The sequence below is a fragment of the Streptomyces sp. NPDC050211 genome (genome assembly GCF_040656035.1).
In the GTDB taxonomy this organism is placed as follows: domain Bacteria; phylum Actinomycetota; class Actinomycetes; order Streptomycetales; family Streptomycetaceae; genus Streptomyces.
The window spans coordinates 113,476-170,412 of record NZ_JBFALC010000005.1; the positions used below are offsets into that span (position 1 = coordinate 113,476).

General features: G+C 69.6%; 51 protein-coding genes and 3 pseudogenes (2 of these 54 cut by a window edge). 29 read left to right on the plus strand and 25 right to left on the minus strand.

Translation table 11 applies throughout. The annotated features are described in order from the left end of the window. The 8 genes from AB0I98_RS07690 to AB0I98_RS07725 all read left to right on the plus strand — a co-directional run. On the plus strand, positions 1-404 hold the 3' end of the coding sequence (locus tag AB0I98_RS07690) for a glycoside hydrolase (RefSeq protein ID WP_362936771.1). It extends 1,453 nt beyond the left edge of the window; only the last 404 of its 1,857 coding nucleotides appear in the window; the start codon falls outside the window, past its left edge; its stop codon occupies positions 402-404. A gap of 226 nt (positions 405-630) precedes the next feature. After that, positions 631-1,893: a sugar ABC transporter substrate-binding protein gene (locus tag AB0I98_RS07695; RefSeq protein WP_362936774.1), complete on the plus strand. Its 1,263-nt coding sequence runs from the start codon at positions 631-633 to the stop codon at positions 1,891-1,893. A gap of 20 nt (positions 1,894-1,913) precedes the next feature. Continuing rightward, complete coding sequence (locus AB0I98_RS07700; protein WP_362936777.1) at positions 1,914-2,882, plus strand: sugar ABC transporter permease; 969 nt, start codon at positions 1,914-1,916, stop codon at positions 2,880-2,882. Next, the gene (locus AB0I98_RS07705) at positions 2,879-3,754 is read left to right on the plus strand and encodes a carbohydrate ABC transporter permease (protein ID WP_362936780.1); all 876 of its coding nucleotides are present in this window, start codon (positions 2,879-2,881) and stop codon (positions 3,752-3,754) included. The genes AB0I98_RS07700 and AB0I98_RS07705 overlap by 4 nt, the downstream gene beginning before the upstream one ends. A 12-nt stretch (positions 3,755-3,766) precedes the next feature. Further along, on the plus strand, positions 3,767-6,646 hold the full coding sequence (locus AB0I98_RS07710; RefSeq protein WP_362936783.1) for a glycoside hydrolase family 2 TIM barrel-domain containing protein: 2,880 nt from the start codon (positions 3,767-3,769) through the stop codon (positions 6,644-6,646). 140 nt (positions 6,647-6,786) lie between these two features. Further along, the gene (locus tag AB0I98_RS07715) at positions 6,787-7,782 is read left to right on the plus strand and encodes an ATP-binding cassette domain-containing protein (protein ID WP_362936786.1); all 996 of its coding nucleotides are present in this window, start codon (positions 6,787-6,789) and stop codon (positions 7,780-7,782) included. Between the two features lies 1 nt (position 7,783). Beyond that, positions 7,784-8,587, plus strand: a complete 804-nt coding sequence (locus tag AB0I98_RS07720) for an ABC-2 family transporter protein (RefSeq protein WP_362936789.1) — start codon at positions 7,784-7,786, stop codon at positions 8,585-8,587. A gap of 1 nt (position 8,588) precedes the next feature. Beyond that, the gene (locus AB0I98_RS07725; protein WP_362936792.1) at positions 8,589-9,395 is read left to right on the plus strand and encodes an ABC-2 family transporter protein; all 807 of its coding nucleotides are present in this window, start codon (positions 8,589-8,591) and stop codon (positions 9,393-9,395) included. 20 nt (positions 9,396-9,415) lie between these two features. Here AB0I98_RS07725 and AB0I98_RS07730 read toward each other — a convergent pair whose 3' ends face one another. Beyond that, entirely contained in the window at positions 9,416-10,102 is a 687-nt protein-coding gene (locus AB0I98_RS07730; RefSeq protein WP_362936795.1) for a TetR/AcrR family transcriptional regulator, read from the minus strand. Between the two features lie 123 nt (positions 10,103-10,225). Here AB0I98_RS07730 and AB0I98_RS07735 point away from each other — a divergent pair, with 123 nt between their 5' ends. Beyond that, positions 10,226-10,861 (plus strand): NAD(P)H-dependent oxidoreductase, encoded by a 636-nt coding sequence (locus tag AB0I98_RS07735; protein ID WP_362936798.1) that lies wholly within the window; start codon positions 10,226-10,228, stop codon positions 10,859-10,861. A gap of 13 nt (positions 10,862-10,874) precedes the next feature. After that, the gene (locus AB0I98_RS07740; RefSeq protein ID WP_362936801.1) at positions 10,875-12,290 is read left to right on the plus strand and encodes a DHA2 family efflux MFS transporter permease subunit; all 1,416 of its coding nucleotides are present in this window, start codon (positions 10,875-10,877) and stop codon (positions 12,288-12,290) included. Positions 12,291-12,482: 192 nt separating this feature from the next. Here the strand turns inward: AB0I98_RS07740 and AB0I98_RS07745 are convergent, their stop codons facing one another. Then, positions 12,483-13,706 carry an MFS transporter gene (locus AB0I98_RS07745; RefSeq protein WP_362937154.1) on the minus strand — a complete coding sequence of 408 codons (1,224 nt, stop codon included), beginning with the start codon at positions 13,704-13,706 and terminating at the stop codon, positions 12,483-12,485. Between the two features lie 259 nt (positions 13,707-13,965). On the opposite strand from AB0I98_RS07745, the pseudogene AB0I98_RS07750 reads away from it, so the two are divergent. Further along, positions 13,966-14,270 (plus strand): annotated as a pseudogene (locus AB0I98_RS07750) (RacP protein); the annotation flags it as partial. Between the two features lie 124 nt (positions 14,271-14,394). Here the strand turns inward: AB0I98_RS07750 and AB0I98_RS07755 are convergent. Further along, a complete protein-coding gene (locus AB0I98_RS07755; protein ID WP_362936804.1) occupies positions 14,395-15,087 on the minus strand; it encodes a transposase family protein in 693 nt (230 codons plus the stop codon). Between the two features lie 276 nt (positions 15,088-15,363). Between AB0I98_RS07755 and AB0I98_RS07760 the strand changes: the two are divergent. Then, positions 15,364-15,648, plus strand: a pseudogene (locus AB0I98_RS07760) (IS110 family transposase); the annotation flags it as partial. Positions 15,649-15,893: 245 nt separating this feature from the next. Here the strand turns inward: AB0I98_RS07760 and AB0I98_RS07765 are convergent. After that, positions 15,894-16,319, minus strand: a complete 426-nt coding sequence (locus AB0I98_RS07765; protein WP_362936807.1) for a hypothetical protein — start codon at positions 16,317-16,319, stop codon at positions 15,894-15,896. A gap of 274 nt (positions 16,320-16,593) precedes the next feature. Between AB0I98_RS07765 and AB0I98_RS07770 the strand changes: the two genes are divergently transcribed. Next, a complete protein-coding gene (locus AB0I98_RS07770; protein ID WP_362936810.1) occupies positions 16,594-17,208 on the plus strand; it encodes a helix-turn-helix transcriptional regulator in 615 nt (204 codons plus the stop codon). Between the two features lie 132 nt (positions 17,209-17,340). Next, positions 17,341-18,396, plus strand: a complete 1,056-nt coding sequence (locus tag AB0I98_RS07775) for an RICIN domain-containing protein (RefSeq protein WP_362936813.1) — start codon at positions 17,341-17,343, stop codon at positions 18,394-18,396. Between the two features lie 305 nt (positions 18,397-18,701). On the opposite strand, the gene AB0I98_RS07780 is transcribed toward AB0I98_RS07775, so the two are convergent. Next, positions 18,702-19,106 (minus strand): hypothetical protein, encoded by a 405-nt coding sequence (locus AB0I98_RS07780; RefSeq protein WP_362936816.1) that lies wholly within the window; start codon positions 19,104-19,106, stop codon positions 18,702-18,704. A 529-nt stretch (positions 19,107-19,635) separates the two neighbouring features. Between AB0I98_RS07780 and AB0I98_RS07785 the strand changes: the two are divergent. After that, positions 19,636-20,114 (plus strand): annotated as a pseudogene (locus AB0I98_RS07785) (transposase family protein); the annotation flags it as partial. Between the two features lie 120 nt (positions 20,115-20,234). Here the strand turns inward: AB0I98_RS07785 and AB0I98_RS07790 are convergent. Further along, complete coding sequence (locus tag AB0I98_RS07790; RefSeq protein ID WP_362936819.1) at positions 20,235-20,831, minus strand: helix-turn-helix domain-containing protein; 597 nt, start codon at positions 20,829-20,831, stop codon at positions 20,235-20,237. Positions 20,832-20,889: 58 nt separating this feature from the next. After that, a complete protein-coding gene (locus tag AB0I98_RS07795) occupies positions 20,890-21,648 on the minus strand; it encodes a hypothetical protein (protein WP_362936822.1) in 759 nt (252 codons plus the stop codon). A 134-nt stretch (positions 21,649-21,782) separates the two neighbouring features. Between AB0I98_RS07795 and AB0I98_RS07800 the strand changes: the two genes are divergently transcribed. After that, positions 21,783-22,601, plus strand: a complete 819-nt coding sequence (locus AB0I98_RS07800; RefSeq protein ID WP_362936825.1) for a helix-turn-helix transcriptional regulator — start codon at positions 21,783-21,785, stop codon at positions 22,599-22,601. Positions 22,602-22,625: 24 nt separating this feature from the next. Here the strand turns inward: AB0I98_RS07800 and AB0I98_RS07805 are convergent, their stop codons facing one another. Both AB0I98_RS07805 and AB0I98_RS07810 read right to left on the minus strand, forming a co-directional pair. Beyond that, positions 22,626-23,138 (minus strand): hypothetical protein, encoded by a 513-nt coding sequence (locus tag AB0I98_RS07805; RefSeq protein ID WP_362936828.1) that lies wholly within the window; start codon positions 23,136-23,138, stop codon positions 22,626-22,628. Further along, positions 23,135-24,865: a PHP domain-containing protein gene (locus tag AB0I98_RS07810; RefSeq protein ID WP_362936831.1), complete on the minus strand. Its 1,731-nt coding sequence runs from the start codon at positions 24,863-24,865 to the stop codon at positions 23,135-23,137. The genes AB0I98_RS07805 and AB0I98_RS07810 overlap by 4 nt, the downstream gene beginning before the upstream one ends. A gap of 247 nt (positions 24,866-25,112) precedes the next feature. On the opposite strand from AB0I98_RS07810, the gene AB0I98_RS07815 reads away from it, so the two are divergent. Together AB0I98_RS07815 and AB0I98_RS07820 are read left to right on the plus strand one after the other, a co-directional pair. Next, complete coding sequence (locus tag AB0I98_RS07815; RefSeq protein WP_362936834.1) at positions 25,113-26,429, plus strand: jacalin-like lectin; 1,317 nt, start codon at positions 25,113-25,115, stop codon at positions 26,427-26,429. 267 nt (positions 26,430-26,696) lie between these two features. Beyond that, complete coding sequence (locus AB0I98_RS07820) at positions 26,697-27,098, plus strand: hypothetical protein (protein ID WP_362936837.1); 402 nt, start codon at positions 26,697-26,699, stop codon at positions 27,096-27,098. On the opposite strand, the gene AB0I98_RS07825 is transcribed toward AB0I98_RS07820, so the two are convergent. Continuing rightward, a complete protein-coding gene (locus tag AB0I98_RS07825; RefSeq protein WP_362936840.1) occupies positions 27,085-27,942 on the minus strand; it encodes a LysR substrate-binding domain-containing protein in 858 nt (285 codons plus the stop codon). The two genes, AB0I98_RS07820 and AB0I98_RS07825, sit on opposite strands and share 14 nt — an antisense overlap. Before the next feature lie 81 nt (positions 27,943-28,023). Here AB0I98_RS07825 and AB0I98_RS07830 point away from each other — a divergent pair, with 81 nt between their 5' ends. From AB0I98_RS07830 to AB0I98_RS07855, 6 genes are read left to right on the plus strand one after another with little or no spacing between them, the layout of a single operon-like run. Then, positions 28,024-28,518, plus strand: a complete 495-nt coding sequence (locus AB0I98_RS07830; RefSeq protein WP_362936843.1) for a cupin domain-containing protein — start codon at positions 28,024-28,026, stop codon at positions 28,516-28,518. A gap of 13 nt (positions 28,519-28,531) precedes the next feature. After that, positions 28,532-28,891 carry a DoxX family protein gene (locus tag AB0I98_RS07835; RefSeq protein ID WP_362937157.1) on the plus strand — a complete coding sequence of 120 codons (360 nt, stop codon included), beginning with the start codon at positions 28,532-28,534 and terminating at the stop codon, positions 28,889-28,891. A gap of 41 nt (positions 28,892-28,932) precedes the next feature. After that, entirely contained in the window at positions 28,933-29,520 is a 588-nt protein-coding gene (locus tag AB0I98_RS07840) for a TetR/AcrR family transcriptional regulator (protein ID WP_362936846.1), read from the plus strand. After that, a complete protein-coding gene (locus AB0I98_RS07845; RefSeq protein WP_362936849.1) occupies positions 29,513-30,340 on the plus strand; it encodes an alpha/beta hydrolase in 828 nt (275 codons plus the stop codon). The genes AB0I98_RS07840 and AB0I98_RS07845 overlap by 8 nt, the downstream gene beginning before the upstream one ends. A 55-nt stretch (positions 30,341-30,395) precedes the next feature. Beyond that, positions 30,396-31,796 carry a hypothetical protein gene (locus AB0I98_RS07850; protein ID WP_362936851.1) on the plus strand — a complete coding sequence of 467 codons (1,401 nt, stop codon included), beginning with the start codon at positions 30,396-30,398 and terminating at the stop codon, positions 31,794-31,796. A 54-nt stretch (positions 31,797-31,850) separates the two neighbouring features. Beyond that, positions 31,851-32,576, plus strand: a complete 726-nt coding sequence (locus AB0I98_RS07855; protein WP_362936854.1) for a hypothetical protein — start codon at positions 31,851-31,853, stop codon at positions 32,574-32,576. Here the strand turns inward: AB0I98_RS07855 and AB0I98_RS07860 are convergent. The 7 genes from AB0I98_RS07860 to AB0I98_RS07890 form a co-directional block, all read right to left on the minus strand. Next, positions 32,563-32,982: an NUDIX hydrolase gene (locus tag AB0I98_RS07860; protein ID WP_362937160.1), complete on the minus strand. Its 420-nt coding sequence runs from the start codon at positions 32,980-32,982 to the stop codon at positions 32,563-32,565. The two genes, AB0I98_RS07855 and AB0I98_RS07860, sit on opposite strands and share 14 nt — an antisense overlap. Positions 32,983-33,099: 117 nt before the next feature. Further along, positions 33,100-33,849: an isocitrate lyase/phosphoenolpyruvate mutase family protein gene (locus AB0I98_RS07865; protein ID WP_362936857.1), complete on the minus strand. Its 750-nt coding sequence runs from the start codon at positions 33,847-33,849 to the stop codon at positions 33,100-33,102. Positions 33,850-33,904: 55 nt separating this feature from the next. After that, positions 33,905-34,276, minus strand: coding sequence for a VOC family protein (locus tag AB0I98_RS07870; protein WP_362936860.1), 372 nt, complete (start codon positions 34,274-34,276; stop codon positions 33,905-33,907). 173 nt (positions 34,277-34,449) lie between these two features. Then, positions 34,450-36,138, minus strand: coding sequence for a DUF2264 domain-containing protein (locus AB0I98_RS07875; RefSeq protein ID WP_362936863.1), 1,689 nt, complete (start codon positions 36,136-36,138; stop codon positions 34,450-34,452). 65 nt (positions 36,139-36,203) lie between these two features. After that, positions 36,204-37,241 carry a rhamnogalacturonan acetylesterase gene (locus AB0I98_RS07880; RefSeq protein ID WP_362936866.1) on the minus strand — a complete coding sequence of 346 codons (1,038 nt, stop codon included), beginning with the start codon at positions 37,239-37,241 and terminating at the stop codon, positions 36,204-36,206. 67 nt (positions 37,242-37,308) lie between these two features. Next, positions 37,309-38,721, minus strand: coding sequence for an RICIN domain-containing protein (locus tag AB0I98_RS07885; protein ID WP_362936869.1), 1,413 nt, complete (start codon positions 38,719-38,721; stop codon positions 37,309-37,311). Position 38,722: 1 nt separating this feature from the next. Then, the gene (locus tag AB0I98_RS07890) at positions 38,723-39,811 is read right to left on the minus strand and encodes a glycoside hydrolase family 43 protein (RefSeq protein WP_362936872.1); all 1,089 of its coding nucleotides are present in this window, start codon (positions 39,809-39,811) and stop codon (positions 38,723-38,725) included. Positions 39,812-39,997: 186 nt separating this feature from the next. Between AB0I98_RS07890 and AB0I98_RS07895 the strand changes: the two genes are divergently transcribed. Further along, entirely contained in the window at positions 39,998-42,097 is a 2,100-nt protein-coding gene (locus tag AB0I98_RS07895; protein ID WP_362936875.1) for an autotransporter, read from the plus strand. Positions 42,098-42,170: 73 nt separating this feature from the next. On the opposite strand, the gene AB0I98_RS07900 is transcribed toward AB0I98_RS07895, so the two are convergent. After that, positions 42,171-42,953: a glyoxalase gene (locus AB0I98_RS07900; RefSeq protein WP_362936878.1), complete on the minus strand. Its 783-nt coding sequence runs from the start codon at positions 42,951-42,953 to the stop codon at positions 42,171-42,173. A gap of 156 nt (positions 42,954-43,109) precedes the next feature. On the opposite strand from AB0I98_RS07900, the gene mmuM reads away from it, so the two are divergent. From mmuM to AB0I98_RS07920, 4 genes are all read left to right on the plus strand, one after another. After that, the gene (mmuM, locus tag AB0I98_RS07905; protein WP_362936881.1) at positions 43,110-44,018 is read left to right on the plus strand and encodes a homocysteine S-methyltransferase; all 909 of its coding nucleotides are present in this window, start codon (positions 43,110-43,112) and stop codon (positions 44,016-44,018) included. Between the two features lie 86 nt (positions 44,019-44,104). Then, positions 44,105-44,392: a hypothetical protein gene (locus AB0I98_RS07910; RefSeq protein WP_362936884.1), complete on the plus strand. Its 288-nt coding sequence runs from the start codon at positions 44,105-44,107 to the stop codon at positions 44,390-44,392. Continuing rightward, positions 44,389-45,951 carry an amidase gene (locus AB0I98_RS07915; RefSeq protein WP_362936887.1) on the plus strand — a complete coding sequence of 521 codons (1,563 nt, stop codon included), beginning with the start codon at positions 44,389-44,391 and terminating at the stop codon, positions 45,949-45,951. Before AB0I98_RS07910 ends, AB0I98_RS07915 begins: the two co-directional genes overlap by 4 nt. 128 nt (positions 45,952-46,079) lie before the next feature. Then, the gene (locus tag AB0I98_RS07920) at positions 46,080-47,129 is read left to right on the plus strand and encodes a LacI family DNA-binding transcriptional regulator (RefSeq protein WP_362936890.1); all 1,050 of its coding nucleotides are present in this window, start codon (positions 46,080-46,082) and stop codon (positions 47,127-47,129) included. A 5-nt stretch (positions 47,130-47,134) separates the two neighbouring features. Here AB0I98_RS07920 and AB0I98_RS07925 read toward each other — a convergent pair whose 3' ends face one another. The 7 genes from AB0I98_RS07925 to AB0I98_RS07955 all read right to left on the minus strand — a co-directional run. After that, positions 47,135-48,739 (minus strand): carboxylesterase family protein, encoded by a 1,605-nt coding sequence (locus AB0I98_RS07925; RefSeq protein WP_362936893.1) that lies wholly within the window; start codon positions 48,737-48,739, stop codon positions 47,135-47,137. Between the two features lie 96 nt (positions 48,740-48,835). Then, positions 48,836-50,080, minus strand: a complete 1,245-nt coding sequence (locus AB0I98_RS07930; protein ID WP_362936896.1) for an alginate lyase family protein — start codon at positions 50,078-50,080, stop codon at positions 48,836-48,838. 26 nt (positions 50,081-50,106) lie between these two features. Beyond that, complete coding sequence (locus tag AB0I98_RS07935) at positions 50,107-53,448, minus strand: alginate lyase family protein (protein WP_362936899.1); 3,342 nt, start codon at positions 53,446-53,448, stop codon at positions 50,107-50,109. Further along, on the minus strand, positions 53,445-54,977 hold the full coding sequence (locus AB0I98_RS07940) for a glycosyl hydrolase family 28 protein (RefSeq protein ID WP_362936902.1): 1,533 nt from the start codon (positions 54,975-54,977) through the stop codon (positions 53,445-53,447). Before AB0I98_RS07940 ends, AB0I98_RS07935 begins: the two co-directional genes overlap by 4 nt. A gap of 34 nt (positions 54,978-55,011) precedes the next feature. Then, on the minus strand, positions 55,012-55,911 hold the full coding sequence (locus AB0I98_RS07945) for a carbohydrate ABC transporter permease (RefSeq protein WP_362936905.1): 900 nt from the start codon (positions 55,909-55,911) through the stop codon (positions 55,012-55,014). After that, entirely contained in the window at positions 55,908-56,906 is a 999-nt protein-coding gene (locus AB0I98_RS07950; RefSeq protein WP_362936908.1) for a sugar ABC transporter permease, read from the minus strand. The genes AB0I98_RS07945 and AB0I98_RS07950 overlap by 4 nt, the downstream gene beginning before the upstream one ends. Beyond that, positions 56,903-56,937 carry the 3' portion of an extracellular solute-binding protein gene (locus AB0I98_RS07955; protein ID WP_362936911.1) on the minus strand. The gene runs 1,315 nt beyond the window's last position, so only the last 35 of its 1,350 coding nucleotides appear in the window; its start codon lies off the right edge, out of view — the gene reads right to left on this strand; its stop codon occupies positions 56,903-56,905. Before AB0I98_RS07955 ends, AB0I98_RS07950 begins: the two co-directional genes overlap by 4 nt.

Sequence of the window (56,937 nt, forward strand, 5' to 3'; positions counted from 1 at the left end):
GCCGGTCCATCACGACGTACGTCCTCGACCAGAAGGGCCGCGGCAGTTCGGCGATCACGGGTGCGCTGCAGGGGCAGCAGTCCGGGAAGTGCCTGACGGCGGACGCCTCCGGGGCCGCGATCAACGCCTGCACGGGCGAGGACGCGCAGGACTGGTCGTACGACGCGAAGGGCGCGCTGAAGGGCGCGGGCGGCTATCTGACGGCCGGAAGTGCGGGCCTGACGACCAGCGCGGCCTTCACGGGTGACGCCGGTCACCGCTGGCTGCTCAACTCCAACGGGCAGATCGTGAACGAGGCGTCCGGGACATGTCTGGACGTCGGCGGCCAGGCGACGGCCGACGGCAGCAAGGTGGGCCTTTGGTCCTGCAACGGCGGGACGAACCAGGCCTGGTTCCGTCAGTAACCCTTCCTGATCGATGAGTTGGCGGGCCGCTGGTGCGGCGGCCCGCCACCCCGTACGTCCGGTATCCCGAACGCCACACAACGCTTCGAGCAGACTTCGTCCAACCCCTTGCCGAAGGCTTAGCCGAAGGTTAACGTCCCGCACCGCAAGCCGAATTGAGCCACCGGTTGAGCCACCGGCCGTCGCGCCGTGGAGCCGCAGCCGTACTCGAGACAAGGACGTCAACATGTCGGCACTGAGCAACATCAACATGGACCGCCGATCCGTACTGCGGGCCGCGATGGGTCTGGCCGCCGCCGGCGGGCTGGCCGCGTGCGGCGGCAACACCGGGCGGGCCGGAGGAGGTTCGGGCGAGGGCCTCGTCCAGTACTTCCACGCATACGGCGAGGCCGGTGTCGAGCAGGCCGTCAAGAAGTACGCAAAGGCCTACGACAAGGCCAACGTGACCACGCAGTGGATCACCGGCAACAACTTCGAGCAGAAGCTGTTCGCCGCGTTGCTCACCAAGAACGCGCCGGACGTCTTCGAGTTCCACCCGCAGATCCAGCTCATCAAGAGCGGTCAGGTGGCGGACCTGACCGACATCATCGAGCCGGTCAAGGCCGACTTCAACGCGGCCGACATCACGTCGCACACGGTCGACGGCAAGATATACGGCGTCCGGATGATCGACGACCCGCAGTTCTTCTTCTACCGGCCCTCGCTGTTCGAGAAGGCGAAGGTCGAGGTGCCGACCACGCTGGAGGAGCTGATCGAGGCCGCAGCCAAGCTCAAGACCGGCAAGGTCAAGGGCGCCTACCTCGGCAACGACCTCACCCCGGTCCAGCACAACCTGATCTGGTCGGCCGGCGCCGAGACGCTCACCGCGGACAACAAGGCCGCCTTCAACACCGACGCCGTCGCCGAGGGCCTCAAGCAGCTGCGTGGCCTGTTCACCAGCGGCGACCTGCTCCTCGGCGCCCCCGCGGACTGGTGGGACCCGTCGGCCTTCACCCAGGGCCTGACGGCGATCCAGTGGTGCGGCATGTGGGCGATGCCCGCGATGATCGAGGCGCTCGGCGACGACATCGGCATCTTCCCGTTCCCGAAGGTCGGGTCCGCCGGCAAGGAGTCGGTCTACAACGGCGGCTGGTCCATGTTCGTCAACGCCAAGAGCAAGAACGTCGAGGCGGCCAAGGAGTACGTGAAGTGGCTGTGGATCGACCAGAAGGAGTACCAGGAGGACTTCGCCACCTCCTACGGCTTCCACATCCCGCCGCGCACCTCGCTCGCCGAATCCGCCACCAAGCTGAAGTCCGGCCTTCCGGCCGAGGGCGTGAAGCTGTTCAACGAGTTCGGCCACTTCGACAACATCGGCTGGACCCAGGCCATGATCGCCGCGGTCAACGACGTGATGGCGAACTCCGTCCGCAAGGACAGTGACCCCAAGGCTCAGCTCGCCGCCGCTGAGAAGAAGGTCAACGCCGAGCTCAAGAAGCTCTTCGGATAGGCCCCCGGACGGATCTCGACATGTCGACCACCACCACACCCGGGGTCGCCAAGAACCCCGCCCCGGCCAAGGTCTCCAAGGCCCGGCCGCGGCGGGGCCTCAAGGCGAACAGCACCTTCAACTTCTGGCTCTTCACCGGCCCGTTCCTGATCGGCCTGGTGATCTTCGTCTTCGTGCCGATCGGCTGGAGCCTGTATCTCAGCTTCTTCGAGGCACGGTTCACGGTCACGCCGAGCGAGTTCGTCGGCCTGGAGAACTACAAGCAGATCCTGTCGGACACGGACTTCAGGAACTCCCTCGTCACCTTCACCGTCTTCGCGGCGTTCATCGTGCCCACCACCTGGGCGCTGTCGCTCGGGCTGGCGCTGATGGTGAACCGGCTGCGGTTCATGCAGGCGTTCTTCCGGTCGGTGTTCTTCCTGCCGACCGCGGTCAGCTACGCGGCCGCCGCGCTGATCTGGAAGATGTCCATCTTCAACGGCGTCCGCTTCGGCATGGCCAACACGTTCCTCGGCTGGTTCGGGGTCGAGAACATCGCCTGGCTCGACAATCCCGATCCGCCCTGGTACTGGCTGGTCATCGTGACCGTCCGGCTCTGGCTGCAGGCCGGTTTCTACATGATCCTCTTCCTGGCGGCGCTGCAGAACATCCCCAGGGAGCTGTACGAGGCCGCCGCCATCGACGGCGCCAAGCCGGGCTGGCAGACCTTCCGCTACATCACACTGCCCCAGCTGCGGGCGACGTCCACCGCGGTGATCCTGCTGCTGCTCATCGCCGCCTACCAGGCCTTCGACGAGTTCTTCATCCTGCTCGGCAAGGCCACATGGGGCATGCCGCCACTGGTCGAGCTGTACAAGATGGCGCTGGGCGAGAACCAGAACTACGGCGCGGGCAGCGCGGGTGCGCTGGTCCTGACCGTGCTCATCTGCCTCGTGACCCTGCTCCAGGGCAAGATCATGGGCTTCGGAAGGGGGGACGAGTCCCAGTGACCACCACAGCACCCGACGTCAGGAAGCCGGCGAAGGCCAAGCGCCCCGGTGGCGTCATGAGCAATACCGGTCTGTACATCGCGACCTGCGTGGCCGCCGTCCTCTTCCTCATCCCGTTCTATCTGATCGTCCGCAACGCCTTCATGACGGACCCGGAGATCACGGGCGAGGAGTGGAAGTGGTTCCCCACCGACATCCAGTGGGGCAACGTCACCGAGCCGTTCGACGACGTCACGGTCGACTTCGCCCGGTCGATGTGGAACTCGCTGGTCGTCGCCGTCCTGCACACCACGGGCATCCTCCTGATCTGCTCGCTGGCCGGATACGGCCTCGCCCGCATCCCGTACAAGCACGCCAACAAGGTCTTCTACGTCGTACTGGCCACCCTGATGGTGCCCACAGCCGTGACCTTCGTGCCGAGCTTCGTGCTCGTCTCGTCGCTCGGCTGGGTGGACACCTACCGCGGTCTGATCATTCCGGGCCTGTTCAGTGGTTTCACCTGCTTCCTGTTCCGGCAGTACTTCTTGGGGTTCCCGAAGGAGCTGGAGGAGGCGGCGCGTGTGGACGGGCTCGGTTACTGGGGCGCGTACTGGCGTGTCGTCGTGCCCAACTCGCTGAACTTCTTCGCGGCGATCGCGACGATCACCTTCATCGCGGGCTGGAACGCCTTCCTGTGGCCCCTGGTCATCGGCCAGGATCCCAGCGCGTGGACGGTGCAGGTCGCTCTCTCGACGTACGCGACCAACCAGTCCGTCAACTACCACCTGATCTTCATGGCCACGGCCATTTCCATCCTGCCCCTGGTGTTCGTGTTCCTCTTCCTCCAACGCTGGCTGGTCCAGGGGATCGCGCAGACCGGCATCAAGGGCTGACCTAGGAGACCGATGTCTTTCCGCACCACCCCATCCGTCGACTACGTCGAGGACGTCTCGCCGGGCAGCGGTGCCCTGCCGCCCCGCGCCTGGTACGCGGCCTCCGACGCCACGTCGCTCTCCCTCAACGGCAGCTGGCGCTTCCGCCTGTCCGCGACGGCGGACGCCGAGAACGGCTCCTTCGCGGAGGAGGGGTACGACACCGGGGACTGGGCCGAGGTCACGGTCCCCGGGCACTGGGTCCTCCAGGGCGACGGGGCGTTCGGTTCGCCCATTTATACGAACCACCTGTACCCCTTCCCGGTGGATCCGCCGCACGTCCCGACCGAGAATCCGACCGGCGACCACCTCCGCGTCTTCGACCTGCCGGCCGACTGGCCCGGCGACGGCGGCGCCGTCCTGCGTTTCGACGGTGTCGAGTCCTGCGCCCGCGTCTGGCTGAACGGCACGGAGCTCGGCGAGTTCAAGGGCTCCCGGCTGCCGCACGAGTTCGCGGTCGGGCCGCTGCTGAAGCCGACGGGCAACGTGCTCGCCGTCCGCGTGCACCAGTGGTCCGCGGGGTCGTATCTGGAGGACCAGGACCAGTGGTGGCTGCCGGGCATCTTCCGTGATGTCACCCTGCTGCACCGCCCGGCGGGCAGCGCGGGCGACTTCTTCGTGCAGGCCTCCTACGACCACACCACCGGCGAGGGCACCCTGCGCGTCGACTCCGACGTCGAGGGGCGGGTGTCCGTGCCCGCGCTGGACATCGATGTCGCGACCGGCGAGTCGGTGACCGTCCCCGTCGAACCGTGGTCGGCCGAGACGCCGAAGCTGTACGACGGTGAGCTGATCACAGCGGGCGAGCACGTCCCGCTGCGCATCGGTTTCCGTAACGTCGTCCTCGAAGATGGCCTGATCAAGGTCAACGGAAAACCCATCCTCTTCAAGGGCGTCAACCGGCACGAATGGCACCCCGAGAAGGGCCGCGCCCTCGACCTGGAGACCATGCGCGAGGACGTGCTGCTGATGAAGCGGCACAACCTCAACGCGGTGCGCACCTCGCACTACCCACCGCACCCGGCCTTCCTGGACCTGTGCGACGAGTACGGCCTCTGGGTCATCGACGAGTGCGACCTCGAGACGCACGGCTTCACCGAGCAGGCCTGGCGCGACAATCCCGTGGACGACGACCGCTGGACGCCGGCCCTGCTCGACCGCGCCGCCCGTATGGTCGAACGCGACAAGAACCACCCGTCCGTCGTCATCTGGTCCCTCGGCAACGAGGCCGGCACCGGCCGCGGGCTGACCGCGATGGCCGAGTGGATCCACGGCCGGGACGACTCGCGGCTCGTGCACTACGAGGGCGACATCGACTGCCGTGACACCGACATGTACTCGCGGATGTACGCGGGTCATGAGGAGGTCGAGCGGATCGGTGCCGGGCTGGACGGCGGCACCCACAGGCGACGCCAACTGCCCTTCATCCTCTGCGAGTACGGCCACGCCATGGGCAACGGCCCCGGCGGCATCGCCGACTACCAGCGGATCTTCGAGTCGTACGACCGGCTCCAGGGCGGCTTCATCTGGGAGTGGATCGACCACGGCATCAAGGACGCGCGGTTCGGCTTCGCGTACGGCGGCGACTTCGGCGAGGAGCTGCACGACGGGAACTTCGTCTGCGACGGGCTGATCTTCCCGGATCGCCAGCCCTCGCCGGGGCTCGTCGAGTTCAAGAAGGTGATCGAGCCCGTCCGCATCGAGGGCGACGGCGCGGACGGGACCGTACGGATCACGAACGCGTACGACTTCGCCGACCTCTCGGCGCTGGCCTTCGAGTGGTCGTACCAGGTGGACGGCGAGACGGTCGAGGCGGGCAGCCTGTCCGTGCCCGCGCTGGCGCCGGGCGAGTCGGCGGAGGTGAAGCTGCCGGCGCCGCCTCCGGCGGACGGGCGTGGGGCCGAGACGCAGTGGACAGTACGGGCGCTGCTGGCGGAGGACACCGCGTGGGGGAAGAAGGACCACGAGGTGGCCTGGGCTCAACTGCCGGTCGCTGGCCGGTCGTTGCCGTCCGTCGTGGCAAGCGACACTCCCTCCGCGAGCGAGCGGCTGATCTATGTCGGCCCGGCGTCCTTCGACGTACGCACCGGTGCGCTGAAGACGATCGGCAGGCTGGACGTGACGGACCTCCGTCTCGACGTCTGGCGTGCGCCGACCGACAACGACGAGGGTGCCTCCTGGCAGGACGACGTCCGCTGGGCGCACATGTGGCGCAAGTACGGCCTGCACCGCATGCGGCACCGCCTGGACGGCGTCGAGTTGAATGATGACGCGTTGACCGTACGGACCCGGGTGGCGCCCGCCGCCTGGGAGGTGGGCCTGCGCACGGTGTACCGGTGGACGTCCGACGGCACGCGGCTGAAGCTGACCGTGTCCGTGGCGCCCGAGGGCGACTGGACGGTGCCGTTGCCGCGGCTGGGCATTCGCTTCGGGCTCGCGCAAGCGGACCAGGTGAAGTGGTTCGGTGGCGGTCCCGGCGAGGCATACCCGGACACCAAGTCGGCCTCGATGCTGGGCCTTTGGCACTCCTCCGTGGACGAGCTGCAGACGCCGTACGTGCGTCCGCAGGAGAACGGCGCCCGGGCCGATGTCCGCTGGGCGGAGCTCGGCGGGCTGCGGATCGAGGGCGACCCGGAGTTCTGGTTCAGCGCGCGCCGCTGGACGAACGAGCAGCTGGACGCGGCCCAGCACCTCACCGATCTCAACCCCAGTGACACGGTGTGGGTCAACCTCGACCACGGGCAGCACGGCATCGGCTCCCAGTCGTGCGGACCCGGCCCGCTGCCGCGGTACTTCCTGCGGCCTGAGCCGGCGGAGTTCTCGTTCGTGTTCTCGGTGGCCGACCCTCGGTGATCGATTAGTCCACGGGGGGTATAATTTTATACAGTGACCGTCTCATCGAATTCCGCGGCCGGCCTTGATGCGCCCGCGGCCGGGGGCCCCACCACCCCGCCCGGCCGCAACTCGTGTTCGAGGCAAGGGAGTTCACGAACTTGAGCGGAAGCATCGAGGTCCGCGGTCTGTCCCGCACCTTCCACACCACCGTCCGCCGCCCGGGCTTCACCGGCGCGCTGCGATCCCTGGTCGACCCGGAGCGGGTCGCCAAGCACGCCGTCCAGGACATCACCTTCGACGTGGCGCCCGGCGAACTCCTCGCCCTGCTCGGCCCGAACGGCGCGGGCAAGTCGACCACCATCAAGATGCTCACCGGCATCCTCACGCCGACGTCCGGCGAGTGCCGGGTCACGGGCGTGGTGCCGTACAAGGAGCGGGAGCGCAACGCCCGCAACATCGGCGCGGTGTTCGGGCAGCGCACCCAGCTGTGGTGGGACCTGCCGGTGCGTGAGTCGTTCTCGATCCTGCGGGACATCTACGAGGTGCCCAGGGCCGAACACGCCACCCGGCTCGGCGAGTTCGACGAACTGCTGGACCTCTCCTCCTTCTGGGACACCCGGGTGCGCCACCTCTCGCTCGGCCAGCGTGTGCGCTCCGACCTCGCGGCGGCCCTGCTGCACGACCCGCCGGTCGTCTTCCTGGACGAGCCGACCATCGGCATGGACGTGGTGGTCAAGGAGCAGGTGCGGGAGTTCCTCCGGCACCAGGTCGAACAGCGCGGCCGTACGGTCCTGTTGACCACACACGACATGACGGAGGTCGAGCGGCTCGCCGAGCGGGTCGTCCTGATCAACCACGGCCGGCTCGTCCTGGACGGCGGCCTGGACGAGATCCGCCGCAAGTTCGGCTCGACCTGGCAGGTGCGGGCGACCCTCGCCGACGCGCACACCGACGTCGTACCACTGCCGGGCATCGCACTGCTGCGGCAGGACGGCCCGCAGGTCGTCTTCGGGCCGGACGGACCGGACGCGCCCACGGTGCACCAGGCATTGAAGACGGTCATCGAGCGGTACGAGGTGACGGGCGTCGCCATCGACGAAGCGGACCTGGAAGACGTGATGCGGGCCGCGTACGTCCACGCCGAGGCGGTCTGACGTGGCCGTTCTGCACGCCTGGCGCGCTGCCCGCGTCACCCCCCTCGGCGAGCTGCACACCCCGCCCCGGATGACGGCCGTGCTGATCCGGCTGGCCGTGCAGGTGGTGCTCGTGGCGTCGCTGTGGCACGGCCTGTACTCCCACACCGGCACCACCGCCGGACTGGACGAGAGCCAGGCGGTCACGTATGCCGTGCTGGCCGTACTCGCTTCCCGGCTGCGGGAGTTGGACCAGTACGCGGGCCGGGACACCGTGCTGCAGCACATGCACTTCGGCACCATCGTCTACTGGTACCTGCGCCCGCTGCCGCCCCAGCGGTACTACGCCCTGCGTGCCCTCGGTGAGCAGCTGTACGGGCTGGCGTGGGCGCTGGGCGGATTCGCGGTCTGCCTGGCGTTCGGGGTGGTCGAACCGCCCCGGTCGGCCGCCGTGGCAGGGGTGTTCGCGGTCAGTCTGCTGCTCGGCCAGTGGGTGCTGTACTACGTGATGCTCGTCCTGGACCAGATGTGCTTCTTCACCATCCGCAACAACTCCGCGATGCTCATCCTGATCTTCGCGCAGAACCTGCTGTCCGGGGTCTACGCGCCGCTGTGGTTCTTCCCGGACTGGTTCCTCACGCTGAGCGGTTTCCTGCCGTTCCAGGCGACGCTGAGCGTGCCGCTGTCGATCTACATCGGGCGGATCCAACTGGCCGACGCGGGCGTCCAGTTGACCATTCAGGCGGCCTGGGTCGTCTTGCTGGCGCTGTTCACCCGGTGGGTGTGGCGGCAGGCCGCGGCGCGCGTGATCTCGCAGGGAGGCTGAGATGTCGTTGAAGGCTCTGCGCATCGTGTGGCGTATCTCGCTGCTCAACATCCGTGCCGCGATGGAGTACCGCACCGAGTTCCTGCTGAACATCGCGGTCGGCGCGATCTGGCAGGTGTCGGTGATCGTGTTCGCGACGGTGCTGCTGGCGCGGTTCACCGGGATGGGCGGCTGGGACAGCTCGGACGTGCTGCTGATCCCGGCGATCCGGATGCTCGCGCACGGGCTGTTCGTCCTGGTCCTTGGACGACTGCACTTCATCGGCCGGCAGGTCCAGGAAGGCATGATCGACGTCTATCTGACCCGCCCCATGCCGGTGTACCGCCAGGTCCAGCTCGCCTACTTCCCGACCAACGCGATCGGTGACCTGACCGTCGCGACGGGCCTGATGGTGGGCGCGCTCAGCCGCAGTCACCTGGACTGGACGGCGGGCCGGATCTCGTACCTGATCGCGGCCGTCATCGGCGGCATGCTCCTGGAGGCGGCCCTGTTCGCGGTCATGGCCTGTGCCGCGCTGCGCTTCCCGGCCGCCGACTACTGGAGCCGCTGGCTGGAGGAACTCCTCGGCACCTTCGGCAGCTACCCCCTGAACGTCCTGCCGAAGGCGGTGGGCGGCTTCCTGACGTACGGCCTCCCGCTCGCCTTCGTCGCCTACTTCCCGGCCGCCGTCCTCACCGGCCACGGCCACAGCACCGGCGTCCCGTACTGGCTGGCGGCGGCCTCCCCGCTGCTGGGCGTCCTGGCGTATCTCGCGACCCGCCTGCTGTGGCGGTGGAGCCTGCGGCACTATGCGGGCGTGAACGGATGACCGATGCCGCCGGCCGTGGCTCAACCGGCCCGGTAGGCCCGTAGGAACGCCGCGACCCCGCGCGTGACCATGCGATCGACCTCCCCCTTCGGGAGGGGCCGCACGCCGTAGTGGGACTGCTGGACGACGGAGTGCGAGATCAGCGCCATGAAATGGACTCCGGCCATGGGCGCGTCGCCGTGCAGGTCGAGCAGTCCGGCCTTCTCCAGGCCGGTCATCGCGTCGGCCATCCCCCGCTGGACCTGGGCCGGTCCCGTGTCCTGCCACGCCTGGAGCACCTCGGGCGGCACATGGTCGGCCTCGGCGTGGATGTGGCGGACCAGGGCGAAGTGGTTGGGGAACTCGGTCATGAGGGCGACGAAGGCCCGCGCCAGGGCCACCAGGTCGCGCTCCAGGTCCTCCGGGCGGGGCGGCCGCTCGGGGTCCAGCAGGGCGTGCAGCCGGGCGAGTTGAGCGTCGCGCACGTCGGCCGACGTCCAGGTGACGACCGTACGGAACAGCTCGGCCTTGCCGCCCGGGAAGTGGTTGTAGAGCGTGCGGGTGGAGACGCCGGCCTCGGCGGCGAGCGTGTCGACCGAGGCGCGCGCGTAGCCCTCGCGGCCGAAGACCTCGCAGGACGCGCTCGCGATGGCCATCTGCTTCTCCAGCTTGCGCGGTGACACCTCGCGCCGCGCCTGCTCCACCCGAGCCTCGTTGCTGCTGCCCACACTCGCCTCCTCACGACCCCTGAAGTACAACACCCATTGTAATTCTTACAACGGTCGTTGTACTTTTCTCGCACGGGCGCGGCCGTACCGCGGCGCCCGAGCCATTGACGAGGGGATACTTCCATGCCTGCCACCGAGACCACGTCCACCGCCGCCCCCGGGAACACCACGGACGCGCCGCTGCGCCTCGCCGTCATCGTCGGCAGCGTCCGCGAAGGCCGCCGGGGCCCCGCAGTCGCCGACTGGTTCCGGACGACCGCCGAGAGTTACGACGGGCTCGAACTGGACGTCATCGACCTCGCGGACGTCCCACTGCCCCTGGTCATGCCCGACTGGGGCGGCACCCCGCGCGAGGAGGCCGTCGCCGCGCTGGCGGACGTCACCCCGCGCATCACCGCCGCCGACGCCTTCGTCATCGTCACCGCCGAGTACAACCACAGCTTCCCGGCCGCGCTGAAGAACTTCATCGACTGGCACTACGAACAGTGGCGCGCGAAGCCCGTCGGCTTCGTCTCCTACGGCGGACTGGGCGGCGGCCTGCGCGCGGTCGAGCAACTCCGGCTGGTCTTCGCCGAGTTGCACGCGATGACGGTGCGCGACTCGGTCAGCTTGCACTGGCCGTGGTCGGGCCTCGCAGAGGACGGCACCCCGCTCGACGCGGCCGTCTGCGAGGGCGCGGCCAAGGGCATGATCGGTCAACTCGCCTGGTGGGGGCGGGTGTTGCGGGAGGCGCGCGCGACCCGCCCGTACGAGGGCTGAGGGCGGCCGGACGATGTCCACCACCCGGACGCCGCAGGCTCCGGCGGAGCCGGCTCCCGCGTCCGCCGCACTGCACCGCACGATCGCCGTCGTGATCATCGGCGCTGTGATGACGGTGCTCGACATGACGATCGTGAACGTCGCGCTGCGCAGACTCTCCGAGGAGTTCCACGCCCCGCTGGAGACGATCCAGTGGACCGCCACCGCGTACTCCCTCGCACTCGCCGCGGTCATCCCGACCGCGGCCTGGGCAATGGGCCGGTTCGGCGAGAAACGCACGTACCTCACTGCGCTGGTGCTGTTCACCCTCGGCTCGCTGCTCGCCGCGTGCGCCTGGGACGCGGGCAGTCTGATCGCGTTCCGGGCCGTGCAAGGCCTCGGCGGTGGGCTGATCATGCCGGTCGGCATGGCGATGGTGATGCGCACCGCCGAACGTGAACGGATGGGACGGGCCATGGCGTTGCTCGGACTGCCCATCCTGGTCGGCCCGGTCGCCGGGCCGGTGCTCGGCGGCTGGCTGATCGACATCGCGTCCTGGCAGTGGATCTTCCTCGTGAATCTGCCCGTGGGCGCGATCGCGTTGGCCCTCGCGGTGAAGCTGCTACGACCGGACGCGCCCCGCGGACCGGCCCCGGCGCCGCGGCTCGACGTCCCGGGCCTGCTGATGCTCTCGCCAGGCCTGGCGCTGCTGCTGTTCGGGCTGGCGCGGGGCGGCGAGCGCGGCGACTTCACGGCGGCGGGCGCACTGCTGCCCACGGTCGCCGGCGCGGTGCTCGTCGCCGCCTTCGTCCGGCGGGCTCTGACGACCCATGACCCGCTGCTGGATCTACGGCTGCTGCGGGACCGTACCTTCGCCGTCGGCATCGGCACGCTCGCGCTGTTCACCTGCGGCTACTTCGGGTCGATGCTGCTGGCGCCGATGTACTGGCAGCAGGTGCGGGACACGAGCGCGACCGCGGCCGGGCTGCTCGGCGCACCGGTCGGGCTCGCCGTCGGCGTGACGATGCAGCTGGCCGCCCGCCGCATCGACCAGGTGTCCCCACGCCGGCTGATCCCGGCCGGGACCGCGGTGGGCGCGCTCGGCATGGCGCTGCTGGCGCTCCAGACGGGCGTCGAGGGCGTGGCGCCCTGGCGGGTGGTGGCAGCGTCGGTGGTGATGGGCATCGGCGCGGGCATGGTGCTGTTGCCGACGATGACGACCGCGACCCGTGAGCTGCCGAAGGACCGCATGGCCGCGGCGAGTACGACACTGAGCATCAACTCGCAGGTGTGGGCATCGGTGGGCACGGCGCTGATCTCGGTGGTCCTGGGATCGGCGGGCACGGACCCGTCGGGCTTCCGCATCACGTTCGCGGTGGCGGCGACCCTGCTGGGGCTGGCACTGCTGCCCGCCTTGCTGTTGCCGGGCGGACGGCCGGAGCGGGCGTGAAGGTCAACCCTTGCCCGACCGCCGTATCGGCGTGAACAGGGCGGCGACCGCGATCAATACGCAGCAGCAGCCCGCGACGAGCGCCGTGCCCTCGCGTTCCGCGGCCGATTCGCGGTGGCGGCGACCCTCCTTGGGCTGGCACTGCTGCCCGCCATGTCGCTGCCGGGCCGACCGCCGGAGCAGGCCGGCATGTCACCCGGCGCGTGATCGCCGTATCGGCGTGAACAGCGCGGCGACCGCGATCAGTACGCAGCAGCCGCCCGCGACGAGCGCGACGGGCGCCGTGCCTTGGCGTTCCGCGGCCCAGGTGAGGACGGCGGCGCCGACCGGGGCCGCCGAGTACTGGAGGGTCCAGAAGGCCGAGGTGACCCGGCCCAGCAGGGGCTCGGGGGTGACTTCCTGGCGCAGGGACATCGAGCAGGTGCCCGCGACGGCGACACACGCCAGGAAGGCCGCGGCGAGGACGGCCACGACAGGGACGTCCTGCGCCCGGCCCAGCCCGGCGAAGGCGAGTCCGCAGACCGCGACCGCGCCCGTCCAGGTCGGCCCGAAGCCGAGCCGACGGCGGATCCTGGCCACGAGCAGGGAACCGGCGATGGTGCCGAGCGCGCCGCCCGCCATCACGGTGCCGACGGTGCCGTCGTCATGGCCGAGATCGTGCTTGAGGTGGTAGATCACCAGGTCGTTCAGGCCGAGGGTGAAGAAGCTGAACAGGCACAGCAGGACGGTCAGCGACCGCAGCACCGGATGGCCGTAGAGGAAGGCGACCCCGGCGCGAAGGTCGTTCCACAGCCCGGTGCCCTGCTTCGGCCGGTCGTCGTCACCCGGGCGCCCCCGGAACCGTACGACAACCAGACAGGCCGCCGACACCCCGAAGCTGGCCGCGTCCACGCCTACAGCGGTGGCGGGCCCGGACCAGGCGGCGACAAGGCCCGCGCACAGCGGCCCCAGAACCCCGGCCGCGGCGGCGGTCGCGTTCAACCGGCCGTTGGCCTCGGTGAGTTGCTCGGTACCGACCAGACTGCGCACGACGGTGACATAGCCGACGGCGAACAGCATCCCGACCGCCTCGCACAGCGGCAGCACCACATACAGCAGCCAGATCTGCGGTCCGAAGAGCCACACCACCGGGATCACCCCGTACAGCACCATCCGCACGAGATCGCAGCCGATCAGCAACTTCCGCCGGTCGACCCGGTCCACCACGGCCCCCGCAAACACCGCCGCCACAACCGAGGCCGCCCCACCCACCGCCGTCAGCAGCCCCATCGCGGCGAGCGAACCGGTGGCCTGGAGGATCAGCAGCGGCAGCGCGATCAGCGCGAAGGAATCACCGAGGACGGACAGAGTCTGCGCCACCCAGAAAACCCCGAAGTCCCGGCTGCGCCACAGCGGACGCCCCCCGACGCCGGCCAACTCCGGCTTACGGCTCCCTGATTCCCCCTTGCGCCGCGCGTCGTACGTCAAGCCGCCCTCCCCCTGAGACTCCGGCAACTTTACGTCGTACCGCTACGGCCGTTCAGGCACCGACCAGTTCGGCCTACTGGTCGGCGAGGGCGGGATGGGCTGGGGGACGGGGCCGAGGCGGCCGTTGTGGGGCATCCAGTTCGTCCGCTGCGTCCTGGAGAATGCCGGGGGTAGTGCTGGGAGGCACGCCGGCCCGACATCGCCTCCTATACCGTCCACGGGGTCGGCGAAACGGGGCGACGCTGCCAGACGCCACGCGGACACCCTCCGGTTCGTGTTGTCCGAGGCCGGACCCGCAGGCCTTGAGTTCCATCAGCTGGTACGCGCCAGCGACCTGCCCCAAGCCAGGTCCGCTCCGGGCTCGCCGCCCCGTAGGACCAGGCCACGGAGAAGGGCTGGCCACCGCTGGTCTGGACGCGGCAGGCGGGCTACCAACTCGGGGCAGACCGGGCAGTGCTGGAGGCATACGAACGGGCGGTGGTCAGGGAGAAGCTGACCGAGTTCCGCCGGTATCGAGCCAAGAGCCCATCCCAAAGGGGAACACCAAACCTGCCCCAGCCCTCCCGCCGCAGGCTCAGAGGGCGTTAAGTCCGACCTTCCTCGGTCCGTGATCGCTCGTTCATGGCACTGAGCCTCTTCAGCGTTGCCGCTCCAGTGTGAGGATGGCCTTGGCGATTGACGTCATTCGATTCGGGCTGCATCGGGACCTGCGGAAGATGCGCCAGGACTTCAGGCGGGCAACGCCGCGCTCGACCGGCGCTCGTGCAGCGGCAAATGCCCAGTTGAGGGTCTTTTCGGTGGGAGTGAGTACCTGCAGAGGCTTGCGTTTGATGCCGGTGGTCAGCCACGGGCCAGCACCCTGGTAGGCGAGATCGGCCAGGATAGGAACGCCTTGGCGCTCGCAGATCCGGATGATCCAGTGGGTGCGAGTGGCGGTCAGGTCGTGAGTGCGGCCCGGCAGGGCAGGTGAGAGCCACAGCAGCCGGCCGCCGGGGTCGGTGACGACCTGCACGTTCACGCCGTGGCGCCGGTGTTTGTGGGAGTAGTCGCCCCGTCCGTCGCCGACTCGGTCGCACTCGGTGAGCGTGCCGTCCAGCAGGACGAAGTCCGCGTCGCTCTCGCGCAGAACCTTGAGCAGACCCGGTGCTCGTTCGGCGAGCAGGTGGACGACCGCACTGGTGTAGGCGTGGGCGGTGGACTCGCAGATCCCGAACCCGGCAGCGATCTTCGCCAGGGTGGTGTGTTCGCGCAGGTACACCAGTGCCACCATCGCGCGCTGAGACGGGCGCAGCTTGCAGCGCCGGTCGCCCTCACGGATGACGACGAGCATGGTCACCCACTCCACGAGCGCATGCGGCAGGATGGATGACCAACGAGGCCCCCGAGCAATGTGGTTGAGACGTCAGACATCTCGATCAACAGCCCGGGGGCCTCGCTCGTTGCGCTTCGCTGGCCACCACCTGATCGATGACTAACTCGAAGAAGCTCAACGGGCGTCGAGAACCACGATGATCTTCCGAACAGGTCATGCCCGCTTTGCTGTCCGCTCTCAAGGTGCGTCGGATCCCCTCAACCCAGACGCCTGCCTCGACTTTGCCGACACCCTGCATCCGGCAAGAAGTCAGCCATCACACCGCGATGGGCGAAGAAGGACCGGCTCAACCATGTCGGCTACCTATGGGCCTTCGCCTCACTCCGAGCATCCGCCGGAGCCAACGACCACTACCGGCGACGACGCGAGCACGGCGACTGGCACACCGCCGCCCAGCGCAACCTCTTCAATCACATGATCGGACAGCTCCACCACTGCCTGCAGCACCGCAAGCTGTTCGACGAACACACCGCGTTTCCCACCGAACTGCCGCCGCAGCTTGACTCGTTGGCATCGTGAGGTGTCTGCCTTCATGCCCGCGGCCAGTGGCGATCGCCCGATCGAGACTCCCGATCGACGCACATCCCTCAAGATCGGAACGACAACAGCCACTGAAGTGTCTCAACCGTGCCGGAAAGTATCAGCCCATGGCGGGTGCGGAACCGTACAGATGCTGTCGGTGCCACTCCGGGTGCTCGGGCCTGTGGTCAGGATCGGTTCGGGCGCCAGGCCGGACGGGTTGCATGACTACGGGCCCACCTGGACTAGGAGACGGAATCGCATCCGTCCGTGATGCCGTCGTGGACATTGCAGACCTTGAAGCGGATGTCACGCACGTCATTGAACTTGAGCTCGTAGTCGGTCTCGAACTCGTCCCCGTAGGAGGGCGGCTTCTTCCAGCCGATCGTGGTCCACGATCCGTTCTGCCACTTCTTGCCGGAGTACAGGAGGACGGCGCTGTCGATCCAGCTGTCACAGTTCGCCCACGGGGCGACTGTGATCACCCCGTCGGTGTCGTACTTCGGGTAGCCGCCAGCCGACCCGTCAGCCGTCCACTCGTACCACCCATCGGCGTCGTAGCAGTCCCCGTAGGTGATACCCCACACCTGGTATGTCGCCCGTGCGGTGGCTGCCGACGGAGTGAGCGCCAGAGCCGTGGCCGACGCCAGGATGGCGAGTCCGTACGCCACCGTTTTTCCTCTTGTCATTGTCTGCCTGCCTCTTGTCGCGGGAGGGTTTCGAGTACGTCAGCGCCGCACCGAGGGACTACTTGCTTCTTCGGCTGGCTGACGTTCGCATTGGATGTTTGATGAGCAGGCTCCCGGACTCAAGGCTTCGTCTGTGTCCCGGACAGGCGGATCCTGTCCGGGCTGGTCAGGCCTTGTCCGGATCGCATCCCGGACAGCGGGGCATGGCGGAACCCGCCGTTGTCCCTTCTGTCAAAGCCGCAGCAAGATGACGTTCATGGGGAACCTGGGTGAGTTGGCGCCGCACGAAGCCCGGGACGCTGCCGGTTTCATCGAGTCGATGCAGCAGCTCAAGGAGCGTTCAGGGCTGACGTATCGCAAATTGGAGGAGCGGGCCGCCCGAAGCGGTGACGTGCTGGCGCGCAGCACGCTGGCCGACGTACTTCGACGGCGGACCCTGCCGCGGCCGGACGTGCTGGCCGCGTTCGTCCGCGCCTGCGGGGACGGGCATTGGGTCGGTGCCTGGCTGGACGCCAGGGACCGAGTCCGGCGAGGGTTGGCCGAGGAACTCGTCAGCGTCCCCGGCCCGACCCTGCAACGCTTGCATCAGCAGATGCTGACCAGTGACCCCGCGCTCGGCTTCGCTGCCCCGGCCGCCACTGTGTTCACGGTCCGGCCGGTACAGGTTCCGGTACCGCGCCAGCTGCCGGCGCCGCCAGGCTCGTTCGTAGGCCGGGACGGTGAACTGGCCGCCCTGGACAGCATGCTGAAGCAACGATCTGACGACAACAGCGTGTTGGTCATCTGCGTCATCGGGGGTGCTGGCGGTATCGGCCAGACCTGGCTGGCGCTGCGCTGGGCGCACCAGCGCCTGGATGACTTTCCCGATTGAGGTTCCCCCAAAGATGCGGAGTGAATTGACAGAGAGTCAGATGGGACTCATGAGAGGAACATCGACCATGGCTGCCCCCAGTCCTGGAAATGACCGTTGCTGTGTGACGTGCGTCCGACAAGGATGTCGGGCATGGGGGATCAGACGGACAGGGCGCTGCAAGAGGTTGGGGACGCTGCGGAATTCGTTGCTCTGCTGCGGCGGCTGAAGAAGCAGTCGGGGCTCTCTTACCGGCAGTTGGAAGAGCGTGCGGCCGAGCGCGGTGAGGTGCTGCCGCGCAGCACTCTGGCCGACGTGCTGCGCCACGATGCCCTACCGCGACCGGAGATGTTGGAGGCGTTCCTCCTTGCCTGTGGGGAGGAGCGGAACACCGAGGCATGGGCGCAGGCTCGGCAGCGGATCGCCGCGACAGGCGTCAATCCCCGCACGGAAAAGGAAAACAGCGAAGGCCCTGGAGAACGCCCGGCTTACGGGCGGCTTGGTGGCTCACCATTGCCCGAAGCCGAGCCGCTGCCCGCCCCGGTCCTGCAGGCCCGTGACAGCCAGGAGAGCTGGTCTGTGCGAGCCGGCGGGTCTTGGCCGTCACGTCTCGGCTTCGGGCTGTTCGGCTCACCGAAACGGTTGCTCGGTACGGCGCTCATATCGGTGGTCCTGGTGGGCGGCGGGTACTTCATGCTGGCGGCCGTGGACGACGACAAGGACGACCTGGCGTCACCGATGGCGGGCACGTACCGGATCCGCTCGCTGATGTCGTCGCTGTGCCTGTCCGAACACGACGGCGAGGAGAGGGGATACGTCTCTCAGGTGGACTGCGGCAGCAGCCTGACCTACGCCCTGGAGGAGAAGGGGAACGGGGTGTACCGGATCCGTTCCCTGCACCCGGTCTTCGGCTACGGCTGTCTGGGCGTGGACACCGGCAGCAGGAGGAGGGGGGCGCGGATTCAGCACGACTACTGTGGGCACCGCGGCGCCTCCGAGCAGTTCCGCCTGAACCGAGCTGGAGCCGACGGCTACCGCCTGGTGCCGCTGCACACCAACGCCTGTGTCTCGGTGCCCAGCGGTACCAAGGACGTCGGGGCCCCGCTCCTGCAGCTTCCTTGCGGCTCCGGCAACACAGGGCAGGTCTTCCGTCTCGACCCGGTGCCTTCACCGAGTGCGATACCGGACATCACCAGCAACGAATATTGAGCTTCTTCGAGTTAGTCATCGATCAGGTGGTGGCCAGCGGAGCGCAACGAGCGAGGCCCCCGGGCTGTTGATCGAGATGTCTGACGTCTCAACCACATTGCTCGGGGGCCTCGTTGGTCATCCATCCTGCCGCACTCGACCTGCCGCATGCGCTTCCCGCGTTGAGGTGCGGAGATCCCGGTGAACCTTCGTACGCCAGCATCGTCGTTCTGGGTGGTCTGAGCGGGTTCCCAGGCGGAGCAGACGGCCCCCGCAAGGCCAGCGGCGCGGGTGGGGCGTACAGGGCTTCCTCTCGAAGATCAAGCTCAGCAGGGCCAGACGATGCCCCTGAGCCTCACGTTCCCCGAGTAGATCCAGCCAAGGGTCCAGTTCGGATAGGCGCTGACGTAGTACCAGGTGTTGCCGTAATCGTTCTTGTAGTAGCAGTAGATGGTCATCGTCCAGCCCTGCTGCAGGGTAGCCCTCGTGCCGCAGTCGGCGTAGGGCCCCGGCCGCAGCGGGGCGGTCGGCTCTTTGACTTCACCCCAGGTCGCGTCGTACGCGTCGGGGTCCGGTGACCAAGTCGAAGGACAAGCCAGAGCGGTTGCTCCTGCCGTGGCCGGAGTGGGCTGGGCGGGTGCGGCAGGCGCCGCCTGGGCAGGAACGGCCATCGCGCTGAGAGCAAGCGTGCTCCCGAGAGCGGCGGTCACGAGGATGCGACGGAAACGCATATGCAGGCTCCTCCAGGGAAGTGGACGTCCGAGCACCGACAAAACTCGCCTCTACAAGGGCGGATTGCGCTGACGGGCCGAGGACGGGATTGGTAGTCGACGACTGCCGTACGACCCATCGATCAACAACGAGCCTGGTGGCGACACCAAGACGAATCAATAGCGGGCCGCTGTCCCGGACAGGCCGACCGCTGTCCGGCCTGGTCCCCCGCTTGTCCGGATTCTTGTCCGGCGGCAGTGTCGGCCTCGCATAGTGCGCCGACGAACTGCTGTCCACTGCTGGATGCATCACATGGAAGAGGCGGTGCTGTATGCGGGCCGACACCCAAACGCGTCGACAAGCTCGTGCTGATCACGCCGAGCGTCAATGCCGTCTGCGCTCCCGAGGCAGTTGACGCGTCCCCAAATTGGGAACCGGCCGCGACGCGAGCCTCGCCGGACTAGCGGCGGCCGCCCGGCCCGCTGACCCGCTCCAGGCATTCCGTCACCTCACGAACTGCATTTCGTCGGTTCCTCGGAGTGGGTGACCATGCTCATCGTCACCCGCGAAGGTGACCGCCGCTGCGAGCTCCCGCCGCACCAGCGTGCGCTGGCCGGCCTGGTGTACCTGCGGCGGCATGACACCCTCGCTCAGATCGCCGTCGGCTTCGGTATCTCGGTGGGTACCGCCCACGCCTACACCACCGCGGTGATCAGCCTGCTCGCCGAGCGTGCACCGGGCCTGCTCAAGGTGTTGCGCGAGAGCGATCCCGACTACGTCCTGCTCGACGGCACTCTTGCGGAGTGCGACCGGGTCGGCGACAGCCGGGCCGACTTCTCCCACAAGCACCGTCGACACGGGGTGAACGTGCAGGTGGTGACCGACCCTGCCGGGCGGCTGCTGTGGATCTCGCCCGCCCTGCCCGGCCACGCGCACGACCTCACCGCGGCCCGTGCCCACCGGATCTTCCGGATCTGCGAACGCCAGGGCATCCCGGTCTCGCCGACCGTGCATACATGGGAGCCGGCCCGTGAGCGCCAACTCCGAGATTCTGTCACCGATTTGGGAGACGGCGACGCCCGTCCAGCAGCGCACGAAGCGCCGGTCACGCCACAGGGAAGTCGCGGAAACGAACGTGCGCAGGCGCGTCACGCGGAGGCGCCGGACTCGTCGTCCGCTTCGGGCAGCACGTACCGCAGCAACCGCACCCCGCGGCTCCCGGGTGGCTGCTGGGCCGCGTCCCGAGTCACATAGGGAGCGAGTACGGCCTCGATCGCGTCGTGGATCGCGGCGAGTTCCTCGGCCGACACGACGACACGGGTGTTGGCCAGCCCCGCGAGCCGCCGCCAGTCCGGGTCGAGTCCGGGCTCTGTCTCGGTCGCCCACCGCTCGGGCAGTTCCGCGGCGCGGGCGAACATCTCCCAGGAGAGCGCCCGTGCGGCCGCCGCGCCGTCCTCGTCCTCCGGCCGCTCGAACCGGAAGCCGCGCGCCATCGCCTGCCACCGCCGCTCCCGCCGGTCCGTCCCGCCCTCGGCGTCCCCGACCAGGCCGAACCCCGCCAAGTGACGCAGATGCCAGCTGGTCACTGACGGGGTGGCACCGACGTGCGGGGAGAGCTGAGTGGCGGTGGCGGGCCCGTACCGCTGGAGCCGTTCCAGGATGGCGAGGCGTACGGGATGTGCGAGCGCCCGCATGGCCTTCGGGTCGCTGATCTCTATATCGCCGAGACGGTTGCCGGAATCCATGATGTGAGAGTGTTCTCTCAGAAACTGTGAGAGTCAAGTCTCACATCTCAAGTTGCTGTCACTGAGCGGCGTTGACCGTCTCCGGCAGCGCGATCTGCCCCGTCACGAACTCGCTCCACAGCCCGAAGCGGAGCTCATCGTCGTTCTTGCGTACGGTCGCGAAGGATGCCGTGTCGTGTGTGGCGCCCCAGGTGAGTTCGAAGCGCCGGGTGCCTGCGCGTTGGTCTGGTGGGATCGGGCTCGGCGGGATGATCTCGTCCAGGGCCCAGCGGTAACCGCGTTGGCGGTAGGGGTGGGTGACCTTTTCCCAGGTCAGTTCCAGGATGGTGTTGCTCGCGGGAATGACGACGAGGGCGCCGCGCAGGCCGTTCGGGTGCTGGGTGTTGAAGGCGTGCACCTCGGCGGTGCCCTCGGGGTAGAGGTGGCTGGTGCCGTGGCCGATGCGGGAGCCGGCGGGGCAGGCTGCCGGGCCGTTCGTCTCGATGACGGTCCGGGCGCAGAGGGGGAAGTCCTTGGGGTGGAAGTCGAGCGCCTCGTCGAAGAGGAAGACGAAGCGGCGGGGGGCGGCCGGCGGGCCGGCCGGTTCGGCTCGGCTGGTTCGGTCGAATGCCACGCGGACGCCAGCTCCGCCGTCCCCGCCGACCCGCGCCCTCAGGGAGTCGATGTTGCTTGGGCCGGACACGTCCGGTTCGTACGGCCGTTGCGGGCCGCCGGGTGCGGGATCCGGCGGGGTGCCGCCGTCCTCGGCTGCCCAGGCCGGTCCCGCCGTCGTCAGTAACACCGCGGCCAGGCCGCTGCTCCAGTGCCGTGTGCGCACCCCGCGCTCCCCTCACGTCCGTCCACGTCGATCCACGTCGGTTCGTGCGCCCATGCTCACCCGGCCGCCCCGCCGCTCCCAGGCTCTGTTGGACCCAGGGACGCGGACACCCACCCACGGGCACCATGGACGTCATGGAACCTGCACAGGAGTTGGGGGAGTTCCTGCGGTCCCGGCGGGCGCGCATGAGGCCGGAGGATGTCGGTTTCGCCTCGGGGTCGGGGCCGCGCCGGGTGCCGGGGCTGCGGCGGGAGGAGGTCGCGTATCTGGCGGGAGTGAGCGTCGACTACTACGTACGGCTGGAGCAGGGCCGTAATCGCGGAGTGTCCGACAGCGTCCTCGGCGCGGTCGCCGACGCTCTGCGCCTGGACGACGACGAGCGCGCCCATCTGGTCCGGCTGGCCCGCCCGGACGACGCCGCCGGAGCACCCGACGGCCGTCCCGCTCGCCCGGGCGTGCGGCAGCTGCTCGACTGGATCTCCGCCCCCGCCCTGGCCGTCGACCACCGCCTGGACATCGTGGCCTGGAACCGGCCGGCCTGTGCGCTCATCACCGACCTCGCGGCGCTGCCGCCCACCGAGCGCAACATGGCGCGGCTGCATCTGCTCGACGCCGAGATCGGCGGCCGTTACCCCGACGTCGACTTCATCGCCCGGGAGGTGGTGGGGCAGCTGCGGATCGCCGCGGGCCGGTATCCGCGGGACGCGGCGCTGCACCGGCTCATCGCCGAACTGGCCGCGAAATCACCGGAGTTCCGGCATCACTGGGAACGGCACGCCGTGCACACCAAGTCGTCCGGGTTCAAACGCGTGAACCACCCGGAGGCCGGCCCGCTGACCCTCGCCTACGAGATCACCCACTTCCCCCAGGACCCCGACCTGAGCCTCCTCGTCTACACGGCCGCCCCGGACACTCCGGAGGCTCAGGCCCTGCGTCTCATGGCCAAGGCGTGACAGCCATACATGCAGAGAACGGGTTCAATGGTCCGCGCAGCACGGTGTCGGATCCGGTACCTCGAAGGGCACCAGGACACCGCCGACCGCGGGCATGGCCGTGAGGACCAGTTCCCCGTCGTTCCACTGCGGCCGTACGTGATCCTGTGTCATCAGGTGGACGTCGGGGGCCGGTTGGCCCGCCGCTCCCAGCACGGTCACCCGGTCGATCGCGGAGCGCGTGAGCAGCTCCGCGATCGTCAGTGTGCCGGTGAGCGACGAGACCCCCGGGTAGACCACCGCGCGGCCGGCCGCGTCGGGCGCGCCGCCCGTCACCTCGTACCCCTGGCCGGTGAGCCGCTCCTGGGCGGTGCGAAGGAGCGGCTGCGAGGGCAGGGTGAGGGACAGGGCGACGCGCGGCCGGTCGCCGCGCACCAGGTGCGTGCAGCCGAACGCGCCCTCGGGGAGGGCGAGTTCGGCTGCCAGCGCGTGCAACAGGTGGTCCGCCGCGCGCAGGTCCTTGATGCCCGCGTCGACGGTGAGGACGTGAGGCGTCACGAGGGCAGGACCCACACGGGGTTGGCGTAGAACCACAGGTCGGCCCACGGGTCGGCGTCGCCGACGACGTCGATGGCCGGGCCCGCCGGGTCGACGGCCGCACCCATCGCGCCGACCGCGGACCGGTTGCCGTCGGTGCCGCGCAGGCGGACGTACAGCGGACGGTCGACCCGCCCGAGGTCGTATGTGAGCCTGACCGTGCCCGTCGACTTGTTCACCTCGTACGACTTCACGACCTTCGCCGTCGGCGCGGTGAACGTGTCCTTGTCGGCGGCCTCGCCCGTGACCTCGCCCTGGATGACGTCGACGCGCGCCAGCTTCGGCAGGAAGCCGGCCCAGTTGGGGCCGCCGGCCAGCGCGATGTCCACCGTCATGGTCACCCGCGTGCCCTTGCGGACATGCAGGGCGCCGCCCAGCGTGGCCCAGCGGTAGCCGCCGGAGACTCGGACGTCGAGGCCGCTGATGAGCTGCCCGTGGTCGACCCAGATGCGGCCCGCGCGGATGCCGTCCATGACGGCGGCGTAGGAGAAGCCGGCGGAGCCGACGTGGGTACGGCTGTACTGGCCGGGCCAGTAGTCGCCCTCGGTGAGGTCGATCGTGCCCCGGTAGACGGGGTCGGTGTGCTTGCCGTTGGCGAGGTAGTCGCTGTCCGGGCCGCCGCGCTTGGCGGTGTCCGTGTAGACGTTGTGGGAGTCGGAGTTGGCGGTGATCCACCAGGGCTTGCCCTCGGCGAGGAGGCTGTCCCACAGGCCGCCGACGGTGGAGGTCATCCAGTCGAAGCCGCCCCAGGTGCGGTAGCTCTCCGGCGGGTAGCCAGCGAAGGAGTTGGCGCTGGGGTTGTTGTCGTAGATGCCGCGGGCCCGGCCCATCCCGAGCGGCTTGGCGATACCGCCGGCCTGGTGGCCGGGGGCGCCCTCGAAGCCGACGGCCACCTGGTGGTCCCTGCCGGTGGCGTCACGCCAGCCGCGGATCTCGTGCGGGGAGTCGACACCGCGCCGCGCCGGGTGGTTGGCGAGCATCAGCGCGTCCTGGACCTTGCGCCGCTGGACCTGCTGGGCAAGGAAGTTGAGGCCGGCGATGGCGAGGGCCTCGTTGGCGGGGGTGGAGTCGGAGGCGCCCTTGACCGAGCCGTCGTAGTCGGTTTCGAACTGCTTCAGTACCGAGACCTCGTTCTTGCCCGGGTGCACGAAGACGGTTCCGTGCTCGGCGCCCGGGATGTTCCACTCCAGGCCCTGGAAGACGAGGGTGTCCTCGTAGGCGTCACGCGCGTCGCGGATGTCCGGGTTGACCTTCTCCACACCGATCTTGGAGTGGGTGACGTTGCCGTGGTCGGTGATGACCAGCCAGTCCATGCCGTGCTTGGCGCCCTGGCGGACCTGGTCGACGACGCGGTACTTGCCGTCGTTGCTGTACTGGGTGTGGATGTGGTGGTCGCCGGCCAGCCAGAGGAAACCCTTCTTGGGGCTGCTGCCGAGGGGCGCGGCGGGAGCGGCGGCCGCCGCCGGGGCCGAACCGGCCGTTCCGGCCAGCACACTGCCGGCCGCGAGGCCCGCGCCGAGCAGGCCGGTACGGCGCAGCATCGTGCGGCGCGACTGCTGCTCGGGAGTCAGGGCCTCGTCGGGGACGGAGGCATCGAAGGCGGCAGGAAGCGCCGAGGCCGACTCGTGGCCGTGGTCATGGTCGTGCGTGTGTCCGTGACCGTGTGTGTGGTGATGCCCGTGTCCCATGAAGCGCCTCCTGGATGCCGCTGCCTTCTGCGGCTGCCTTCTCACAGCGCGAATGCGCCGCGTGAGGAGAATCGAGGCGAAAGATGAACATTGAACGGCCGGGGAGTGATCGCCGGGTTCCCTGGACACGGCGGGTAATCCCGTCTCTCACTGTTCTCCCAACTGACCTTTACCGTCACACTGGTTGGCGCTGAATCTGAGCCCCGTTCACCTTCTTCCGACTCACCCGACCGGAGACACCCCCACCATGAGAAGACTGCTCGGCACCCTCACGGCCGCGGCACTCGCCGTCACCGGCCTCGCCACCACCGGCTCGACCCCCGCGGCGGCCGCCACAGGCTCCTTCAACGTCCTCACGTACAACATCGCGGGCCTGCCTCTCGGCCTCGGTGACAGCGACCCGGAGACCAACACCCCGCTGATCGGCCAGCGGCTCGGGCCGTACGACATCGTGAACGTCCAGGAGGACTTCAACTACCACGCCTCCCTGTACGCCAACGACACCCACCCGCACCGCACACCGACAAGCGGCGGCGCGGCCTTCGGCGACGGCATGAACACCCTCTCCGACTACTCCTTCGACGACTTCCAGCGGGTGAAGTGGAACAACTGCACCGGCACGAACTGCCTCACCCCGAAGGGCTTCTCGCTGGCCCGGGTCCGCCTCGCCGAGGGCGTCTTCGTGGACCTGTACAACGTGCACACCAACGCGGACTCCGACGACGCCGCGCTCGCCGCCCGCCGCGCCAACATCGAGCAGATGTCGGACTTCATCCAGGCGAACTCCGCCGGCAACGCGGTGATCGTCATGGGCGACACGAACACGCGGTACACGCGCGCCGGCGACAACATCCGCACGCTCATCTCCGAGAACGGCCTCAAGGACCCGTGGGTCGACCTGGTCAAGGGCGGCACCCCGCCCGCGCAGGGCAGCGACGCCCTGCTCTGCGACTCCGCCGCCCCGGCCAACGACTGCGAGGTCGTCGACAAGGTCCTCTACCGCGGCAGCGACCTCGTCTCCCTGAACGCCACCCGGTACAACAACGAGTGGAAGTCCTTCCTCCGCTCCGACGGCAAGCACCTCTCCGACCACTTCCCGCACACGGTCGACTTCTCGTACACCGTCAACTCCGCCCTCAAGGCAAGCGACTTCTGGGGCGGCCCGCACGGCACGGCCTTCAACGACGCGGACGACCTGCCGGCAACCGTCTCCCCCCGCACACTCACGCTGCGCGGCGCCTCCCGCCTGGACGCGGTCTCCCTGACCCACGACGGCGGTACGACGCTCAGCCACGGCGGCACGGGCGGCACGGCGACGTCCCTGACCCTCGCCTCCGGTGAGCACCTCACGTCCGTCAAGCTGACACAGGGTCAGAAGGACGGCCACACGCGGATCTTCTCCGCCGCCTTCACCACGGACAAGGGCCGCACCCTGACCTCCGGCACGGCGACGTCCGCCGCGAAGACCTTCACGGCCCCGTCCGGCTGGCAGATCGTCGGCTTCACGGGCCGCGCGGGGACCGAGATCGACAAGCTGGGTGTGCTGTACGCGCCGATCGGCTGACGGGTTCAAGACCTCAGGATGACGCGGTCGGCCGCCTCAGAGGGCGGCCGGCCGCCGGAGCGAACTCACAGCGGAAGACGGGCCTCGGCCCACACGGTCTTGTACGTCGCCCCCGGGCGGACGTCCACTCCCCACGCGCGGGCCAGCCCCGCGACCCAGGCGGGCGTCCGCGACCTCCACCCGCATCACCTCGCCCCGCAGCAACAGCCGTACGCGGAAGGCACGCACCTGGGAAGGCGGGGGATGCCCTGACTTACTCTGCGAGCCATGACGCGCTACGTGGTCGATCCCAGAACCTTGCTGCACATCGTGTCGACCGGTGTGCGGATCAGTCCCGATCACCAACTCGTCGCACCAAATCCGGTGCGGTCGCAGGCACTGTCGCTGCTGTTCGAACGGGTCAGGTGCGGCGAGTTGGACGAGGTCGAGGCGTTGCGGATGCACGAGCGCCTGACCGAGGTGAAGATGCGGCTGCTGGGTGACCGGGTCTCCCGTCGCACAGCCTGGCGGATCGCCCGGGAGCAGGGGTGGGCCAGTATCGGGGACGCCGAATACCTCGCCGTGACCCGGCTTCAGGCCGATGCGCTGGTCACGATCGACGAGGCCTTGGCTCGTCGGGCGGACGGCATCGTTCCCGTGGCGTCGCTGGACGCTCTCAGTTCCTCGTAAGGTATGCGGCTGTCCCGATCTTGATGAAGGACCGGATCAGCGGGTTGGTGTCACCTTCGTTCCACGCCGCCACCACGCGGCTCGGCGCCATGTCGATCAGCGGTATCACGGCCAGCTCCGCGGGCAGGTCGTGTCCGAGCGGGGCCAGGCCGACCGTGCCGTTCCACAGCACGGCCTGCAGGCATTCCTGGACGGCGCGCACCACTGGACCCTCGCGCGGCCTGCCGCCGTTCCAGTACGACTGCCAGATGGGGTCGGTGCCCTGCGGGAACTGGAACCAGCGGCGGTCGCTCAGCTCGGCCAGTTGCAGCCGGTCGCGGCGGGCCAGTGGGTCGTCGGCGCGCAGGACCACACCGACCTGATCGGTCCGCAGCGCACGCACGCTCAGGGCGGTCTCGTCGAACGGCGCCCGGGTCAGGGCGACGTCGACCAGTCCGGCGCGCAGTCCGCAGGTCGGGTCGCTCAGATCGGTGTCGCGGATGCGGATGTCGATGCCCGGGTGGCTTCGGCGATAGGCGGCGGCCAGCCTGGACACCCCCGGGTCGGTGCTGTCGCCCAGGATGCCGACGGTGAGGGTCGCGACGCCGGCCGCCGCGCTGACGCGTACACGGACGCCGTCGGCATGGTCGAGCAGGGCCCGCGCCTCGTCGAGCAGCACGGTGCCTACCGGTGTGAGCGTGACGCCGGTGGGCGAGCGGGCGAACAGCAAGGCCCCGACATCGGCCTCCAGTTGCTTGATCGCCCGGCTCAGCGGCGGCTGACTCATGTGCAGTCGGGTGGCGGCCCGGCCGAAGTGGAGTTCCTCGGCGACCGCCACGAAGTAGCGCAAGGTCCGTAGCTCCACGCTGCAACGATACCCATGAGGTATCGGCGCCGCGGAATGGGTTTTGGACACGGGCACGGCGTCGGCGGTGCACTCGTGAGCATGACCGAAGAAGCAAGGCCCAGCAAGCCGCAGGCCGACCCCGCCGTATCGGTGGTGGGTCCCGGCGACGGCGAGACGATCGTTCTGGGCACCACGCACATGCGCGTTCTGGAGGACGGCAGCCACACCGGGCACCGCCTCGCGATCGCCGAATCCGTCCTCGCCCCGCACACCCAGGGACCCCCGCAGCACCGCCACGGCCGACACGACGAGGGCTTCTACATCCTCTCCGGCACCGTGCGGTTCACCGTCGGGGACGAGGACTACGACGTCACCACGGGCACGCTCGTGATGGTTCCGCCCGGTACCCCGCACACCTTCGCCAACGTGTCCGACCAACCCGCCGTCATGCTCAGCACCTTCACCCCCGACCTGTACGTGCAGTACTTCCGAGACCTCCAGGACGTGCTCGCCGGCGGCCGGCCGCTGACGCCACAGGCCAACATCGACGCGATGAACCGCTACGCGACCGAGCCCGCCACCGACCTCGCCTGAAGCCGACGGGATGATGAACATCGCCTATTGGATCGTCGCGGGACTGCTCGCGCTCTTCTACTTCTACTCCGGCACGCTGAAGGTGAGCCGCAGCCGCGATCAACTCCGACCGATGATGGCCTGGGTCGACCGCGTGCCCTTGCCCGCCCTGAGGGCGCTGGGGACGGTCGAAATGCTCGGCGCGACCGGCCTGATCCTGCCGCCGCTGACCGGCATCGCTCCCTCGCTGGCACTGGCCGCGGCCATCGGCTTCGTACTCCTGCAGACCGGTGCGATCGCCGTCCACCTGACCGGAGAAGACCGCCGGATCACGCTCAACGTCGGACTCACCGCCACCGCGGCCGTGACTGTCTGGCTGGCCACCTTGCGATAATCGCTAGGCGAAAACCTAGGGGCCCTAGGTAAGCTGCCCCCATGAGCCCCAGAGCCGGCCTGACCCCCGACCGCCTCACCGAGGCCGCCGCCGAACTCGCCGACGAGGTCGGCTTCGAGAACGTCACCGTCTCCGCCCTGGCCCGCCACTTCGGCGTAAAAGACGCGAGCCTGTACTCGCACGTCAGGAACCTCCAGGAGCTGCGTACCCGGGTCGCGCTGCTCGCCGGCGGGGAGATGATCGACCGGATCGCTGCCGCCGTGGCGGGACGGGCCGGGAAGGACGCGCTGACCGCGTTCGCCGGGGCCTACCGCTCGTACGCGCTCGAGCACCCGGGTCGGTACGCCGCCACGCAGATCCGCGTCGACCAGGCCCTCGTCGCCGGCTCCCCCGTCCTGCGCCGCACCACCGAGATCACCTACGGGATGCTGCGCGCGTACGGCCTGGAAGAGCCCGATCTCACCGACGCCGTACGCCTGTTGCGCAGCACCTTCCACGGCTACTGCGCGCTGGAGGCGAGCGGCGGCTTCGGTGCGCCTCGCGATGTGGAGAAATCGTGGGACGCGGCGGTGGCGGCGCTGCACGTGGCGTTGGATCACTGGCCCCGAAACAAGGAGAAGCGTGACTGACCTGTATTACGACATAGCCGGCAGCGGCCCCGTCCTGCTCGTCGTTCCCGGTGGCGCCGGGCACCCCATGGGCCTGGACGGGATGACGGCGCGGCTCGCCGAGCGGTTCACCGTCGTGACGTACGACCCGCTCGGGCTCGCGCACGGGCGCCTCGGGCTGCCCGTCGCCGACCAGCGGGTCGAGGACTGGAGCGACGGCGCCGGGCGGGTGCTTGACGCCGTGCTCCCCGACGGGCAGTCCGCGTACGTCTTCGGTACCAGCGCCGGCGCAGTCGTCGCCCTCGATCTGCTCGCCCGGCATCCCGAACGGCTGCGGCACGTCATCGCGCACGAACCGCCGAGCGTCGGTGTACTGCCCGACGGGGCACGGCATCAGGCCATGTTCGCGGAGGTGTGCGACCGTTATCGCGCGGCAGGGCTCGCGGCCGCCGGCTCCCTGATGACCGCCATGCTGACGTCGAGTGAGCCCACGGAGATCCCCGAGGTGATCCCCGAGGTTCAACATCTGTCGCGTGACGAGGAGTTGGCCAGCCCCATGGCCCTCTCCCTCCGCCATGTCCTGCGCCCGTTCACCTCGTACACCCCCGACCTCGAGAGGCTCGGCTCCCTCTCCTCCCGCCTCACCCTCGCCGCCGGAACCGACTCCCGCGGCCAACTCCTCCACCGCACCGCCGAGTTCCTCGCCCAGACCCTGCGCGGCGACTTCGCCGAGTTCCCGGGCGGACACCTCGGCGCCGTCCAGCACCCCTTGCCCTTTGCCGAGCGGCTCGCGGAGACGCTGGTTCCGGTCGGCGCCCCAGGCGCCACGCCGACCACTTAGACTGGAAGCTTCGCGGATGTCACGTGCCGCCCACCGGGGGGGGAGGGAACGCGCCTTGTCTCAGCAGCAGTTGGGCCGCAGGCCGCGCGGCCTCGGTTCGGTGCCCCCGGTGCCGGACGGCGGTGACGGCGACGGCGGTACGCAGCCGGCCCGGTTCGTGGGCTGGCTCGGCGGACTCGGCTGTGCGGCGGCCGGATACGGGGTGTTCCAGTTCCTGTTCGGGGTCCTGCCCGACTCCCTCGACGGAGAGGCCGCCAGGTATCTGATCGCCGGGGTGAGCGGCCTCGGCACGGGGCTCGCCGCCTGGCTGGCGGCGGCGCTGGTGCGGGCCCGGGCCGCCGCCGTCGCACGCGTGCCGAGCACAGTGGCTCCGGCGACCGGTCCGGCCCTCGCGCCCGGCCCGCTTCCCCAGGTGTTCGCCGGTGCGTACGACGCTCTCGCCGAGCAACTGGCCGTCGTCGACGACCCGGACCGCGGGCGGCTCACCGGCTGGACGCACTCCCTGGGCGAGAGCAGCCCCGCCCGCCCCACCGCGGTCGGCACGGCCTACGGCCTGCACATCATGCTCGACCTCGGAGCGCCCGACGGACGGGTGTCCACCGGCGATCTGGTGGACACGCTGTGGCGGCTGCGGCTCGCGGACGGCGGCTGGTCGGCCCGCTCGCAGGGGTCGGAGCCGCGTCCGGAGGTCACCGCGCTGGTGCTGGGCGCGCTGGCCCGGGCGGGGGCCTCGCGGGAGCGGCTCGCGGACGAGGTGGCGCGGTGTGCGTCCGGGTTCACGCATGAACTCGACCGTGCCGGACGGGAGTCGACGCACGTCATGACGACGGTGCTGCGCGGACTGCTGCGCGCCGCGCCCGACTCCGCCCTGCTGCCCCGGCTGCGCGAGGCGATCGTCGACGGCGCGCTCAGCGACCCGGGCCGCGAGCACCTGCGCTGCTGGGACTATCGGCTCGACCTGGACAACGGCAGGGCTTCCGCGCTGCACACCGCCCAGGCGGTGGTCGCCCTCGACCGGGCGGCCGTGGTCCTCGGCGACAACGCTTCCGCCCGCGCCACCCGCGAGGACGGCGTCCGCTGGCTGCTGGCCTGCCCGGACGGACCGCACGACTCCTGCGCCGACCTGGCCAACCTCCGCGAGGAGGTACGGCGCCCCCGCACCGACGACCCCTCGCGCCACGAAGTGCTGAACGTACGGCACTTCACCGCCGCCTGGATGATCCGTGCCCTGATGTCGCCGACGGCACGGCGGGTCGCCCGTGACGAAGGGCTTGAGGACCGGTTGCGGGAGCGGCTGGACGGGGCCGTCGCCGCGGTGTGGGCGGGGCAGTCCGGCGGCATCTGGACCTGGGGGCTCGGTGACGGCACGCAGCTGCGCCGGCCGATCTGGATGACGTATCAAGGCCTTTGCGCGCTGCGGGCCCATGCCGTATGGATGTATCAGCCGGAGGCTTGAGCACTGAAGGTCGGTCGAACTCGCCTGTCACAGGCGGGAGTTGGAGGATGATGCATGGGCGGTCGGCAGGTTCTTGCGGCTCGGCGGCTGCTGGCCTCGGCGATGGACGGCGAGCTGTCCGAGCGTGAGTTCGCGACCGCTGCCCGTTCCGTCGTCGCCGAACTGGGCTCCTCCGAGCGCCTGTTGGAGCTGATCGCCGAACTCGCCTCCGGGGAGGGCGATCCGGAAGGATGCGCCAGGCTGTCGTACCGCCATGTACTCGGTTTCGACAAGCTCCTGTTGATCGACGGCGGCCCCCGGCACATGCTGCGTGCGCATCTGTGGCATCCCGGCACGGGCGGGATCGGCAAGGAGGACATCCACAACCACCGTTCCCCACTGGCCTCTTACATCGTCCGGGGGCGGCTGGCCATGGAGCTGTACGAGGTGCGGGGCGACGGCGGGATCGCGGCGGACCGGTACGAGGAGTCCCTGGCGGAGAGCTCGGCGGACTGGCGACTGGCGCCGGCGGGTCCGGCCCGGCTGCGGCTGACGCATGTGGGGCAGTACGCGGCGGGCAGCTCCTACGCCCTGCCGCCGCACACCCTGCACCGCGCCTGGTGCGACACCGACCGGCCCACCGTGACGCTGTTCCTGGAAACGGGAAGCGAACGGCGGCGCAGCACCGATGTGTTCACGGCGGCGGGCCCGCATCCGGGGGCGGTGGCGAAGGTGCCGCTGAGCACGGCGGACTACCTGGGCGCGCTCGGCGGTCTGGCGGAACTGCTCAGGAGTTCATGAAGGCCTGGCGTACGACATCGAGGTTGTAGTCGTCGATGTCGACCAGCGTCAGCTCGGACGGCCGCAGCCAGATGTGCTCCTGGTCGGGCTCGGGCAGGCTGACCTCCCCGGACAACGACCTGACCAGGAAGTTGTCCTGCCAGTTCTTGATCTCGCGGCCCCGGTACTCGCTGACGAAGGACGACTCGCCGACCTTGCGTACGATCTCCCCGAGCAGCCCGGTCTCTTCCTTCAGCTCACGCAGCGCGCCGTCCTCGGGACTCTCTCCCGGCTCCAGCTTCCCGCACGGCACGCCCCACACCCGCGGCAGAAACCGCTCCTTCTCACTGCGGCGCACCAGCAGCACCTGCTGGTCGTCGTTCATCACGACGGCGGCCGCCAGTCGCCTGTCGCCGGGGATGTCCATATCCATGGTTCCTCGGTCCCTCGCCGGTGATGAGTACGGTGCTGAGTACAAAGGTTCTGATACCCACGAAAGCATCCACGGTACCAGCCGGGCCGTTTCCGGTCTGTGCCGTCGGTCTCACGGGGTGCGCGCGAACGCCTGCACCTCCCGGACCGACAGCGCCGCGCCCTGCGGCGTACGCCCAGCTCGGAGCGCGGCAACCGTTTCCAGGGCCGCGCCCAGCGCCCGCCGGTACAGCAACGAGCCGAGGCTGATGCGCCGCACGCCGAGGTCGGCGAGGGCGGGGACGGTCGGGCCGGTGGGCGAGTAGAGGATGTTGAGGGGTACGCCGAGGTGCTTGACCAGGCAGGCGATCTCCTGGGGGTCGGTCAGCCCGGGTACGAATACGCCGTCGGCGCCCGCCTGTTGGTAGGCGTCGAGGCGGCTCAAGGTGTCCTCGCCGTCTCCGAGCCAGTGCGTGTCGGTGCGCGCGTTCACGAAGAGACCGGGCGCCGCCGACTTGACCGCGGCGATCTTCGCGGCGTGCCGGCCGACGGGCCCGAGCCCGTCCTCCAGATTGATGCCGACGGCACCGACGACCGCCAGCTCGCGCGCGTACTCCCCCACCTCGTCGGGGTCTTCGCTGAAGCCGTCCTCGGCGTCGACGGAGAGGAAGAAGGGCTCCGAGCCGAGAGTGAGGGCGAGGTGCAGCGTGTGTTCCCGGGTCGCGGAAACGCCGTCGAGTACGCCGACGGCCGCGGCCACCCCGAGACTCGTCGTCGCGACCGCGGGGAAGCCCTGGGCGGCGAGGGCGGATGCCGAGGCGTGGTCCCAGGCGTTGGGCAGCAGCAGGGGATCGTCTGCGTGGTGGAGGTCGGCGAAGCTCATACCCGGCACCGTACGGCCGAGTTGCTTCGGCGCCCGCCGAAATGTCCCGGCCGCCTCAGCTTCCCGCCCGCTCCCCCGCCCCGCGCTCCACACAGAACTCGTTGCCCTCGGGGTCGGCGAGAACCGCCCAGCCGGTGCCGTCCGGCTTGCGGCGGTCGTCGAGCAGCGTGGCGCCGAGGCCCAGAAGCCGCTCGACCTCCTCGTCACGCGTGCGGTCCTGCGGCTGAAGGTCGAAGTGCACGCGGTTCTTGATGGTCTTGACCTCCGGCACAGCGATGAAGAGCAGGCCCACACCCCCGATCAGAACCTCCTCGTCGCCGGGCTTGTCGTCCTCGTGCACGGGCAGGTCCAGGACCCGCGACCAGAAGGTGGCGAGTTCGTAGGGGTGGGCGCAGTCGATGCTCGTATGGCGAATCGCGGAAGTCATGCGGGGATTCTTTGGCACGCGAAGGGTCCGGGCAACGCAATAACGGGCGAGTCGCGGCAGCCGTAAGGCGCTCGGCGGCGACGAGCGGGCATGACAGCAAGGTCGTCGGCACCCGCATCACGGGCGACATCGCGGTCCAGGAGGGCAGGGCGCTGACCCTGCGCGCGCGAACGCTAACCACGCACGTCCACGCCCCCCGCCTCCCACCGGACCCGCATCTCACGCCCTCCGCGCCACCGCACGTGGATCTCGTTCGTCTCGTCGTCCACGCGCACGGACACCGAGTCGGCGAGCGGAACTGGTTCCGGTTCGGCGGTGAGGCGGGCCAGCGCGACGAAAAGGGTGTCGCCGTCGCCGGTCGCTCCCACGAGCCCGTCGTTCAGGCCCGCCACGGGCAGGAGTTCGGCGCGCGCGCCGTCCTTCGCCGCCCATCCGGTGATCCGCACCGAGGTGCCCTCCGGAGCACCGGACACCCGGAAGGCCCTCACCTCCACCGCCCCGCGCGCCAGCACCAGGCTCGTCACCCGGGCCCCGCCCGCGGCCCGGTGGCGGGAGGCGACCCAGCCCTCCCCCACCCCCAGCGGCACGATGTCCGTGCGGCTCGGGTCGTTGTCGACGATCACGCTGTTGTCGTACGACGGTGAGGGCCGCGTGACCGTCGAGTAGGCGAGCCGGGTGTAGTACGGGTCGTAGCGGACGTCCTCGCTGCCGTGGTTGTGGAGGCGGACGAGGCCGTCGGAACGGGTGGAGTGGATCAGCCAGTTGGCCGGGTGGACCGGGGTCACGGCGTCGGAGCGTTCCGTCGGGCCGGGCTGCTCGGTCGCCGTCCATACCTCGTGGTCCGGCGGCAGGAGGAGGCCGAGGAAGCCCTTGCTGGCCCAGTAGGGGGACGCCGGGCCCGAATAGCCTTGCAGGAGTGCCTCGTCGGGGCCGTGCCAGCCGAGGGTGAGGAGGCCGTTGTCGTCCACGGCACCCCGGTCGAGAAAGTAGCGCAGGGCTCCCGAGGCCAGACGTCGGGTCTCGCCCGGCGGCAGGGGGGTACGGCCGGTCAGCGCGCCCAGCCACAGCGGGGACGTCGTGGCGAACCGGTACGTCAGGGAGCGGCCCTGGTGCATAGGGGCGCCGTCGCCGCCGAACAGGCGGGCGTAGTCCTCGAGATGGCGCGCGAGCCGGCCGCCGTAGAGGTCGAGCAGCTCGGTGTCGTCGGCGAGCCAGGCGTGCAGCACCGGGTAGAGGTGCATGGCCCAGCCGTTGTAGTAGTCGAACTTGCGGCCGTCGCCGTCGGTGTACCAGCCGTCGCCGATGTACCACTTCTCGATGCGTTCCAGGCCGCGGTCGATCGCGGCGCGGGACGCGTCGGTTTCGTAACCGATTTCCTGGAGGAAGCCGCCGACCGTGACCGGGAACAACTCCCAGTTGCAGGGCCAGGCTTCGGCGGTGAGCGCGTCGCCGAGCCAGGCCGCGGCGCGCTGCCGGACGCCGTCGTCGAGACGGTCCCAGAGGAGGGGGCGGGTCAGTCGCAGGGCGAGGGCGATCGAGGCCGCCTCGACCAGCGGCTGGCTGCGGTCCTCGATACGCGGCCAGATGCCGGAGACGCCCGCCGCGAGACCGTCTGCGTATCGCTCCAGCGCGGTCTCGTCCCGGCGGAAGGCCGCCAGCAGCAGCGTACGGGCGTAGCCCTCCAGACCGTCCGACAGCCGGCCGGACCAGCTCGTGCGGTCGCCGGGCAGGTGGTACAGCGCACGGTCCTCGGTGGCGTACGGCTCGACCGCGGCGAGCAGGGCGTCGGCGGCGGCCTCCCAGTGCGCGCGGGTGTAACCGGTGTACGGGCTCAGGTCACGGTCGTCGCGGGGCAGTTCCATCAGCAGCGCTGTCCTTCCGGCAAAGGCCTGGGGCGCTCCGGTTCCGGTCGGAACGCCCCAGGGGCTCATCCCACCCGCACCAGGCCCTTGGGCACTAGATGCTGGGTGACGAGTTCTGCACGGACCAGTTCCGCATACACCGTGGCCCCGTGCACGGAGGTGTGCGTGTTGTCCCGTTTCTCGTTGTACAGGTACAGCGCCTTGGACGCCTCGACACCCAAGGACTCCACGAGCGACTTCGTCTTCGCCGTCAAGTCGATCAGCGGGACGTCGTGCGCGGCGGCGACCGCTCGGGTGACGGCCGGGTGGTCGACGCCGAGACCGTTGACCAGGAGCGCGGTGCCGTTGTTCAGGGTGCCGTCGGAGTTGAACCAGCGTCGCACGATGGGGGCCACCAGGACAGGGGTCCCGCCCTTCTCGCGTACGCCCGCGACCAGTGTCTCGAGGTTGGCGCGGTATGTCGCCCCGTCGGTCGTCTTGTCATTGTGGGCGAGCTGGATCAGGACGAGGTCGCCGCGGTGGATCAACGGCTGGACGGTGGCCCACAGTTGGGGGTTCTGCAGATAGCTGACCGTGCTCTCGCCGGAGTCGGCGTAGTTGGCGACGGAGACGCCCTTGCGGAGGAACTGGGGCAGTTGCTGGCCCCAGCCGGAGTACGGGTCGCCGGGCTGGTCGCAGACCGTGGAGTCGCCGACGAGGAAGATCTGGCGGGTGTGCCGGGCGGGGGTGACCTTGATGTCGGCGAGGGCGGGGGCCGAGCCGCCGATCGCCAGGTCGAGGCCCGCGGTGCCGTCGGGTCCGGTCGGTTCACCCTCGGGGGTGCGGACGTTCACGGTGAAGCTGCGGGCGACGCGCTCACCCGCCTCGGCGGCCGTCTCGGGGAGGAGCGCGCGGCGCGTCTCGCCGGTGATGCTCGTGCTGGACGCGGTGTCGCCGCCGAGGAGGACCTTCACGTCGTATGTGCCGGGCGGGAGGTCGAAGTGGCAGGCGGTGGCGGTGCAGTCGGACAGGTCCAGCGGCCGTTGGTGCGCATGGGCGGGTACCGCGGACAGCGCGGTACCCAGCGTGACCGCCACCAGGGCGGTCAGGGCGAAACGTCTCATGCGCGGCTCCCGACGCAGGCTCGACAAGGCTTGGCCGCTGGACCGTATCGCGCTTGGCAAGCGCTTTCTAGACCCCGCGCGTCCACTGCTGGTTCGTCGCGCCGTTGCAGGTGTACGTGATGATCGCGGCGGAGTTGGCGGTGGACGCCCCGTTCACGTCCAGGCACTCGCCTGTCGCGCGGGACTTCACGTTCACGTAGCTGCCGGTGGTGGTGAGCGACCACTGCTGGTTGGTGGCCGACGCGTTGCAGTTCTCCTGGGTGACCGTGTTCGCGTTCTCCTGGAGGCACAGGGAGCTGTTTCTCACGGCCAACTGGTAGTAGCCGCTACCCACCGACTTGAACCAGTACCTCTGGTTCGCGCCGCCGTTGCAGTCGTACTGCTTGAGCTGCGCCCCCTGCCACAGCGACTGGCCGGTCACGTCGGCGCACTTGGAACTGTGCCGGGCGATCAGGGTGTTGTACGTGGCACTCGTACCGCTGATCGATCCGGTGGCCATGTCGATGGTGACCTCCGGCGACCAGGACATCGACATCGAGGTGGAGGTCGGGAAGGTCAGCGGCAGCCAGACGTAGCGGGAGTCGTTGACGGTGCCGCCGAAGGAGTTGCCCCAGCGGTCGCCCAGGTAGAGGTACGAGGTGGTCGAAGTGCCCTGCACAGGAAGGACGTACGCGGTCTGCGAGCCGTAGGTCGTGGAGTCGCCCACGTTCTTCATCGCGGTCCACGGGCCGGCGATGTTCGTGGCGGTGGCGTACTGCTGCTGGTTGGGGCTCCAGCCGGTGGCGCCGGACGTCAGCATGAAGTAGACGCCGCCCCGCTTGAACAGCGCCGGGGCCTCGCGGTGGCCGCCGTGCCAGGGGTCGGCGACCAGGGCGGCGATGCCCGTGTAGTCGCTGGTCAGGCGGTAGATCTGGAGGTCGTAGTTCTCGCGGGCGGCGGAGATCATGTAGCCGGTGCCGTCGGTGTCGACGAAGACCGTGATGTCGCGGGACATGTGCTGGCCGAGCGGACGGAAGCTGCCCCGCCAGGTGTAGTTGCCGTCCACGGTGTCGGAGACGGCTACGGCGGCGCGGGCCTCGCTGTAGTCGGAACCGTTCTCCTTGTGCATCCACATCACGAACTTGCCGGTGGACGCGTTGTACATGACCTTCGGGCGCTCGATGTTGGCGGTGGCGAGCTCCGGGTCGCTGGCCTCGGTCAGGACGTGGTTCCTGAACTCCCAGTTCTTCAGGTCGCTGGAGCGGTAGGCGTCGACGTAGCGGAAGGTGTTGTCGGCGTTGCGGTGCTCGCCGAACCAGTAGTAGTACGAGCCGACCTTGATGACCCCGCCGCCGTGGGCGTGCACGGGAGAACCGTTGACGTCGGTGAACTGCGTGCCGTTCACGATGGTCTGGGGTGCGGCCTGGGCCGGGCCCGCGGTGACCAGGGCGCCGGCCAGCGCCAGACAGAGGGCGAGCAGAACCGCGTACGCACGTCTCATGTCACGCACTCTCCTTCGCGGAACCGGCTGCCGTGTCCGCCGCGGGGATGCCGAAGTCGGGGGTGCCGTCCGGATTCCAGCCCAGCTTCTGGACGCGGGTGTGCCGGTTGGGGTCGTTCAGCGGGTCGCCGACGATCTCCTTGTACTGGCGGGCGTGGTAGACGAGGACGTCGGTGCGGCCGTCCTCGGCGACCGTGAAGCTGTTGTGTCCGGGGCCGTACTGCTTGGTCGTGTCGTTGCTGGTGAAGACCGGTGTCGGCGACTTGGACCAGTTCGCGGGGTTCATCAGGTCGGCGTCCGCGTCGACGGTGAGCAGGCCCATGCAGTAGTTCGCGTCGGTGGCGCTGGCGGAGTACGACATGAACAGCCGGCCGTGGCGGGCGATGACGGAGGGGCCCTCGTTGACCTTGAAGCCGATGGTCTCCCAGTCGTACTCGGGCGTGGAGAGCCGGACTTGGGGTCCTGTCAGGGTCCACGGGTTCGCCATCCTGGACAGGAAGATGCCGGTGTTGTTGTCCATGCCGGGCTCGTGCTGCGCCCAGGAGAGGTAGCGGGTGCCCCGGTGGGTGAAGGTGGTGGCGTCGAGGGAGAATGTCTCCCACGCCGTTTTCAGCTGGCCGCGCTCCACCCACGTCCCCTTGAAGGGGTCCCTACTGGCGTTTTCCAGGACCCAGATGCGGATGTCCCACACGCTCTCGGCGGGCGCGGCGGCGAAGTAGATGTACCACTTCCCGCCTATGCGGTGGATCTCCGGCGCCCAGATGTGCGCGCCCATGGGGCCGGTGGCGTGCTTGGTCCAGATGACCGACTCGGCGGCGGTGGCGAGCCCGTTCAGGGTGCGGGAGCGGCGCAGGATGATCCGGTCGTACTCGGGGGCGGTCGCCGTGAAGTAGTAGTGGCCGTCGCTGTGGCGGTGGATGTGCGGGTCGGCGCGGTTGCGGACGAGCGGGTTCACGAACGGCGCGGCCTTCCGGCTGGGTGCGTCGGGGGCGGCATGGGCCACCGAGGGGGCGGCGGCCAGGGCGCCCGCGGCCAGGGCGCCCTTCAGCATCAGTCTGCGGTCGAGGGCATGGGGTTCGTAGCGGCTCATTCGGGCTGCCTCTCGGGGCGAGAAGTTTGATGTTCGGTGGTTGACGTTCGGTATCGCGAACGTCATCTGTGATTACGAACGCCGAAAAGGTATGAGGGTGCCACGAGGAGGTCAACGGGACCGACGCGCCGAATTTTGGTGGGACAGATTTCTGTTATCCCTCGCCGACCCGCGCGTCTCCTGTGCGTGAGCAGCTTCCCCCACAAGACAGCAGCGGCCGCGGGCGCCTTCGCGGCCGTCGCCTTCCTGGTGACCGCTCCCCCAGCCGAGGCCGCGGGCACCCGGGACGTCACCGCCGACGTCCTCGCGGACCGCGACGTGACGCTCAACGGCGACACGGTCGTCACCGTGCCGTCGGGGACGACGACGTACGACGGCGCGTTCCGGGGCGAGGGCACACTGACCGTTCGCGGCACCGGCACCCTGGTCCTGACCAAGGACAGCGACTTCACGCTGCCGAAGTCCCGGCAGCGGCAAAGGGTCACGACGCAGGGCGGCAACCACCCGTACGTCACCACGGCCAACCCTGACCCGCCCGCGATCACGGTCGAGCGCGGGGCGACGCTGCAGTACGGAAACGGCGGCACGACCGGGCTGATCGGCCGCTTCCCGTACAACACCCCGGCGTTCCGGCTGAACCAGGACAACATCCGGGTCGACGGCACCCTGCGGCTGTCCCTGAAGAGCGCCTACAACCTGGGCACCATCAGCGGCTCCGGGCTGATCACCCAGCCGAGGTTCCTCTGGGGCACCTGGGACATCTCGGGCACCCACCCCTTCTCCGGGGTGATCGACAACGGCACACAGGCGAACGCCGGACGACCGGAGTACGCGACGTCACTGCCCAATATGCGCAAGGTCCTCAACCAGGGCACCTGGACCGTCGACACCCCGCTGGGCCAGACCGTCACCCAGCGCATGGACTTCTACCAGCGCGAGTACGGCAGCGACATCAACGTCCAGTCCCGGCCGGGGAGCAAGGTCGTCCTGACCGGCCAGTACAGCTGGTCGAACCAGGGCGGCGACACCGACCCCTCGCTCAGCGACCCCGCCCTGAACTGGACGCCCGCGCGGAAGAACATCAACAAGCGCGGCACCAACATCAAGGGCGCCAACGTCCAGTGGGGCGACGGCACCACGAACAAGATCTTCATGCCGGGCACCGCCGAGACCGTGTACATCAACTTGCTCGCCGCCAGATCGCGTTCGCTGCTCACCTTCAACTACAACGGGCCCGTGACCCTGGGCGCCCCCATCGGCGGCGGCGTCTTCCACGACACGCTGTCCGCACCCGGCGCCGGTGACATCGTCATCGCCGGGACACCCGGCAACGACGTCACCTTCGCGGCCAAGCAGTACTACGACGGCTCGACGACGGTGAAGAAGAGGGCGGTGCTGCGGCTCGGCTCGGGCAAGCGGGGCGGCGACGGCTCGCTGCTGACGGGCACGGAGCAGCGGCGCGTGGTGAACGACGGCACGCTCGTCGTGCGGAACGTGACCGACCCGGTGAAACTGACGCACGTCAGCGGCAGCGGGTCGCTCGTGCAGTCGGGCGCGGCGACGACCACGCTCACGGGCGGATCGGTGACGTACACCGGGGCCACGACCGTGAAGAAGGGCACCCTGGCGCTGCGGGACGGGGCAACGCTCGTACGCAGCAGGGCGATTCGGCTCACGTCGGAGGGGGCACGGCTGGACGCGGGTACGGGGGTCCTGCGTGTGGCTACGGCCCTCTCCGGCAAGGGCACGGTGAAGGGCTCGGTGACGAACGACGGCGTGGTCGCGGGCGGTGTCGCCGTGACCGGTGACTACACCCAGCGTGCGAAAGGCCAACTCGTCCTGGCAGACAAGCCGTTGAAGGTCGCGGGAGCGGTCCGGCTGGCCGGAGACCTCGATGTCTCCGCCGCCGGTACGCGTCCCGCACGCGAGATCAAGATCCTCAACCACACCGGCCGGACGAAGACCACCGGCACGTTCACCGGCCTCAAGGAGGGCGCCCGGCTGAAGCTCGCCGACACGACGTACCGGATCAGTTACCGCGGCGGCGACGGCAACGACGTCGTCCTGACGACGACGGCGACCACCGCGAGCTCCTCCCCGACCGCATCCACCCGTGCGGCGGCCGGCGCGGCGCCCGCGGACACACGCACGGCCAGCGCGGAGAGCGACACCTTCGGCTGGTGGCCCTATGCGCTGGGGCTCGGCCTGCTGGGCGGGCTGATGGTGCCGGCGACGCGACGGATACGGGGCGGGGGACGGAGGCGGGGCGGGCGGCACGCGGCGTAGCGAGGGCGCGCGCTCGCCTCCCGACGGAACACCTGAAGGAGTCGATCGGTCTCGGCCTCCGACTTAACGCCTCTCAGGAGTCGGATGAGCTGTTGTCCGAGGCTGCTGGTTCCCCCGCCAGCCATTCCTTCAGGCGTTCGGCGTTGCGTAGTTCGCTCTCCACTCGCTGCCGCTCCGCGTCGGTGAGCTGGATCGTCCCCAACTCCCGGATCCAGTCATCGGTCTCGCCCTGCTCGTCCAAGGCAGTCGCGAGCTCGATGAGCGTCGCCAAAGCCATCGCCCGGTCGACGGCCTGGGCCTGCCGTCCGTGCCTGCGTAGCGCCGATTTGACCGCCCGGAACGCGGCACGGTCGTCGTTCTTGAACTCGCGGAAGATACGGGCGTTGTCGAGAGCCTTCGCCAGTCCGTGCAGCTTCTTGGAACCGCCGTACTCCGGCTCTGCCGGTTCGTCGCGCTGGATGAAGATCAGCGAGTTGCCGGACGGGTCGATGAGAGTGAAGCGGGTCTGGCCAGGGCGGAAACGCGTGATGCGTGGACGCCCGGTCGCCAGCACCTTGCCGTAGGCGGCCCGCATGGCCTGGGTGAACGCGGCGTGGTAAGGCGCGACGGTGTCGACCATGACCAGACAGCCGCCGCCGTCCTCCCGGTTCGGATCGTATCCCTGGGGCGGCTTGCCGAAATGGACCTCGAAGCCGCTCCAGCGCAGAGCGAGGTAGAGGTACGGTTTCGTCTGCTGATAGGTGACCTCGAAGCCGAGGGCCTGGTAGAACTCGAGCGTCTCCTCCACCGCCGAGCACGGCATCAGGGGCACTGTCGTCTCATTCGCGTACGTCGTCTCCGTCAAGGTGCCCGGCAACAGTTCTCCCACCTGTTTCTCAGGTTTCCCGCGCTACCTGACCTGCCTGCGCATAGCGCGCGATCGGACCTCGAGCGTATGCATCAGAGGCTTACTAGTCAAACTTTATTAGTGACGCAGTCGGCCGCTGGCCGTGCGCTCGACTAGCGTCGTGGCATGACCAGCAACACCCCTCTCTCCCTGGCGGACGCCCTCGCCGCCGGACCCGTCGTCCTCGACGGCGGTATGTCCAACCAGCTCGAGTCCGCCGGGCATGACCTGAGTGACGAGTTGTGGTCGGCGCGGCTGCTCGCCGAGCGGCCCGAGGCGATCGTTGAGGCGCACCTCGCTTACTTCGAGGCGGGGGCGGATGTGGCGATCACCTCCAGTTATCAGGCCACCTTCGAGGGCTTCGGCAAGCGTGGGATCGGCCGGGAGCGGGCGGGTGAGTTGCTCGCGCTCAGTGTGGAGCTGGGCCGGGAGGCCGCTCGTCGGGCGCGGACGGATCGGCCGTTGTGGGTGGCCGCGTCGGTGGGTCCGTACGGGGCGATGCTCGCGGACGGCTCCGAGTACCGGGGTGGGTATGGGCTGAGCGTGGACGCGCTGGAGCGTTTTCATCGTCCGAGGCTCGAGGTGCTGGCCGGCGCCCGGCCCGACGTACTGGCGCTCGAGACGGTTCCCGACGCCGACGAGGCGACCGCGCTGCTGCGGGCGGTGCGGGGACTCGGCGTCCCGGCCTGGCTGTCGTACACGGTCGACGGGGATCGTACGCGGGCCGGTCAGCCGCTGGAGGAGGCGTTCGCGCCGGCCGCCGACGCGGACGAGGTGATCGCGGTCGGGGTGAACTGCTGCGCGCCCGAGGACGTCGACGGCGCGATCCGGATCGCGGCCCGGGTGACCGGCAAGCCGGTCGTCGTCTACCCCAACAGCGGCGAGGCCTGGGACGCCGGGGCCCGCACCTGGACCGGCCGCTCCAGCTTCACGTCCGAGCAGGTGCGGGGCTGGCAGGACGCGGGGGCGCGGCTGATCGGCGGGTGCTGCCGGGTGGGGCCGGAGGCGATCACGTCGATCGCGCGCTCGCTGTAGTAACTCCTGCGAAGCATGGGCTCAATGGGGACTTCACGCGCCGATGATGAAGTCTTCGTACCCGCCCGCCGATCATGGAGGCTGCCGTGTCCGAGCCGCCCACCCAGGACCAGTTGGACGCCTATGTGAGAACCCGGCTGGCGCTGGCCGGCTTCGATCTCGCCCTGCTGCCCGAGGAGGCGGACCCCGACACCGGGGTGCCGACGCGGGCCCAGGCGCTCGCCGCACTGCGGTCGTTCGTGGCGGCCACGCCCGGCGCGATATCCGGCTGGACTCCGCCGGCCGACGGGCCCGAGTACGCCCAGCAGGCCGCGCCGCCGCTGCTGTACCCGTCGATCACCGAGGCCTGGACCGGGAAGGCGGACCCGCGATGAGCCGTGCTCTCAACCGGCGGGTGTTTCTGGCGAGTTCGATGGCCGTGGCGAGCGGAGCGGCACTCCAGGTGTCCGCGACCTCGGCACGGGCCGCCGCCGCAACGCCCGTACGCGTCCCCGACGTCGACGTACGACAGGCCGCCCGCACCGACCCCACAGAAGCTACCCTCGCCGAGGCCGTCACCCTCATCAGGAGCCGTAGGCTCACGTCCACGGCGCTGACCGATGCGTACCTGGAGCGGATCGAGCGCTACGACGCCACCTATCAGGCGTACGCGGAGGTCACCGCAGAGGCCGCGCTCAAGGCGGCGCGTGCGGCGGACCGCGGATCGGGAGGCCCCCTGCGCGGCATTCCGCTGTGCATCAAGGACAACTACTTCACGCGAGGCGTGCCGACGCGCTGCAACTCGTACATCTTCGAGGACTTCGTCCCGGACGAGGACGCCGCGGTTGTGACGCGGCTGACCGCGGCCGGCGGGATCGTGCTCGGTAAGGGGCAGATGGGGCCGCTCGCCACGACCCGGGCCACGAAGCCGAACGGCACGGTCACCACGGTCAACGCCTGGACACCCGAGGACCCGTCCGTCGACCCGGGCGGTTCGTCGACCGGTCCGGCCTGTGCGGTGGCCGGGCGGCTCACGGCCTCGTCGATCGGGACGCAGACCGGCGGTTCGATCGTGCTGCCGTCCAACCAGCAGAACCTCACGGGACTGAAGCCGACGATGGGCCGGGTGTCCGTGCACGGCGTCATCCCGCTCTCCTTCACCCGCGACCACGCGGGACCGCTCGCGCGGGACGCCATGGACGCGGCGATCATGACGCAGATCATGGCCGGGCCGGACGCGAAGGACCCCCGTACGCTCGGGCTGCCCGCCGTGCCCGACCTCGTCCGCGCCGCCACACCCGTCGTCTCCCGAAGGGGCACGGTCCGGATGCGCCGGGCCACCCGGATCGGGGTGCCCGCCGATTTCCTGTCCGGGCAGAAGGAGCTGCGCGGGGCGTTCCTGGACCGGCTGGAGGCGCTTGCGGGCGTGACGCTCGTCGAGGTCACGTACCCGGACGACTGGACCCTGCTGACGGGCACCTTCAACGCCGCCCGGCTCGCGGAGCGCACCGAGCCCTTCCGGCACTGGCTGCGTATGGATCCAACCAAGTTCGGTGTCTCGCTGCTGAGTTGGCTGCAGGGCCTGATGCTGTCGGGCGACGAGTGGATCACGGCCCAGCGGGCCAAGAACCATCTGCTGCGAGAGGTGCTGGACGGGGTCATGAGCCGCTGCGACGTCGTCCTGCAGACCGGCCCGGTGCCCTTCGACATCCTCGGGCTGCCCGAGATCGCCTTCCCCATCGGGTTCGACGCCGCCGGCATCCCGGTCGGCGCGATCCTCGGCGGCCACCCGTACGAGGAGGACCGGCTGCTGGAGCTCGCGGCGGCCTATCAGGCGGTCACCGACTGGCATACCCGGCGGCCGGCGGATCCGGCGACGACGACGGCCCGGCTCAAAGCCGCTGTGCCGCGTCCGCGGCTGTCGGCGGAGGAGGCTGCGGCAACCTCGGCCTAGCCCTGCGGCCCCTGAGGCGGGCAGAGCGCCGCAGCTCTCTCGTCCCCGGCCCTCCCACACTGCTAGCCTCCGCATCGGGAACCGGTTGCCACCGTGTTGCCGCAGCTGAACAGCGGGGTGGGCGGGACATGACGAGGAAGAGCGCGGACGCGAGCCGTAGCACCATCCGGGATGTGGCGGCGCGCGCGGGCGTGTCCGCGTCGACGGTGTCGCGGGTGCTGGGCGGGGTGTACCCGGTGAGCTCGGCGACCCGGACCCGGGTGATGCGGGCGGTGCGCGAGCTGGACTATGTCGCCGACGCGCGCGCCAAGGCGGTCGCGGGGGTGGGCACGCCCACGCTGGCGTTCGTGCTGGAGGACATCACCGGCCCGTCGTTCGCGCACATGGCGCACGGCGTGGAACGGGAGGCGACCAGGCTCGGGCATCTGTGCGTGGTGTGCAGCACGGAGGGCGACGTCCGGCACGAGCTGGAGTTCGTCGAGATGATGCGGGCCCAGCGGGCCGCCGCCGTGATCCTGGTCGGCGGCTCCGCCGACACACCCGAGTACCGCGAACGCACGCGCCGGATGGCCGACCAGCTGGCGTCGGCGGGCTCCCGGCTGGTCCTGTGCGGCCGCCCCACGCTGGGGCCGGGCGCACCGGTGACGGTCATCGAGTACGACAACGAGGGCGGCGCCTACGCCCTGGTCGCCCATGTCCTCTCCCAGGGCCACCGCCGAGTGCTGTTCCTCGGCGGCAAGCCCGACCACACCACCGCGCAGGGCCGTGAACGCGGTTACCTCGCCGCACACCGCGCCCGCGGCCTGGAACCCGACCCGGCACTGCTCCTCCACGGCGACTTCACCCGCGACGCCGGCCACCGTCTGATCCGCGAGGCACTCAAGCGGGGGCTGGAGTTCACGGCCGTGGTCGCGGCCACCGACATGGTCGCCGCGGGCGCGCTCACCGCTCTGCACGAGGCGGGCCTGAACGTGCCCGGCGATGTCTCACTGGCCGGTTACGACGACATTCCCTTCGCCCGCGATCTCCACCCGGCCCTGACGACGGTCCACGTCCCCTACGAGGAGCTGGGCCGTCTCGCCGTCCGTACGGCACTGGGCCGCACCCCTGAAACCCCGGACGAGCACCTGCTGCTGGGCACGCATGTCGTCGTACGGGACTCCGTGGCGGCGAAGTAGCCGGTTCAGGACCGTCGTACCGTCCCCGGCAGCCGCAACCGCCGTACGACCGACCGCAGTTCCGCACCGCGCGCGAGCGCACCGTCCGCAGGCGCCGATTCCGGAACCGCTTCCCGGGCCCTCGCGTCGGCCGCCCACAGGGCGAGTTCCGCGTCGCGCGGGCCGAACGCGATCTCCGGCTCGCCGACGCCGAACATGCGGACCGGATGGGTGCCGTTCCAGTGCCGCCAGCCGGGGTCGCCATGGGTCGCGAACCGCACCCACGCCGAGTGCATCGCGTCCGCCAGCTCCTGCGGGGCACCGTCGCCGGCCAGTTTCCGCGACTCGGGGACGTCGCCGGTGTCGAAGACGAAGCCGAGCTCCAGGGCGTGGCAGGAGCCGAGGTCGGGGAGGCTGGAGGGCCAGGTGAACTCGTAGACGTACGACGACTGCGGGCGGGCGTCGGCCAGGCGGTGCAGCGGCAGGCGCAGCAGGTGGTCGGTGACCAGCTGGCCGACGATCTCGGCGGTGCCCGCGTCCGGGCGCAGGGCGCGGTAGCCGCGCGGCACCTCGTGTCCGCAGCGGCAGCGGGCCATGGCGCCGGCCAGGGCGACCGGGCCGAGCCGGTCGACGCGCTCCAGGAGACCGCCGGGCACCAGCCACAGCCGGTACTCGTCGCGCGTCCAGCCCATCATCAGGTCGACGTCCCGCGCCACGTCGCCGTCGACCAGGGCCTCCAAGGGGTCGCGCGGGACGACATCGCCGTCGACCACGATCCCGAAGGCGGGCCCGCCCAGCACCGGGCTGCTGAGCTTGCCCACGTCGGCCTGGGTGCGCAGGAGGAGTTCCCGGTCGACGTCGGCGAAGGCCGAGGCGGTGGCGGGGATCTTCAGCCGGGTGGCCATACGGCGCACCATCCGCCGTACCTTGTCCCGCTCGGCGGCCTCCGGCGGCCCGCTCTGCAGCACCGCACGCCGGATCAGCCCCTGCGCCTGCGGGGCGGCCAGCAGTGCGCCGGTGCTGATCGCGCCGGCCGACTGGCCGAACAGGGTGACCTGCGCGGGGTCGCCGCCGAAGGCCTCGATCGAGGAGTGCACCCATTCCAGGGCGGCGAGCTGGTCGCGCAGGCCGGGGTTGGCGGGGGCGTCCGGAAACAGTCCGTAGCCCTCCACTCCCAGTCGGTAGTTGACCGAGACGAACACGACGCCGTCGCGGGCGAAGCTGCTTCCGTCGTACACGGGTACCGCGGAGGATCCGCGGGTCAGGGCGCCGCCGTGCAGCCACACCATGACCGGGAGCCGGGCGCCCGGGCCGGGTTCGGGCGTCCAGACATTGAGGTTGAGACAGTCGTCGCCGGGGACGACCGGATCGGAGAGGTACTGCGCGAAGGCCTCGGAGTACGGCGGTTTCGGCGGGGTCGGCCCGAAGGCGCCCGCGTCCCGCACCCCGTCCCAGGGTTCCGGCCGCTCGGGCGGCCGGAACCTGCGGGGGCCGAACGGGGGCGCCGCGTACGGGATGCCCCGGAACACCGCGACGCCGTGCTCGTACCGGCCGCGCACGGCCCCGTACGGCGTCCTGATCACCGGACGTTCCGCCGGCTCCGTCACCTGCCCCATCTGGTCTGCCGCCATGCGCCCACCTGCTTCTCGCCGCACTTCGTGCACCCTGCACCTGTCAGAGCACCACATCACGAACGACTATTCCGGTGAGCGAGGTGGCCTGGAGGCCTATTTGGCGTACATCAGCGTGCCGAAGCCGAGCTGGTCGTAGCCTCCGCTGGTGGAGCCGTAGTCGCCGCCACCCCCCTCCGGGTAGACGGACTGGGCGATGCGCTGCAGGTAGGGGACGGACAGGTTGCGCCGCCGCCGGTAGTGGGAGTCGAGCATGGCCCACACCGGGCGGACCTGGCCGCGGGAGGCGTCGGAGATGACCGTGTGTTCCCGGTAGTCGCAGTTGACGCCGGTGCCCCAGGTGTACTTCGTGAACGGCACGGTCTCACCGAGGTTGTACTTGGCGACGTACTGAGCGGCCCTCATGAACCGGTTGCCGTCGTAGCCGTACAGGTCCTCGCCCTGGTTCCAGGCCATCTCGCAGATGGCGCCCATCTGGCCCATGCCCATGACGGTGTGGCCCTGGTCCCGGCCCGACTCCTGCCACTGGGCGAGGTTGTCCGGGTGCAGGAACGGCACGGCCTTGCGGATGGCGCCGTTGCCCGCGCCGTTCTTGAAGTAGTTCACGGCCTGGTCGTATTTGGCGCCGTCGTCGCACAGGATGCCGATGGCCAGGACGGACGCGACGTTGCACAGGTCCCAGTTCGCCCAGTAGTTGGTGATGCAGGCGCCGTTGTGCTGGGTGAGGAACTGGTTGTTGAGCGGGTAGAACACGTTGCGCATCATGTTCTGGAACCGGCCGAGGTCGAAGCCGGCGTATCCGCGCATGAGTTCCGCCGCGTTGGCGAACTGCCAGCCGTAGAGCCCGGCGGCGAGGAACCGGTCGGCGTTTCCGGTGATGGTGGTGAGCGTCGACGACCAGGCGTTGAGGATCCGCACGGCACAGTCGGCGTTGTCCCGGGTGCCGCCCACATGCCAGCGCAGGGCGTTCTGGTAGGCGGCGTGGATGTCGTTGTAGAGCTGGGGGTAGTTCTGGCCGTCGCCGCCGCGGATGATGGTCGCCGTCGCGCGGGGCGTCCAGGTCGACTGCGAGCGGCCGTTGGCGGTCAGCCTCCGCCAGCCGGAGAGCCAGGGGTCGTTGCCCGCGGCGACGCGGACCTTGGCGCGGTTGATGTCACCGGCGTTGTGCAGCATGCCGGGGTGGGTGAAGGTCGCGGGGGCCGCGTCGGCCGTGCTGCCCGTGAGCACGGTCGCGGACCCGCCGACGGCGAGGGCGGCGGTGAGACCGCCGGCGGTCTTGAGCAGACCGCGGCGGCTCAACTCCGGTGTGTCGAGGTGCCGGTGGGGGGAAGTGCGGCTCATTGATGCATCTCCATTCCGTGGAGGATCTACATGGGGGTGATGCTCACCTCGTCGAACTCGGTGGTGCAGCGGGCCAGTTGGTTGCGCGAGCAGACCACGAGGCCCACGTGATAGGGGGCGTCACCGAACCCGGGGATCTCGCCGGTGGCGAGGGTGATCCAGGTGGCGCCGTCATCGGTGGACAGGGCTGCGGTGAAGGCGGTCCCGACGCGCTTCAGCCGCAGCAGGGAGGGAAGGGCAGCTGACCCGTTCCCGGTGAACGTCGACCGTCCGGCGACGGTCGTGCGCAGCATGAGCTGCGCGGTGGTCCCGCCGGTGACGATCGCCCCGGCGGCCTGGTCGAACGGTGACAGCGACTTGGCCATCAGCAGGCCCACCCGGTCAGCACTCGCGCCCGTGCGGGAGACGAGCCGGGCGGTGATCTCGCAGTCGCCGGTGACGGGCCGTCGTACGAACTGGCCTGTCATTCCCTGGTTGTTGACGGTCAGATCGACACCCGCACCACGCACGGTGAAGGTCCCGTCGTGGTACGACGTGCTGCCCAGCGTGCGGATCGCGACCACGCCCAGCGTCCCGAAGGCGCGCTCGTCGAGGACGGGGTCACCGAGGTCGCCGTAGGTCCAGGGCGTGGGCGGGGGTGTGCCGACGGTGAGGGTGAGCGTGCCGGTGCCGGTGCCGGTGCCGGAGGCGTTGGCCGCGGTGGTGGTGACCGTGAACTCGCCGCTCTCGGTGGGTGTTCCGGAGACCAGGCCGGTGCGCTTGTCGAGCCGGAGGCCGTCGGGCAGCCCGTCCGCGCTGAACCGTACGGGCTCGTGCGAGCCGCGCAGGAGGTGGCGGAAGGGGACGCCCTTGTTGCCGAACGCACTGGTGGCGGAGGTGAGTTGGGGCACGCCCGGGGTGGGCATCGGGGCGGAGACCGGCTCGGAGAGCGGGCCTCGTCCGGCGCAGTTCGTCTTCGCGACGACGTAGTGATACGTCGTCCCGGGCGTGCCGGTGGCATCCGCGTACCGGACACGGGTGCCGAATCCGACCGGGCCGATGCCGGTCGCGATCGTCTCGAAGGGCCCGTCGGCGCCCCTGGAGCGCAGCACCTTGTAGCGGGCGGAGAGGTCGGGGTCGGTCCAGGCCAGCTCCACGGCGTCGGCGCCGGTGGACGCCTTGAGGCCGGCGGCGGTGCGAGCGGGGCGGGCAACCGACCAGACCTCGCCGGCCGAGGCCGAGAGGACGGTGACGTTGTCGAAGGCGCCGGTGCCGGTCTCCGCGTACTCCTCGTCGACGCCGAGACAGGAGGTGAGGACCAGCCCCGCGGAGGCGGTGCGGCCCAACTCAACCTCGCTGGAGCCGACTTCGGTCCAGCGGATGCCGTCCGGGGAGATCGCGCCGGTGCAGCGGCGGCCCCTGCGGGTCACCCGCACCCAGTAGGGCGCCCGCAGCCGGTAGCCGTCGCCCGCGCCTTCGACGTACGGCGCCTCGAGCGGGGTCGCCGACTCGGGCAGGGTGCCGAGGCTGGAGATCGGGAAGGCCGCGTTCACGGTGATCGCCTGCTGCTGGGTGGGCGGCACGGGCGTGCTGCCGGTGCCGGAGACAGCGGCTCCGGTCTTGGGCCGTACGCTCCACACACCGCTCCAGGTGTGCAGCGGCAACCCCTGGATCAGCATCGAGGCGTGCGCGGCGTCCGCGTCGAGGGAGTCGCGCAGGGTGACGCCGATCTTGGCGTACTGCGAGCTGAGCGGGAACACGATCCGTGCGGTGATCGTGCCGTCGCCGGGCAGCGGGAGATGGACCGAGCGGTAGGTGTCGGCGGTGCCGGACGCCTCAAGCACGAACCGCTCACCGTCGAAGACGGCGGAGCCGGGGGTCTTCACCACGCCGATGTCCTGGGTGGACCAGGGGGCGGGGAGACCGGCGGTGGCGGAGGCGCTCGCCGAATCGCCGCTGCTGCCTTGGGAGTTCGTAGCGGTGACCGTGTAGTAGTACGTCCGGCCGGGGCGTACGCCGTCGTCCGTGTGCAGCGTTCCGTCGACTGCCGACGCGATCTCCTCGTACGGCCCCTCGGGGCTGCTCGCCCGGCGGACCTTGTACGAGGTCGCCCACGCGGACGGCAGCCAGGCCACGCCGACCGACGTACCGTCGCCGACCGCCGTGACCCCCGCCGGAGCCGTCGGCACGGTCGGTGCCGGGGCCTTCGTACCGGCGTAGGTGAAGGTGCCGAAGCTCGGCAGATCGTCGTTGCTGCCCTCGACGAAGCGGGCGCCGCCCGTGCCGCGGAAGACGGCCGCCTTGGTGTACGGGGTGTCGAGGCCGCGGACGCCGGCGTAGTGGGCGTAGTACATCTCGTAGATCGGGGGGAGACTGCCGCGGACCTTGTCGGAGACGGTCGTCTTGATGTACTTGCCGGTGCGGTCGAGGTCGGGGGTGAAGGGGACGTCGCCGCCGAGGTTGTAGCGGGCGGCGTACTCGGCGTTCGCGAGGATGCGGTGGTCGTCGAAGGCCCAGAGGTCGACGCCCTGGTTCCAGGCGACCTGTGCGGCGTCGCCCATCAGGCCGATGGCGAGCTGCTCGTGGCCTTGGTCGCGGCCGCTCTCCTGTCCCTGGCCGTCCGCCCGGACGACACGATTGCCGACGCTGCCGTTGCCCGCGCCCGCCGCGGCGAACCGCAGCGCGTCCTCGAAGAGAGTGCGCTCCTCGCAGAACACGCCGATGGCCAGGATGGACTGAATGGCCGTCAGGTCCCAGTTGCCGTTGGCGTAGAGCATGTAGCCGGAGATCGCCGGATACCAGACGTCGAGGAAGGACCGCTCGCAGCGGGCGATGTCCGCCTCGGCCCAGCCGTCGTAGTCGCTGTGACGGAGCAGCTCGGCAGCGTTGACGAACTTGAAGGCCTGGAGTCCGGCGCCGAGCGGTCCGTCCGCCCCTGTGATCATGGTCAGGGAGGCCGACCAGGCGTTGAGGATGTCCCGTGCCTTGTCGGCGTGGGCGCGCTCGCCGGTGACGCACCACATCAGGGCGTTCTGGTAGGCGGCGGCCGAGTCGGCGACGGCCTGGTTCTGGAAGTTGGTGGGGCCGCGGCCCCAGGAGGTGATCTGGCCGGTGTTCTGGATCGCGTACGTCGACTTCGAGCGGGCGTGGGCCGCGAAGGCGAGGTAGCCGTCGTGGACGGGCGACTCCTTCGCGGCGACCGCGGCCTTCATCCGGGCCAGGTCGGCGGCGCTGTGCAGCAGGCCGGGGTGGGTGAAGGATCTGGCAGCGGTCTTCCTCTCGGCCGCCCGGGCCGTGCCGGGCGCGAGCAGTCCGCTCGCGCCGGCCACCAACAGCAGGGCGGCCGTGCCGCCGAGGAAGCCCCGGCGGCTGGGTGCGGGGGTCGTCATGACGCGGCGGCCGCCTCTGCCTCGGCGGTGGTGAGGAACTTGAGGTTCGTCACGTGCTCGTTGACGAACATGGGCACGCCGTCCGAGGCCAGGTACCACCTCGGCTTGCCCGTGCTGTCGGCGATCACCCTGCCGTTGACGCGGAGGTTCTCGAAGGTGACGTCCTTGATCGCGTGCTCCGCGTCGAGGCCGGCGATGATCGAGAGGTCGGCGTTCTTGCCGTTGTAGCTGAGGTCCTTGATGTAGACAGACTCGATGCCGCTGCCTGCCGAGGTGTTGTACTTCGGGTTGTACTCGACCCGCATGTGGATGAGCTGGCCCCAGCGGAAGTCCTCCACGCGGATGTCGTCGAACCTGACGTCCCGGACGATGTTGCTGTCACCGACCATGAAGGCGATGGCGCCCTGGTAGGTCACCTGCGGCTCGCGGTGGTCGAGGATGTCGATGTTCTCGTAGCGCAGGTTCTCCAGCACCTCTGGGGTGTCGGAATTGCCGTGCACACCGATGTTGATCGGGTGGGCGACGTCGGCCCAGAGGGAGCAGTTCTTGACGGTGATGTTGCGGGTGTCGCCGTAGAAGTCCCAGCGGTGGGTGTAGAGGGCGACGCAGTCGTCGGAGGTGCGCAGGAAGCAGCCGTCGACCGTGACGTTCTCGGAGCAGTAGAGCTGGATGCCGTCACCCCAGCCCTGGTGGCTGAAGGCGCGCAGATTCCTGATGGTGAGGTTGTTGGACTCGGCGACCCTGATGTTCTCGTACCGGGGGTTGAGGATCGTGACGCCGTCGATCGTGACGTTGTCGCACTTGCGGACGAAGACCGCGCCGCCGGTCGTGTCGTAGACCACGCCGCGGCCGATCAGCCGGGCGTTCTCCACGTTCTCGAAGATCACGGCCGAGGTGAGGACGGCGCCGGCGGCCAGGTAGACGGTCGTGCCGTCGGGCACCTTCAGGGTTCGGTCGGGGTGGGTGTGCAGACCGGGCCCGAAGTACATGACCTTCTTGTCGCCCTCGGTCGGCACGTCCTGCTCGATCGGGTTCGCGAACAGGTGCAGGCAGTCGAAGATCTTGTCGTCGATCTGGACGACGAGGTTGCGGGGCCGGTCCAGGGTGAAGCGCGCGGTGCTGCCGAGCACCTCGGGCTTGATGCCGTACGAGTCCGGGCGGATGCGGACCTTCTCGCCGCCGCCCGGGTTGTACGTGACCTCGACCTCGACGGTGCCGGAGAAGTCGAAGGCGGCCCAGGAGGAGTTCTGGGCTCTGTTGCTGCCGGTGTTCGCGTCGATCAGTGCGAGCTTGGCGAGGTAGACGCCGAGCTTCTGCCAGGTGCCGCCGAGCGGCCGGACCTTGACGGTGAAGGAGTTGTTGACAGGCACCTTCGGAAGCGTCGGGTGGATGACCACGCTGTCGCCGGCGGTGTCGTTCTCCTCCGCCGTGGCAGCCTGTGCGGTGCCCGCGATGCTGCTGGCCAGGCCGGCGGCGGCGATGACACCGGCGGCCTGGAGGGTGGTCCGGCGTGACAGGGGCGCGTTCATACGTAACTCCTTGCAAAAGGTTCGGTAAGAGGGACTACTTCAGTCCGGTCGTGGACATCCCGGCGACGAAGCCGCGCTGGGCGACGAGGAAGATCAGCAGGATCGGGACGACGTACATCACGGATCCGGCTGCAAGCAGGTTGTTGACGGGCAGTCCGCCGTCTGTGACATAGGAGGTCATGATGGCGACGGAGAGCGTGGTCTTGTCGCTGGACAGGAGCAGCATCGGGGCGATGAAGTCGCCCCAGGTCCAGGTGAAGGCGATCACGAAGCTCGCGGACAGGACCGGCCAGGACTGCGGCAGGAAGATCCGCCAGAAGATCCCGGCGTAGCCGACGCCATCGACGATCGCGGCCTCCTCCATCTCCTTCGGCATCCCGGCGAAGAACTGCCGGAAGAGGAAGACCAGATACGGGGCGGCCGACAGCCCCCACAGCACCCACGGCCAGTAGGTGTCGACCATGCCGACCTTCGCGAAGATGAGGTACGTCGGGAAGAGCGTGATCATCTGCGGCAGCATCATCGAGCCGAGCAGCACACCGAACAGGACCTTCTTGCCCGGAGCGTTCAGGCGGGCGAACCCGAAGCCGACCCAGGCGGAGCTCAGGGTGACGAGGGTGGCGTAGATCAGGGAGATGATGAGGGAATTGCGGGCGTAGCCGAGGAAGTCGATGGCGGTGAAGGCATCGGCGAAGTTGTGCCACTGGAAGTTCTCGGGCAGCCAGCGCACCGGGGAGGCCGCCAGCTCGGGCGTGGTCTTCAGACCGGTGATGACCAGCCAGCCGAAGGGGCCGAGCATCAGGCCGGTGACCACGACGAGCACGGTATAGAGGACGAGACGGGAGGTGCGTACCCGCACCCGGCCCCCGGGATCGGGGGTCTTGCGATCCTTGGAGGTCCGCGGGGCCTTGGGGGTCACGGTGGTGGCGGTCACTTCTTCGCCTCCGGGTCGACGTTGTAGAACACCACACCTGACGTGAACTTGAAGATCAGGCCGGTCGCGATGAGGATCAGGACGAAGAGCACCCACAAGAGCGCGGAGGCGTAGCCGTAGCGGCCGAGCGCGAAGTACTGCGCGAACACGTGCATCATGTACATGTAGTTGGACTGCGGGATCGAAGTGACCCCCGCCGGGGTGGCGTTGGCCGCGAGCAGCATCGGCATGATGGTCTGCACCGAGGCGATCATCCCGGTCACGGCCTGGAAGAGCAGGACCGGCGAGAGCAGCGGCACGGTGATGCTGCGGAACGTCCGCCAGGCGCTCGCGCCGTCGATCCTGGCCGCCTCGTGGAGTTCGCGGGGTACGTCCTGGAGTCCGGCCAGCGAGATGATCATGATGTTTCCGGCTGCCCACAGCACCGTCATCAGGATCACGTAGCGGGCGTACGGGTCGTCGAGCCAGGCGATGGCGTCGATGCCGAAGATGTTGAGGACGCCGTTGGTGGCGCCGGAGTCCCGGTTGAAGAGCTGCTTGAAGATGAGGCCCGCGCCCACCGGCGGTACCACCGCCGGCAGGTAGAGCAGGGTACGCCACAGGCCGCGCGCCTTGAGCGGGCGGTTGACCAGGACCGCGAGCCCCATTCCGGCGATGATCGACAGCGGTACCGAGGTGATGGCGAACAGACCGGCGCGCCCCAGGGCGTCCCAGGTCACCGGGTCGGAGAGCAGCTCCTGGTAGTTGCCGAGTCCGACATAGCGCCAGTTGGGCGAGATGCCGTCGAAGGTGGTGAAGCTCAGCCACAGCGCGTACGCCATCGGGCCGATGGTCAGCAGCAGGAAGCCGATGATCCAGGGCGAGGTGAACATGTAGAACGCCCGGTGCCGGCGGGCGGTCATGGAGGTGCGGGGCGCGTCGCCGGAGCGTACGGAACCGGTGCGGGTGACGGCCTTGGGCCGCTCCGCGACTTCTGGTATCTCGCCGACTGTCATCCCACCTGCTCCTTACCGCGCTTCAGCTGCT

Bases quoted from the DNA above. Each gene is read 5' to 3' on its own strand.
- AB0I98_RS07710 (WP_362936783.1), top strand. From the start codon at position 3,767: ATGTCTTTCCGCACCACCCCATCCGTCGACTACGTCGAGGACGTCTCG.
- AB0I98_RS07840 (WP_362936846.1), top strand. From the start codon at position 28,933: ATGAGCCCCAGAGCCGGCCTGACCCCCGACCGCCTCACCGAGGCCGCC.
- AB0I98_RS07780 (WP_362936816.1), bottom strand. From the start codon at position 19,106: ATGCGTTTCCGTCGCATCCTCGTGACCGCCGCTCTCGGGAGCACGCTT.
- AB0I98_RS07770 (WP_362936810.1), top strand. From the start codon at position 16,594: ATGGGGAACCTGGGTGAGTTGGCGCCGCACGAAGCCCGGGACGCTGCC.
- AB0I98_RS07950 (WP_362936908.1), bottom strand. From the start codon at position 56,906: ATGACAGTCGGCGAGATACCAGAAGTCGCGGAGCGGCCCAAGGCCGTC.
- AB0I98_RS07940 (WP_362936902.1), bottom strand. From the start codon at position 54,977: ATGAACGCGCCCCTGTCACGCCGGACCACCCTCCAGGCCGCCGGTGTC.
- AB0I98_RS07695 (WP_362936774.1), top strand. From the start codon at position 631: ATGTCGGCACTGAGCAACATCAACATGGACCGCCGATCCGTACTGCGG.
- AB0I98_RS07700 (WP_362936777.1), top strand. From the start codon at position 1,914: ATGTCGACCACCACCACACCCGGGGTCGCCAAGAACCCCGCCCCGGCC.
- AB0I98_RS07935 (WP_362936899.1), bottom strand. From the start codon at position 53,448: ATGACGACCCCCGCACCCAGCCGCCGGGGCTTCCTCGGCGGCACGGCC.
- mmuM (WP_362936881.1), top strand. From the start codon at position 43,110: ATGACCAGCAACACCCCTCTCTCCCTGGCGGACGCCCTCGCCGCCGGA.
- AB0I98_RS07820 (WP_362936837.1), top strand. From the start codon at position 26,697: ATGACGCGCTACGTGGTCGATCCCAGAACCTTGCTGCACATCGTGTCG.
- AB0I98_RS07830 (WP_362936843.1), top strand. From the start codon at position 28,024: ATGACCGAAGAAGCAAGGCCCAGCAAGCCGCAGGCCGACCCCGCCGTA.
- AB0I98_RS07755 (WP_362936804.1), bottom strand. From the start codon at position 15,087: ATGCTCGTCGTCATCCGTGAGGGCGACCGGCGCTGCAAGCTGCGCCCG.
- AB0I98_RS07855 (WP_362936854.1), top strand. From the start codon at position 31,851: ATGGGCGGTCGGCAGGTTCTTGCGGCTCGGCGGCTGCTGGCCTCGGCG.
- AB0I98_RS07915 (WP_362936887.1), top strand. From the start codon at position 44,389: ATGAGCCGTGCTCTCAACCGGCGGGTGTTTCTGGCGAGTTCGATGGCC.
- AB0I98_RS07925 (WP_362936893.1), bottom strand. From the start codon at position 48,739: ATGGCGGCAGACCAGATGGGGCAGGTGACGGAGCCGGCGGAACGTCCG.
- AB0I98_RS07885 (WP_362936869.1), bottom strand. From the start codon at position 38,721: ATGAGACGTGCGTACGCGGTTCTGCTCGCCCTCTGTCTGGCGCTGGCC.
- AB0I98_RS07810 (WP_362936831.1), bottom strand. From the start codon at position 24,865: ATGGGACACGGGCATCACCACACACACGGTCACGGACACACGCACGAC.
- AB0I98_RS07880 (WP_362936866.1), bottom strand. From the start codon at position 37,241: ATGAGACGTTTCGCCCTGACCGCCCTGGTGGCGGTCACGCTGGGTACC.
- AB0I98_RS07865 (WP_362936857.1), bottom strand. From the start codon at position 33,849: ATGAGCTTCGCCGACCTCCACCACGCAGACGATCCCCTGCTGCTGCCC.
- AB0I98_RS07775 (WP_362936813.1), top strand. From the start codon at position 17,341: ATGGGGGATCAGACGGACAGGGCGCTGCAAGAGGTTGGGGACGCTGCG.
- AB0I98_RS07930 (WP_362936896.1), bottom strand. From the start codon at position 50,080: ATGAGCCGCACTTCCCCCCACCGGCACCTCGACACACCGGAGTTGAGC.
- AB0I98_RS07790 (WP_362936819.1), bottom strand. From the start codon at position 20,831: ATGGATTCCGGCAACCGTCTCGGCGATATAGAGATCAGCGACCCGAAG.
- AB0I98_RS07835 (WP_362937157.1), top strand. From the start codon at position 28,532: ATGAACATCGCCTATTGGATCGTCGCGGGACTGCTCGCGCTCTTCTAC.
- AB0I98_RS07860 (WP_362937160.1), bottom strand. From the start codon at position 32,982: ATGGACATCCCCGGCGACAGGCGACTGGCGGCCGCCGTCGTGATGAAC.
- AB0I98_RS07870 (WP_362936860.1), bottom strand. From the start codon at position 34,276: ATGACTTCCGCGATTCGCCATACGAGCATCGACTGCGCCCACCCCTAC.
- AB0I98_RS07875 (WP_362936863.1), bottom strand. From the start codon at position 36,138: ATGGAACTGCCCCGCGACGACCGTGACCTGAGCCCGTACACCGGTTAC.
- AB0I98_RS07920 (WP_362936890.1), top strand. From the start codon at position 46,080: ATGACGAGGAAGAGCGCGGACGCGAGCCGTAGCACCATCCGGGATGTG.
- AB0I98_RS07800 (WP_362936825.1), top strand. From the start codon at position 21,783: ATGGAACCTGCACAGGAGTTGGGGGAGTTCCTGCGGTCCCGGCGGGCG.
- AB0I98_RS07815 (WP_362936834.1), top strand. From the start codon at position 25,113: ATGAGAAGACTGCTCGGCACCCTCACGGCCGCGGCACTCGCCGTCACC.
- AB0I98_RS07735 (WP_362936798.1), top strand. From the start codon at position 10,226: ATGCCTGCCACCGAGACCACGTCCACCGCCGCCCCCGGGAACACCACG.
- AB0I98_RS07725 (WP_362936792.1), top strand. From the start codon at position 8,589: ATGTCGTTGAAGGCTCTGCGCATCGTGTGGCGTATCTCGCTGCTCAAC.
- AB0I98_RS07890 (WP_362936872.1), bottom strand. From the start codon at position 39,811: ATGAGCCGCTACGAACCCCATGCCCTCGACCGCAGACTGATGCTGAAG.
- AB0I98_RS07740 (WP_362936801.1), top strand. From the start codon at position 10,875: ATGTCCACCACCCGGACGCCGCAGGCTCCGGCGGAGCCGGCTCCCGCG.